This is a genomic window from Photobacterium kishitanii, from assembly GCF_000613045.3.
Taxonomy (GTDB): Bacteria; Pseudomonadota; Gammaproteobacteria; order Enterobacterales; family Vibrionaceae; genus Photobacterium; species Photobacterium kishitanii.
The window spans coordinates 3,040,208-3,097,878 of sequence record NZ_LN794352.1 but is presented as its reverse complement, the minus strand read 5'-3'; the positions used below and the strand labels follow the sequence as shown (position 1 = coordinate 3,097,878).

The 57,671-nt window shown below is 41.3% G+C and carries 54 protein-coding genes; 37 read left to right on the top strand and 17 right to left on the bottom strand.

The features are described 5' to 3' along the window. Positions 1-45 precede the first annotated feature (45 nt). The 12 genes from PPBDW_RS14300 (at position 46) to motX (ending at position 13,167) form a co-directional block, all read left to right on the top strand. Positions 46-1,533 carry an NAD(P)H-hydrate dehydratase gene (locus tag PPBDW_RS14300; protein ID WP_036788845.1) on the top strand — a complete coding sequence of 496 codons (1,488 nt, stop codon included), beginning with the start codon at positions 46-48 and terminating at the stop codon, positions 1,531-1,533. A 7-nt stretch (positions 1,534-1,540) separates the two neighbouring features. Further along, entirely contained in the window at positions 1,541-2,005 is a 465-nt protein-coding gene (tsaE, locus tag PPBDW_RS14295) for a tRNA (adenosine(37)-N6)-threonylcarbamoyltransferase complex ATPase subunit type 1 TsaE (RefSeq protein WP_036788844.1), read from the top strand. 5 nt (positions 2,006-2,010) lie between these two features. Continuing rightward, positions 2,011-3,741, top strand: coding sequence for an N-acetylmuramoyl-L-alanine amidase (locus PPBDW_RS14290; RefSeq protein ID WP_036788842.1), 1,731 nt, complete (start codon positions 2,011-2,013; stop codon positions 3,739-3,741). Positions 3,742-3,743: 2 nt separating this feature from the next. Further along, positions 3,744-5,858, top strand: coding sequence for a DNA mismatch repair endonuclease MutL (gene mutL / locus PPBDW_RS14285; RefSeq protein WP_036788840.1), 2,115 nt, complete (start codon positions 3,744-3,746; stop codon positions 5,856-5,858). A 3-nt stretch (positions 5,859-5,861) separates the two neighbouring features. Next, positions 5,862-6,797 carry a tRNA (adenosine(37)-N6)-dimethylallyltransferase MiaA gene (gene miaA, locus PPBDW_RS14280; RefSeq protein WP_036788838.1) on the top strand — a complete coding sequence of 312 codons (936 nt, stop codon included), beginning with the start codon at positions 5,862-5,864 and terminating at the stop codon, positions 6,795-6,797. 86 nt (positions 6,798-6,883) lie between these two features. Beyond that, on the top strand, positions 6,884-7,150 hold the full coding sequence (hfq, locus tag PPBDW_RS14275; protein ID WP_036788836.1) for an RNA chaperone Hfq: 267 nt from the start codon (positions 6,884-6,886) through the stop codon (positions 7,148-7,150). Between the two features lie 28 nt (positions 7,151-7,178). After that, positions 7,179-8,468: a ribosome rescue GTPase HflX gene (gene hflX, locus PPBDW_RS14270; protein ID WP_036788834.1), complete on the top strand. Its 1,290-nt coding sequence runs from the start codon at positions 7,179-7,181 to the stop codon at positions 8,466-8,468. 53 nt (positions 8,469-8,521) lie between these two features. Then, positions 8,522-9,685 (top strand): FtsH protease activity modulator HflK, encoded by a 1,164-nt coding sequence (hflK, locus tag PPBDW_RS14265; RefSeq protein WP_036788832.1) that lies wholly within the window; start codon positions 8,522-8,524, stop codon positions 9,683-9,685. Between the two features lie 2 nt (positions 9,686-9,687). After that, positions 9,688-10,689, top strand: coding sequence for a protease modulator HflC (gene hflC / locus PPBDW_RS14260; RefSeq protein ID WP_036788830.1), 1,002 nt, complete (start codon positions 9,688-9,690; stop codon positions 10,687-10,689). A 75-nt stretch (positions 10,690-10,764) separates the two neighbouring features. Continuing rightward, the gene (locus tag PPBDW_RS14255; protein ID WP_036788828.1) at positions 10,765-10,959 is read left to right on the top strand and encodes a DUF2065 domain-containing protein; all 195 of its coding nucleotides are present in this window, start codon (positions 10,765-10,767) and stop codon (positions 10,957-10,959) included. A gap of 121 nt (positions 10,960-11,080) precedes the next feature. Then, on the top strand, positions 11,081-12,397 hold the full coding sequence (locus PPBDW_RS14250; RefSeq protein WP_036788826.1) for an adenylosuccinate synthase: 1,317 nt from the start codon (positions 11,081-11,083) through the stop codon (positions 12,395-12,397). Between the two features lie 146 nt (positions 12,398-12,543). Continuing rightward, positions 12,544-13,167: a flagellar protein MotX gene (gene motX, locus PPBDW_RS14245; RefSeq protein WP_036788824.1), complete on the top strand. Its 624-nt coding sequence runs from the start codon at positions 12,544-12,546 to the stop codon at positions 13,165-13,167. A 74-nt stretch (positions 13,168-13,241) separates the two neighbouring features. On the opposite strand, the gene hmpA is transcribed toward motX, so the two are convergent. After that, positions 13,242-14,444 (bottom strand): NO-inducible flavohemoprotein, encoded by a 1,203-nt coding sequence (hmpA, locus tag PPBDW_RS14240; RefSeq protein ID WP_036788821.1) that lies wholly within the window; start codon positions 14,442-14,444, stop codon positions 13,242-13,244. 104 nt (positions 14,445-14,548) lie between these two features. On the opposite strand from hmpA, the gene nsrR reads away from it, so the two are divergent. The 7 genes from nsrR (at position 14,549) to rplI (ending at position 20,155) form a co-directional block, all read left to right on the top strand. Continuing rightward, positions 14,549-14,983, top strand: a complete 435-nt coding sequence (nsrR, locus tag PPBDW_RS14235; RefSeq protein WP_036788819.1) for a nitric oxide-sensing transcriptional repressor NsrR — start codon at positions 14,549-14,551, stop codon at positions 14,981-14,983. A gap of 134 nt (positions 14,984-15,117) precedes the next feature. Next, positions 15,118-17,676, top strand: a complete 2,559-nt coding sequence (rnr, locus tag PPBDW_RS14230; protein WP_036788817.1) for a ribonuclease R — start codon at positions 15,118-15,120, stop codon at positions 17,674-17,676. A gap of 3 nt (positions 17,677-17,679) precedes the next feature. Next, positions 17,680-18,414, top strand: coding sequence for a 23S rRNA (guanosine(2251)-2'-O)-methyltransferase RlmB (rlmB, locus tag PPBDW_RS14225; protein WP_036788815.1), 735 nt, complete (start codon positions 17,680-17,682; stop codon positions 18,412-18,414). A 309-nt stretch (positions 18,415-18,723) separates the two neighbouring features. Further along, on the top strand, positions 18,724-19,110 hold the full coding sequence (gene rpsF / locus PPBDW_RS14220) for a 30S ribosomal protein S6 (protein WP_036788814.1): 387 nt from the start codon (positions 18,724-18,726) through the stop codon (positions 19,108-19,110). An 8-nt stretch (positions 19,111-19,118) separates the two neighbouring features. Beyond that, the gene (priB, locus tag PPBDW_RS14215; protein ID WP_036788812.1) at positions 19,119-19,421 is read left to right on the top strand and encodes a primosomal replication protein N; all 303 of its coding nucleotides are present in this window, start codon (positions 19,119-19,121) and stop codon (positions 19,419-19,421) included. Between the two features lie 15 nt (positions 19,422-19,436). Next, positions 19,437-19,664, top strand: a complete 228-nt coding sequence (gene rpsR / locus PPBDW_RS14210; protein WP_005421136.1) for a 30S ribosomal protein S18 — start codon at positions 19,437-19,439, stop codon at positions 19,662-19,664. A 38-nt stretch (positions 19,665-19,702) separates the two neighbouring features. Further along, positions 19,703-20,155: a 50S ribosomal protein L9 gene (rplI, locus tag PPBDW_RS14205; RefSeq protein WP_036788809.1), complete on the top strand. Its 453-nt coding sequence runs from the start codon at positions 19,703-19,705 to the stop codon at positions 20,153-20,155. A gap of 75 nt (positions 20,156-20,230) precedes the next feature. Here the strand turns inward: rplI and PPBDW_RS14200 are convergent, their stop codons facing one another. Beyond that, positions 20,231-20,989, bottom strand: coding sequence for a DUF481 domain-containing protein (locus PPBDW_RS14200; RefSeq protein WP_036788991.1), 759 nt, complete (start codon positions 20,987-20,989; stop codon positions 20,231-20,233). Positions 20,990-21,219: 230 nt separating this feature from the next. On the opposite strand from PPBDW_RS14200, the gene PPBDW_RS14195 reads away from it, so the two are divergent. Beyond that, complete coding sequence (locus PPBDW_RS14195; protein WP_036788807.1) at positions 21,220-22,617, top strand: replicative DNA helicase; 1,398 nt, start codon at positions 21,220-21,222, stop codon at positions 22,615-22,617. Positions 22,618-22,643: 26 nt separating this feature from the next. Further along, complete coding sequence (gene alr / locus PPBDW_RS14190) at positions 22,644-23,723, top strand: alanine racemase (protein WP_036788805.1); 1,080 nt, start codon at positions 22,644-22,646, stop codon at positions 23,721-23,723. A gap of 63 nt (positions 23,724-23,786) precedes the next feature. On the opposite strand, the gene PPBDW_RS14185 is transcribed toward alr, so the two are convergent. After that, entirely contained in the window at positions 23,787-24,209 is a 423-nt protein-coding gene (locus PPBDW_RS14185; RefSeq protein WP_036788989.1) for a secondary thiamine-phosphate synthase enzyme YjbQ, read from the bottom strand. Positions 24,210-24,467: 258 nt separating this feature from the next. Here PPBDW_RS14185 and pgi point away from each other — a divergent pair, with 258 nt between their 5' ends. After that, the gene (gene pgi / locus PPBDW_RS14180) at positions 24,468-26,120 is read left to right on the top strand and encodes a glucose-6-phosphate isomerase (RefSeq protein WP_036788804.1); all 1,653 of its coding nucleotides are present in this window, start codon (positions 24,468-24,470) and stop codon (positions 26,118-26,120) included. Between the two features lie 90 nt (positions 26,121-26,210). Here the strand turns inward: pgi and PPBDW_RS14175 are convergent, their stop codons facing one another. From PPBDW_RS14175 to hdcC, 7 genes are all read right to left on the bottom strand, one after another. Further along, the gene (locus PPBDW_RS14175; RefSeq protein WP_036788802.1) at positions 26,211-26,417 is read right to left on the bottom strand and encodes a cold-shock protein; all 207 of its coding nucleotides are present in this window, start codon (positions 26,415-26,417) and stop codon (positions 26,211-26,213) included. 219 nt (positions 26,418-26,636) lie between these two features. Continuing rightward, positions 26,637-27,089: a zinc uptake transcriptional repressor Zur gene (gene zur, locus PPBDW_RS14170; RefSeq protein WP_036788800.1), complete on the bottom strand. Its 453-nt coding sequence runs from the start codon at positions 27,087-27,089 to the stop codon at positions 26,637-26,639. Between the two features lie 184 nt (positions 27,090-27,273). Continuing rightward, positions 27,274-27,651, bottom strand: coding sequence for a helix-turn-helix domain-containing protein (locus PPBDW_RS14165; protein ID WP_036788798.1), 378 nt, complete (start codon positions 27,649-27,651; stop codon positions 27,274-27,276). Further along, positions 27,630-27,968 (bottom strand): hypothetical protein, encoded by a 339-nt coding sequence (locus PPBDW_RS14160; RefSeq protein ID WP_036788796.1) that lies wholly within the window; start codon positions 27,966-27,968, stop codon positions 27,630-27,632. The genes PPBDW_RS14165 and PPBDW_RS14160 overlap by 22 nt, the downstream gene beginning before the upstream one ends. Before the next feature lie 189 nt (positions 27,969-28,157). Further along, the gene (gene hisS / locus PPBDW_RS14155; protein WP_036788794.1) at positions 28,158-29,429 is read right to left on the bottom strand and encodes a histidine--tRNA ligase; all 1,272 of its coding nucleotides are present in this window, start codon (positions 29,427-29,429) and stop codon (positions 28,158-28,160) included. 183 nt (positions 29,430-29,612) lie between these two features. Then, complete coding sequence (locus PPBDW_RS14150; protein ID WP_036788792.1) at positions 29,613-30,755, bottom strand: histidine decarboxylase; 1,143 nt, start codon at positions 30,753-30,755, stop codon at positions 29,613-29,615. Positions 30,756-30,814: 59 nt separating this feature from the next. Continuing rightward, positions 30,815-32,182: a histidine-histamine antiporter gene (gene hdcC, locus PPBDW_RS14145; protein ID WP_107186938.1), complete on the bottom strand. Its 1,368-nt coding sequence runs from the start codon at positions 32,180-32,182 to the stop codon at positions 30,815-30,817. Between the two features lie 209 nt (positions 32,183-32,391). Between hdcC and PPBDW_RS14140 the strand changes: the two genes are divergently transcribed. Next, the gene (locus PPBDW_RS14140; protein WP_036788790.1) at positions 32,392-34,272 is read left to right on the top strand and encodes an ATP phosphoribosyltransferase regulatory subunit; all 1,881 of its coding nucleotides are present in this window, start codon (positions 32,392-32,394) and stop codon (positions 34,270-34,272) included. A gap of 400 nt (positions 34,273-34,672) precedes the next feature. Here PPBDW_RS14140 and PPBDW_RS14135 read toward each other — a convergent pair whose 3' ends face one another. Beyond that, positions 34,673-35,446: a hypothetical protein gene (locus tag PPBDW_RS14135; RefSeq protein WP_036788788.1), complete on the bottom strand. Its 774-nt coding sequence runs from the start codon at positions 35,444-35,446 to the stop codon at positions 34,673-34,675. Between the two features lie 512 nt (positions 35,447-35,958). On the opposite strand from PPBDW_RS14135, the gene dusA reads away from it, so the two are divergent. From dusA to PPBDW_RS14100, 7 genes are all read left to right on the top strand, one after another. Further along, complete coding sequence (dusA, locus tag PPBDW_RS14130; RefSeq protein ID WP_045043750.1) at positions 35,959-36,939, top strand: tRNA dihydrouridine(20/20a) synthase DusA; 981 nt, start codon at positions 35,959-35,961, stop codon at positions 36,937-36,939. A 230-nt stretch (positions 36,940-37,169) separates the two neighbouring features. After that, entirely contained in the window at positions 37,170-37,412 is a 243-nt protein-coding gene (gene pspG, locus PPBDW_RS14125; RefSeq protein WP_036788787.1) for an envelope stress response protein PspG, read from the top strand. A gap of 77 nt (positions 37,413-37,489) precedes the next feature. After that, positions 37,490-38,116, top strand: coding sequence for a TIGR04219 family outer membrane beta-barrel protein (locus PPBDW_RS14120; RefSeq protein WP_036788786.1), 627 nt, complete (start codon positions 37,490-37,492; stop codon positions 38,114-38,116). Between the two features lie 155 nt (positions 38,117-38,271). After that, the gene (locus PPBDW_RS14115; RefSeq protein WP_036788784.1) at positions 38,272-38,502 is read left to right on the top strand and encodes an RNA-binding protein; all 231 of its coding nucleotides are present in this window, start codon (positions 38,272-38,274) and stop codon (positions 38,500-38,502) included. Positions 38,503-38,668: 166 nt separating this feature from the next. Then, positions 38,669-40,483, top strand: coding sequence for an assimilatory sulfite reductase (NADPH) flavoprotein subunit (locus tag PPBDW_RS14110; protein ID WP_036788782.1), 1,815 nt, complete (start codon positions 38,669-38,671; stop codon positions 40,481-40,483). Beyond that, positions 40,483-42,174 (top strand): assimilatory sulfite reductase (NADPH) hemoprotein subunit, encoded by a 1,692-nt coding sequence (gene cysI, locus PPBDW_RS14105; RefSeq protein WP_036788780.1) that lies wholly within the window; start codon positions 40,483-40,485, stop codon positions 42,172-42,174. Before PPBDW_RS14110 ends, cysI begins: the two co-directional genes overlap by 1 nt. Continuing rightward, on the top strand, positions 42,167-42,931 hold the full coding sequence (locus PPBDW_RS14100) for a phosphoadenylyl-sulfate reductase (protein ID WP_036788778.1): 765 nt from the start codon (positions 42,167-42,169) through the stop codon (positions 42,929-42,931). The genes cysI and PPBDW_RS14100 overlap by 8 nt, the downstream gene beginning before the upstream one ends. 76 nt (positions 42,932-43,007) lie before the next feature. On the opposite strand, the gene PPBDW_RS14095 is transcribed toward PPBDW_RS14100, so the two are convergent. Next, positions 43,008-43,493, bottom strand: coding sequence for a DUF2780 domain-containing protein (locus PPBDW_RS14095; RefSeq protein WP_036788776.1), 486 nt, complete (start codon positions 43,491-43,493; stop codon positions 43,008-43,010). A 178-nt stretch (positions 43,494-43,671) separates the two neighbouring features. Further along, on the bottom strand, positions 43,672-44,292 hold the full coding sequence (bamJ, locus tag PPBDW_RS14090) for a BamJ family beta-barrel-assembly machinery protein (protein ID WP_036788774.1): 621 nt from the start codon (positions 44,290-44,292) through the stop codon (positions 43,672-43,674). A 124-nt stretch (positions 44,293-44,416) separates the two neighbouring features. On the opposite strand from bamJ, the gene PPBDW_RS14085 reads away from it, so the two are divergent. Next, positions 44,417-45,277: a LysM-like peptidoglycan-binding domain-containing protein gene (locus tag PPBDW_RS14085; protein ID WP_107174234.1), complete on the top strand. Its 861-nt coding sequence runs from the start codon at positions 44,417-44,419 to the stop codon at positions 45,275-45,277. Between the two features lie 87 nt (positions 45,278-45,364). Here PPBDW_RS14085 and PPBDW_RS14080 read toward each other — a convergent pair whose 3' ends face one another. The 4 genes from PPBDW_RS14080 to PPBDW_RS14065 form a co-directional block, all read right to left on the bottom strand. Next, complete coding sequence (locus PPBDW_RS14080; RefSeq protein ID WP_036788772.1) at positions 45,365-46,231, bottom strand: DMT family transporter; 867 nt, start codon at positions 46,229-46,231, stop codon at positions 45,365-45,367. Continuing rightward, positions 46,231-46,692 (bottom strand): GNAT family N-acetyltransferase, encoded by a 462-nt coding sequence (locus PPBDW_RS14075; RefSeq protein ID WP_036788770.1) that lies wholly within the window; start codon positions 46,690-46,692, stop codon positions 46,231-46,233. The genes PPBDW_RS14080 and PPBDW_RS14075 overlap by 1 nt, the downstream gene beginning before the upstream one ends. Before the next feature lie 69 nt (positions 46,693-46,761). Continuing rightward, positions 46,762-47,358 carry a Crp/Fnr family transcriptional regulator gene (locus PPBDW_RS14070; RefSeq protein ID WP_156312894.1) on the bottom strand — a complete coding sequence of 199 codons (597 nt, stop codon included), beginning with the start codon at positions 47,356-47,358 and terminating at the stop codon, positions 46,762-46,764. A gap of 95 nt (positions 47,359-47,453) precedes the next feature. Then, positions 47,454-49,421, bottom strand: a complete 1,968-nt coding sequence (locus PPBDW_RS14065) for a bifunctional 2',3'-cyclic-nucleotide 2'-phosphodiesterase/3'-nucleotidase (RefSeq protein WP_036788767.1) — start codon at positions 49,419-49,421, stop codon at positions 47,454-47,456. A gap of 415 nt (positions 49,422-49,836) precedes the next feature. Between PPBDW_RS14065 and cysG the strand changes: the two genes are divergently transcribed. The 6 genes from cysG to cysQ are packed head-to-tail and all read left to right on the top strand — an operon-like array spanning position 49,837 to position 56,747. Further along, complete coding sequence (gene cysG, locus PPBDW_RS14060; protein ID WP_036788765.1) at positions 49,837-51,252, top strand: siroheme synthase CysG; 1,416 nt, start codon at positions 49,837-49,839, stop codon at positions 51,250-51,252. 13 nt (positions 51,253-51,265) lie between these two features. After that, a complete protein-coding gene (cysD, locus tag PPBDW_RS14055; protein WP_036788764.1) occupies positions 51,266-52,174 on the top strand; it encodes a sulfate adenylyltransferase subunit CysD in 909 nt (302 codons plus the stop codon). A 10-nt stretch (positions 52,175-52,184) separates the two neighbouring features. Further along, a complete protein-coding gene (gene cysN, locus PPBDW_RS14050) occupies positions 52,185-53,606 on the top strand; it encodes a sulfate adenylyltransferase subunit CysN (RefSeq protein ID WP_036788762.1) in 1,422 nt (473 codons plus the stop codon). Positions 53,607-53,611: 5 nt separating this feature from the next. Further along, on the top strand, positions 53,612-55,342 hold the full coding sequence (locus tag PPBDW_RS14045; protein WP_036788760.1) for an SLC13 family permease: 1,731 nt from the start codon (positions 53,612-53,614) through the stop codon (positions 55,340-55,342). Positions 55,343-55,361: 19 nt separating this feature from the next. After that, positions 55,362-55,985 (top strand): adenylyl-sulfate kinase, encoded by a 624-nt coding sequence (cysC, locus tag PPBDW_RS14040; RefSeq protein WP_036788758.1) that lies wholly within the window; start codon positions 55,362-55,364, stop codon positions 55,983-55,985. Between the two features lie 24 nt (positions 55,986-56,009). Further along, positions 56,010-56,747 (top strand): 3'(2'),5'-bisphosphate nucleotidase CysQ, encoded by a 738-nt coding sequence (gene cysQ / locus PPBDW_RS14035; RefSeq protein ID WP_036788756.1) that lies wholly within the window; start codon positions 56,010-56,012, stop codon positions 56,745-56,747. Positions 56,748-57,671: the final 924 nt, after the last annotated feature.

Genomic DNA, 57,671 nt, shown 5'->3' with positions numbered 1-57,671 from the left:
TAATGGGTTATTTTGATAATATTAATAATCGAATGAGAGGCGGAGATGAGTACAACAACAACCATACCGAACTGTTTATATCGCGCACAAGATGTTCGCCAAGGTGAGCAGCAACTTGCAGCTATTTATGATATCGATTTATATCAATTAATGGAGCGTGCCGGCAAAGCTGTATTTGAATTAATGCTCAAATCTTATCCTGACGCTAAACAGATTTTGGTGTGTTGTGGCAGCGGTAATAACGGTGGTGATGGCTATGTAGTCGCTCGTCTTGCGCAGCAATATGGTTTATCTGTCATAGTGTGGGAAAAAGAATGCGGTCATCAAACCAGTGATGCGGCGCGCGCGCGGCAGCTATGGTTAGCAACCACAGGGACCACAACATTATTAGCACCACAAAGTATTGATGAGATCGATGTGATTGTTGATGGTTTAATTGGTACGGGTTTATCTGTCACCGTTAATGATGAGATCAGTCAGCGTATTTTGTGGATCAATGCCAGCCAGTGTCCCGTTATTGCGATTGATGTTCCATCTGGATTATGTGCAGATACCGGAGCAATACTTGGCGTTGCCGTTAATGCGGCAATGACGGTCAGTTTTATTGGTTTTAAGCAGGGGTTGGCTACTGGGCAAGCAGCACAGTATTGCGGTCAGCGGTATTTTACCGATCTTGAGGTTGGGGAGTTGTTTTCGCCGTTGGTAACGGCCAGTGCTTGGCATATTGATGCAACAGAGATCACTACCTTATTGCCGCCTCGTTCTCGTGTTGCTCATAAAGGCGATAACGGTCGAGTGGTGTGTCTGGGGGGGGATCACGGTACATTCGGCGCGATAAGGTTATGTGCAGAAGCTTGTTGCCGTACTGGCGCTGGTTTAACAGCCGTAATAACCCAAGCTGACAGTGCACTGTCAATTGTGACGGCAAGGCCTGAGATAATGGCTCTTGGTTGGCACGATGATACTGAATGTTTACAGCAGAAGTTAGCGTGGGCGACGGTGGCCGTGATTGGCCCAGGATTAGGCCAGAGCGAATGGAGTCAGCGTTTATATTTAGCGGCTAGTCAAAATAATTTGCCATGTGTTGTTGATGCCGATGGATTGAATTTATTAGCGACGATGCCAATGGTAAATTCACTGCGAATATTAACGCCACATCCAGGTGAAGCTGCACGGTTGCTGAACATCTCTATTGCAGAAATTGAAGCCGATCGCTTTGCTGCGGTAAAATTATTACAACAATCTTATGGTGGGGTTGTGATTTTAAAAGGTGCAGGCACCATTATTTATGATGGTGAGCATATTTTTGTTTGTACTGCCGGTAATCCAGGTATGGCAACAGGGGGCATGGGCGATGTATTATCTGGCATCATTGCCGCTTTAATTGCTCAAGGATTATCGTTATCTCAAGCCGCCCGTACTGGGGTTTGGATCCACAGTAAAGCAGCGGATTTATGTGCGCAAAGCGGTGAGCGTGGTATGCTTGCGGCAGATCTTTTTCCGTTTATTCGTCAATTAGTCAATCCAAGATAAAAATATAATGCAAACATTTGAAACTTTTCTTGCTGATGAGCAGGCAACGGTAGATTTTGGCCTTAAATTGGCTAAAGCCTGCACGCAACAAACAACAATATATCTCCATGGTGATTTAGGTGCAGGTAAAACCACATTCAGTCGTGGCTTTATTCGTGCTCTTGGTCATCAAGGAAATGTAAAAAGTCCGACTTATACATTAGTTGAACCCTATGATCTTGCGCCTTGGCAAGTTTATCATTTTGATTTATACCGTCTCGCTGATCCTGAAGAATTAGAATTTATGGGGATCCGTGATTACTTTACTAATGATGCTATTTGTTTGGTTGAATGGCCTGAAAAAGGCATTGGTATGCTACCAGAACCTGATCTGGAGTTAGAATTGCGCTATCACGGCGATCAAAGAATGGTATTAGTGACGTCGAATACGGATTATGGTTCAGCGTTGATCAACCACTTACAGTTAGGTTAATTAGAATGGCGTTACGGACGTATGCAAATCTTTTAATTTTGGGAGTGGGGTTAGTTAGTTCTACCGCTTTTGCAAATGAACTAAAAGGAGTTCGGGTATGGCCTGCTCCTGATGAAACTCGTGTCGTGCTAGATATGCAAAGCCAAGCGGATTATTCGCAGTTTATGCTATCGAACCCATCACGGTTAGTGGTTGACTTAAATAAGACTTCACTCAAAACCAAGTTGCCGATAACTGTTGCTAAGAGTGAAATTTTAACCAAAGTTCGTAGTAGTAATGCACCAGAAAAAGGCACTACACGGTTAGTGTTTGAACTTAAACGAGCAACAACACCTAAAATTTTCTCATTATCACCCACGCCTGATGGAAGTTATGGCTATCGATTAGTGATGGACTTACCTAATGGTTCTGGTGTTGGCGCTGTTGATAAAGAAGAACAAGCAGAAGAAAAAGCCACTGAAAATAACTTAGCCAAATTGCCATCAGGGACTGCTGATATAGTCGTTGCCGTTGATGCTGGTCATGGTGGTGATGATCCTGGTTCTATTGGTCCAACTCATAAATATGAAAAAAATGTCACTTTAGCCGTCGCGCGTAAATTAGCGGCTAAGATCAATGCGACAACAGGTATGCGTGCGGTAATGACTCGTCGTGGTGATTACTATGTACCATTAGGTAAGCGCTCAGAGATTGCTCGTAAAAATAAAGCGATGTTGCTGGTTTCAATTCACGCAGATGGTTTTAGTTCACCGAAGCCTCGCGGCGCATCTGTATGGGTATTAAATACCCGTCGAGCCAATACTGAGATTGGTCGTTGGTTAGAGCAAAGCGAAAAACAATCAGAATTGCTTGGTGGTGGCGATGTACTATCTAGTAATCCTAAAGATAAATATTTAGGTCGTGCGGTACTTGATCTGCAATTTAGTTATTCGCAGAAAGAAGGTTACGATGTAGCTAAACGAGTATTAGCCAACTTGCGTCATATTGCACGTTTACACAAAACGGTACCGCAATATGCTAGCTTAGCAGTATTAAAATCACCTGATATTCCATCATTATTAGTTGAAACGGGCTTTATTACTAACCCGATTGAAGAGCGTCAATTAACCTCTAATGCGCATCAAAATCAACTTGCGAATGCGGTTTATAAAGGTATTTTGCAATATTTCACCGCCCATCCACCAGAAGGCACATTATTTGCTTCGCGGTTGAAAGCCGGTGGTATGAAGCATAAAGTTACGTCAGGCCAAACATTAAGCGGCATTGCGGCTAAATACGGTTCTTCGATGGCGGCGATTAAAGCGGCCAATAAATTGAAATCAAATTCAGTTAATATTGGTCAAGTATTAGTGATCCCGGGTACCGCAGTTACTACGGCAACAGCCGTAAAAACAACTGCGGTTAAGGCAGTAACTAAATCAGTACCTACAACCCGTATTGTGTGGCATACCGTGACTCGCGGTGAGTATCTTGGCAAAATTGCGGCTAATTATGGGGTAACCATGAGCAGCATTCGTCAAACTAGTCATCTAAAGTCTGATAATGTCATGGTCGGTCAGAAATTAAAAATTGCCGTTTCTGCTGTGAAAACAGTGCGCCATAAAGTACGTCGCGGTGAGTTTTTAAGTAAGATTGCGGCAAAATATGGGGTATCAGTAGCAACTATTCGTGATGCGAATAAGCTACGTTCTGATAAACTAGCAGTAGGACAGACGCTAATCATTCCAAGAAGTTAATTATGCCGATTCAGATTTTACCCGCTCGGCTGGCTAACCAGATTGCAGCGGGTGAAGTTGTTGAACGCCCCGCATCGGTAGTCAAAGAGCTTGTTGAAAATAGTATAGATGCCGGTGCCACTCGAATCGATATTGATATCGAAAAAGGTGGCAGCCGGCTGATTCGTATTCGTGATAATGGTAAAGGGATTGCCAAGGATGAACTTGGCTTAGCCCTTAGCCGTCATGCGACCTCAAAAATAGCATCACTTGATGATCTTGAAGCAATTGTTAGCTTAGGATTTCGAGGTGAAGCGCTCGCCAGTATCAGTTCTGTATCACGTTTAACTTTAACCTCCCGCACTGAAGATCAAGCTGAAGCGTGGTCGGCTTATGCTGAAGGTCGGGATATGGAAGTGCAGTTAAAGCCAGCGGCTCACCCTGTTGGTACTACGCTCGAAGTGTTGGATTTGTTTTTTAATACCCCTGCACGACGGAAGTTTTTACGCACTGAAAAAACGGAATTTACTCATATTGACGAACTCATTAAACGGATTGCTTTAAGCCGATTTGATGTTGCGATTACGCTGCGCCATAACGGTAAATTGGTACGTCAATATCGTATTGCCGATAATCCGTTGCAACAAGAGCGGCGTTTAGCTGCCGCTTGTGGTCCTTCATTCTTACAACATGCGTTAGTGGTCGAATTAGCCCATGGTGATTTGAAATTATCTGGCTGGATTTGTAGCCCGCAAGGGGCACGTAGTCAAAATGATATTCAATATTGCTATGTTAACGGCCGCATGATGAAAGATAAATTGATTAATCATGCAATTCGACAAGCTTATGAAGCGAGCTTACGATCGGAACAATACGCTGCTTATGTATTGTATATTGAGGTTGATCCTCATCAAGTTGATGTTAATGTGCATCCTGCTAAGCATGAAGTACGTTTTCACCAAGCACGATTAGTGCATGATTTTATTTATCAAGCATTACAAAGTGCGCTCCAACAAGGGGCGAGTGTTGATGATGTGCAGCAATACCAAGCACCGGTAAGAGCCAGTGCGCATGCACATCCTGAGGTAACTACGGATTCAATAGATCGGGTATCACACACTATTGCTGCGATGCCTGATTATCCTAATAAAGCGCCTTCTGAGAGCTGGCTTGTTACCCGTGACTCTTCTGTACCAACGCCAGCCTTAGATACAGAATCAGAGTCTGTTGCTAACGATAATAAAAATTTATTAGTAAATTCAGTTAGTAAAGATGGTCAACAAAGCTATAGTCAAAAGAGTAGCCCTAAATTATCACCACAATCAGCGGCGAGAGAGCGTCAGCAAGGTTCAGTAACCACTCAGTATGCGAATGCTTCTCCTCGTCATTATGGCGAACCAGGACCAACAGCAGCAGAGTTAAAAGCTTATCAGCAGCTGATTACAACGGATAATTCAGGAACGAAAATTGCTAAAGCACCATTAAATGAACATGCAGCCCAGATAGCAGAGCCTCGACGCGAGTGGCCTTTGGCGCAACAGCCTGTTGCAACTAAGCATCGTAGTGGGAATGATGCTGGATTAGGAAAAGCGTTAGTTGTTGTTGATGAGCAGTTTTTATTATTGAGTCAGCAACACGATATGATGCTATTGCATTTACCGATTGCAGAGCAGTTACGTTATGTTGGTCAGTTACAGCTTGCAAAAACGGAAGGGTTAAAGCCTCAGCCATTATTGATTCCACTGGCGGTACCGATTGAGGCTGAATTGATTCAGTGTGCAGAGCAACATGGGCAGTTATTAAAGCAGTTAGGGATTCAGCTGAAATCGAAAGGACGAAATAGCCTTATTATTCTGTCGGTTTGTATGCCATTAAGGCAGCAAAACTTACAACAGTTAATCCCAAATTTGTTAATCTATCTTCATTCTGTGAGCGATGATCCTGACGCTCAAGGATGGGATAATCTTTTATTCTGGCTCGCTAAGCAATGTCATGTGCCTGTAACAAGTTACACTTTGGCACAAGCGATTCAGTTAATTACCGAATTAGAGCAGCTATGGGGAGAACAATTAATGACGTTTAAGACGCAACTGGTTCGCCCTGTGGATATGCAAGCAGCGATAGAAGCATTTAAATAATTTATGACTAAGTCACAACCACAAGCTATTTTTTTAATGGGCCCGACAGCGTCAGGCAAAACCGATCTAGCCATTCGTTTACGAGAACAGTTACCCGTTGAGTTGATAAGTGTTGATTCCGCCCTTATCTATAAGGGAATGGATATTGGTACCGCGAAACCAGATGCTCATGAATTGGCACTGGCACCACACCGTTTAATTGATATTCGTGATCCAGCGCAAAGTTACTCTGCTGCAGACTTTCGTTCGGATGCACTAAAAGAAATGGCTGATATAGTGGCAGCAGGGCGGATTCCTTTGTTGGTCGGTGGTACTATGTTGTACTACAAGGCATTATTGGAAGGTTTATCACCATTGCCGGCGGCAGATAATGCTGTTCGTGCTGGGATAGAAAGTGATGCTGCTGCGCGAGGTTGGCAAGCACTGCATGATGAATTAGTGCAAATTGATCCTGTTGCTGGTGCAAGGATCCATCCAAATGATCCACAGCGATTATCTCGAGCATTAGAAGTTTTTCGTATCTCAGGTAAAACTTTAACTGAGTTAACAAAGACTCAAGGTGAATCGTTACCTTATAAGGTTCACCAATTTGCAATTACGCCCACGGATAGGGCTGTACTGCATCATCGAATTGAGCTTAGGTTCAAAAAAATGATCGAGGCAGGGTTTGAGCAGGAAGTTAGGGCATTATATGACCGTGGTGATCTTCACCTTGAGCTTCCTTCTATTCGTTGTGTCGGTTATCGACAGATGTGGGAATATTTGGACGGGAAACATGACATAGATGAAGCGGTTTTCCGTGGTATCTGTGCTACCCGTCAATTGGCAAAGCGTCAAATCACTTGGCTTCGTGGCTGGAAAGATTTGACTTGGTTGGATAGTAGTGATGTTGATAGCGCGTTACAAACCGTCACAAACTCAGTTAGATGTGATGTTTAATTAACGTGTATACTCTGAACTGCTTTGCGTATTTTTAGTTTTTGTTCGTTGCTAATACAACTACAAACAAATAAGGAAAAGAAATAATGGCTAAGGGGCAATCTCTGCAAGACCCGTTTTTGAATGCGCTGCGTCGTGAAAGAATCCCGGTCTCTATTTACCTGGTAAACGGTATCAAACTACAAGGTCAGATTGAATCATTTGATCAATTTGTCATTTTACTTAAAAACACCGTAAACCAGATGGTTTATAAGCATGCTATTTCTACTGTTGTACCCGCTCGTCCGGTGAATCATCACCATGCGAGTGATCGTCCAGCAGGAAGTGACCGTCCAGAAAAAACAGAAGAGTAAGATTATTTTCAAATAAGGAGTTGATTACTTGTTTGACCGTTATGAAGCTGGTGAGCAGGCTATTCTTGTTCATATTAACTTCACTCAAGATGAGGAATCGGAAGATCTTAGCGAATTTGAAATGCTAGTATCTTCTGCAGGGGTTAACGCGCTGCACGTGGTAACGGGTAGCCGTAAAACACCACTTCCCAAATATTACGTGGGTGAAGGTAAGGCACAAGAAATAGCTGATGCTGTAAGAACTGTTGATGCAGATATTATTATTTTTAATCACGCATTGTCACCTGCACAAGAACGAAACTTAGAGCAGCTTTGTCAATGTCGAGTGATTGATCGTACCGGGTTAATTCTCGATATATTTGCGCAACGAGCACGTACCCATGAAGGTAAGTTGCAAGTTGAATTAGCACAATTACGTCATATATCAACCCGATTAATTCGAGGTTGGACTCACCTTGAGCGACAAAAAGGTGGTATTGGCCTTCGCGGGCCAGGTGAAACTCAGTTAGAAACCGATCGACGTTTATTGCGAGAACGTATTAAAACAATTTTGCGGCGTTTAGATAAAGTCGCTAAACAACGTGATCAAGGACGTCGAGCGCGTAATCGAGCAGAAATCCCAACAGTGTCATTAGTTGGGTATACCAATGCGGGTAAATCAACATTATTCAATCGTATTACCGATGCTGGGGTATATGCAGCCGATCAGCTGTTTGCGACCTTAGATCCAACATTGCGTAAGATTGAAGTTGCAGATGTCGGTGCAGCGATACTTGCAGATACTGTTGGTTTTATTCGACATTTACCCCACGATTTAGTGGCTGCGTTTAAAGCAACATTAAAAGAAACGCAAGAAGCAGATCTATTGCTTCATGTGGTTGATGCCAGTGATGATCGTTTTCGCGAGAACATTGAGGCGGTAGATACCGTACTTGATGAAATCGATGCCGGCGACGTTCCTGTTTTACTTGTTATGAATAAAATTGATAACTTGGATAATGCACAGCCACGAATTGAGCGTGACGAAGAGGGTTTACCTCAACGAGTTTGGGTATCAGCCATGGAAGGGCAAGGCATTGACTTGTTATTCCAAGCCTTAACAGAACGTCTTGCCGGAACAATGATAAAACACAGTTTGCGTTTACCGCCTGAAATGATTGGACGGTTACGCAGTAAGTTTTATCAGATGGGATGTATTGTGCAAGAAGAATATGAATCAGATGGCTGTTTAATGATTGATATTCGCTTACCGATGGCAGAATGGTCGCGGTTACAAAAAAGAGAAAGTACTTCGTTAGATGACTACATCGTTGCTTAATGGATTGCTGAGTAATAAAAACTGTCGTCATATCACATTGATGGAGTTCTATAATGGCGTGGAATGAGCCTGGTAACAACGGCGGCCGTGATGATAAAGACCCTTGGGGTAATAAAAATCATGGTGGACGTGAACAAGGACCACCTGATCTGGATGAGGTTTTCTCAAAACTAAGTCGTAAGGTTGGTGGTGTGTTTGGTAATAAAAAAGGACCAACAGGCAGCGGTAGCGCTGTAGGTTTGGGTGCTGTTGCAGTTTTAGCTGTGGCTGTATGGGGATTTTCAGGCTTTTACACTATAAGTGAAGCAGAGCAAGGTGTTGTGCTGCGCTTTGGTAAGTTTGATCAAATCGTCAAGCCTGGTTTGAACTGGAAGCCGACTTTTATTGATGAAGTCATCCCTGTTAACGTACAAGCAATTCGTTCGCTACGAGCTTCTGGCTTAATGCTAACCAAAGACGAAAATGTATTGAAAGTTGAGATGGATGTTCAGTATCGTGTTGATAATGCTGAGAAATATCTCTTTAGTGTTACCAATGCCGATGATAGTTTGCGTCAAGCAACAGACTCTGCACTGCGTGCGGTTATCGGTGATTCAACTATGGATCAAGCGTTAACAACAGGCCGTCAGACTATTCGTGCGAATACTCAAACTGCAATTAATAAAATTATCTCAAAATACGACATGGGTATCCGTGTTGTGGACGTTAACTTCCAAAGTGCTCGTCCACCAGAAGCGGTTAAAGATGCCTTTGATGATGCTATTGCAGCACGTGAAGATGAAGAACGTTATGTTCGTGAAGCAGAAGCTTATAGTAATGACATTTTGCCAAAAGCAACGGGTCGTGCAGAGCGTCTGAAGAATGAATCAGAAGGTTATTCTGAGCGTGTTATTAATGGTGCTTTAGGTGATGTTGCACAGTTTGATAAGCTGTTGCCACAATACGAAGCTGCTAAACAAGTAACTCGTGAACGTCTGTATCTTGATACGATGGAACGTGTATACAGCAATACCAGCAAGGTGTTAATTGATACTAAGTCTGGTGGTAATAACGTGATGTATTTACCACTTGAAAAGTTAATGAATCAATCACATAACCAAGCGAAAAAGCCAGTAGATACTGGCCGATTAAGTGGTATTGAATTGGAAAAAGTGGAAACGCCAACGCCAGCTGCTCCAACACCACGTGCTGATACTGGCCGTCAAGGGAGATATTAATTATGCGTAAGTTAATCATCCCAGTAGTTGTGATTTTTATTGCACTATTATTGATGTCTATGTTTGTAGTGAAAGAGGGCGAGCGTGGTATCGTAGTACGTTTTGGTCGTATTCTAAAAGATAACAATACCGAAGTTGCACGTATTTACGAGCCAGGTTTACACTTTAAAGTTCCTGTATTTGACCGTGTGCATGATCTTGATGCGCGTATTCAAACCATGGACGACCAAGCAGATCGTTTCCTAACCGCTGAGAAAAAAGACGTTATCATTGATACTTACGTAAAATGGCGTATCAAAGATTTCGGTAAATATTACTTAGCAACTGGTGGTGGTAATACATCAACAGCGGAATCATTGTTAAAGCGTAAAGTCGTTGATAGCTTACGTGCTGAAATTGGTGCGAAAGAAATCAAGCAAATTGTATCTGGTGAAGACAGCATTTCAACACCAACAACATCGTCTGATATTGCACAAACTAAGGCTGCGAAAGCTGCCCTAGCTGTGATTGAAGGTGTGGTGCCGGTGAAGAAAGTTGAAGGCCAACGTGATCAAATCATGGCTGATGTACTTGAAGAAACGCGTGAAAGTGCGAAAGATTTAGGTATTGAAGTAGTTGATTTCCGTATTAAGAAAATCAACTTACCTGATGAAATCAGTGAGTCTATTTACCGTCGTATGCGTGCTGAACGTGAATCAGTAGCGCGTAGTTACCGTTCTCAAGGCCGTCAACGTGCTGAAGAGCTTCGTGCTCGTTCAGAACTTGAAGTGGCAACAGTTTTGGCTAACGCAAAGCGTAAAGCACAAGTTGTACGCGGTGACGCAGATGCAAAAGCGGCTGAGATTTATGCTAAAGCATACAATCAAGACCCTGAGTTCTACAGCTTCTGGCGTTCTCTGAAGGCGTATGAAACGAGCTTTAATTCGAAAAATGACATTCTTGTTATTGATCCGAATAATGAGTTCTTTAAATACATGAACCATTCAGAGCTATCAGCAAAGTAAGCTCGCTTTAATAACAGCGCAATCGTTATAATAAAGACAAGGCTTCGGCCTTGTCTTTTTTTTTGGATAAAATATATGATGAATACAATCTTATTAGCCATTGGTTTAGTGTTAGTTGTTGAAGGGTTAGGCCCATTATTGGCACCTCAAGGATGGCGTAATATGGTGAGTCAATTAAGTCAGCAGAACGACAATGTTTTACGTCGTATTGGTGGCTGTTTGGTGGTTGCGGGGAGTGTTATTGCTTATATGATGTATTTAAAAATGTAGAAAAACAGCCATAAATAACCGTTAAAAGTAGTTATGTGTTCAATGCGCTGAGCCAAAAATGACTGCAAGCTGACGGTTAAGGTGCTAGAATCCTTTTTTAACTACTGATAGATGAAGAAAGATGGCAAATAATGTAGTCGTTCTTGGCACCCAATGGGGTGACGAAGGTAAAGGTAAGATCGTTGACCTGCTGACCGAAGATGCAAAATATGTAGTTCGCTACCAAGGCGGACACAACGCCGGTCACACCCTAGTTATTGATGGTGAGAAAACAGTTCTTCACCTGATCCCATCTGGTATCCTACGTGACAATGTTAAATGCATCATCGGTAACGGTGTTGTACTTTCTCCTGATGCACTAATGAATGAGATGGGCCCACTAGAAGCGCGTGGCATTCCTGTTCGTGAGCGTTTGTTCCTGTCAGAAGCTTGTCCACTAATTCTTCCTTACCATATTGCTCTTGACCAAGCACGCGAAGCGGCTCGTGGTAAAAAAGCAATTGGTACTACTGGTCGTGGTATCGGTCCTGCTTACGAAGATAAAGTTGCTCGTCGCGGTCTTCGCGTTGGTGATTTATTCGATAAAGCGGCATTTGCTGAAAAGCTTAAAGAAGTGATGGCTTACCATAACTTCCAACTTGAGCATTACTACAATGCTGAGCCTGTAAGTTACGAAGAAGTACTAGAAAAAGTACTGTCTCAAGCTGATCTATTAACTTCAATGGTTATCGATGTAACAACTGAACTTAATGACGCACGTTTACGTGGCGATAAGATCATGTTTGAAGGTGCTCAAGGTACGTTACTTGATATTGACCATGGTACTTACCCATACGTAACTTCATCTAACACTACTGCTGGTGGTGTTGCTGCAGGTTCAGGTTTTGGCCCTCGTCACTTAGGTTACATTCTTGGTATTGCAAAAGCATACTGTACCCGTGTTGGTGCAGGTCCTTTCCCGACTGAGCTATATGATGGCTTAGACAAGCAAGATCCAATTGGTAAGCACCTAGGTACTGTTGGTAATGAGTTTGGCGCAACGACAGGTCGTCTACGTCGTACTGGTTGGTTCGATGCAGTTGCTATGCGTCGTGCGGTACAAATCAACTCAATTTCTGGTTTCTGTCTAACTAAATTAGACGTACTAGATGGTCTAAAAGAGTTGAAAATCTGTACTGGTTACAAAACCAAATCAGGTGAGCTACTAGAAGTTTCACCAATGGCAGCTGATGCATACGAAGATCTAGAGCTAATCTACGAAACAATGCCTGGTTGGAGCGAAACAACATTTGGTGCTAAGACACTAGATGCGCTACCACAAGCAGCACTAGATTACATCGCACGTATCGAAGAGCTAACGGGTGTGCCAATTGATATTATTTCAACTGGTCCAGATCGTAACGAAACGATCATTAAAGTACACCCATACGCTGAGTAATCACTTGCGGTTGCTTTAAGCAAAAAAACCAGCTTTTTAGCTGGTTTTTTTTTAGTTTCAGATTATCGTTATGATGCAATCTGTCTGAGTTAAAGTTTGAGCTCAAGCGGCCGATAGGTAACTATTCGACGTTTGAAGGATTGCTAATGAAATACTTGCTGATGATCTGTGCTGCTTGGTTAGCAACGCCTGTATATGCTATTGCTACAGTCGGGGAGGCAGTGCCAGTTTATACCGAAGATCAGTTAAGTGCATGGTTTGCAACTAATCAGCATTTAACGCAAGTAAAAGCGGATGATTGCCAGTTAGTACAAGATATTCAAGCACGGGCGGAACAAATAGAATCACCTACTTATCAATTTCTTTATGGCGATATGCTTGCGTGGGGAGTCTGTGTTCCTAAAGATGTTGAGCAAGGTATGTATTACATGCGAGCAGCTGCCCAGCAAGGTGTGCCAGTTGCTTTAGAGCAATTGGGGCGTTATTACGCTCAAGGCATTATTCTACAACAAGATAAAGAGCGCGCTATTCCTTACTTACGTGAAGCCGCAGCCCTTGGTAATATTCGGGCTCGAATTCAATTAGCACAATTACTGATAGCTGATAACGGCAGCCCTTTAGATTATGAAGATGCTTATCGGTGGCTATATCAAACAGTGACTACCAACAAAAGCCAACATCAACAAATTCGTCGCTTACGATATCTGTTAGAAAAAAAGATGCCTGCAAACATTATAGCCCGTGCTAAACGGCGCTCATCGTTTTGGTAATAGTCATCAGTTATTGAACTAACAACAGCACCTAATGAGGTGCTGTTGTTGGATCGGGGGTTGATTTTAATTCGTTACAATACCTTATGTGGCCCAAAGCATTCATAATGGATACGATCGCTGGTAACACCTAAGCTAATTAACTGCTTGGCGATAAATTGCATAAAGCCAACAGGACCGCAGCAATAAAAATGCATCGCTGGGTCAGCAATCTGAGTGGAGATGTTATTGAGTTCAATTAACCCTTGGTAGTCATAATCTTCTGCTGGACGATCTGTAGCAGTAGGGGCGTTATACCATGTTAATGCCGTAATATGCTGATGGTGGTTAGCAAGGGTTTTAACATGATCTTTATAAGCATGTTGTTGGCCATTTTCGGTGGCATGTAACCAGTTTACCGCTGCTTGATGTTGAGTTAGTGTTTCCAGCATTGCCAGCATTGGGGTTAAGCCAACGCCTGCCGAAATTAATGTCACTGGTGTTTGTGGTTCAACATCCAAGAAAAAATCACCAGCTGGTGCTACGAGTTTTACTTTATCACCAACATTGACGTTATTGTGGAGGTAGTTTGATACCGTGCCTTGAGCTTCGCGCTTAACAGAGATGCGGTAATTGGTGCTATTGGGCGTAGATGATAAGCTGTATTGGCGAATCTCTTGGTGTTCTAATTCATCGGCATTAATATAAATTCCTAAATATTGCCCTGGTTTGTAGTCTGCGACTTGTCCACCATCTGCTGGCGTAAAGGTAAAGCTGGTGATTAGCTCACTATCACGTTGTTTTCCCGTTACTATAAATTCACGCATACCACGCCAACCGCCGATCTTATCATTACTCTCTTGATATATTTCTTCTTCGCGGTTAATAAAAATAGTCGCTAATACTCCGTAAGCTTCAGCCCAAGCATCTAATACTTCTTGTCCTGGTGCTAATAATTCATCTATGGTGGCTAGCAGATGGCTACCGACAATCTGATATTGATCGGCTGTAATTAAAAAACTGGTATGTTTTTGAGCTATTTTTTCGACAGCTGGCAATAATACCGCTAAATTATCAATATTATTGGCGTAAGCACATACCGCATTAAAGAGTGCTTGTTGCTGGCTTGAGGGGGTGTTTTTATCCGGGCCTTGTTGGTGGCTCATGTTAAAAATATCTTTAAGTTCAGGGTTGTGACTAAACATACGCTGATAAAAGTGTTGTGTTACTGCAGGACCTGCTGCGGCAATTACAGGAGCGGTCGACTTTACGATATCAATGGTTTTTTGACTGAGCATTACTTTCTCTTTATAAGTTGTATTTATAATATATGTTATAAGTTGTATCTGATCTGTATCTTTTAGTCAAGAACAAGATTAAAATAGCAACAGGAGGAGTTAATGTGCAGTTAACCAGTTTTACCGATTATGGCCTACGTGCCTTGATATATCTTGCGAGCTTGCCTGAAGGTGAGTTAACAAGTATCACAAAAGTAACCGACACCTATGCTGTGTCGCGGAACCACATGGTCAAAATTATTAATAAATTGGGCCAATTAGGTTATGTAGAAACCGTGCGCGGGAAAAATGGTGGTATCCGTTTAGGAATGCCTGCGGGAAATATTGTATTGGGGCATGTGGTAAGAGCGATTGAGCCGTTACAAATCGTCAATTGTGCACCTGATTTTTGTAATATCACTCCAGCATGTCAGTTAAAGGGGATCCTTGCTGACGCGCGTAATGCTTTTTTAAATGAGCTAGATAAGTACACATTACTGACTTTGGTAGATAATAATCCACCATTGCGTGTCTTATTGGGGTTGCCTGCAGAACACTAGGACCATCTAAAGATTATGGTCTAGCATCACACTACTCCCTATTATTTAGTGGAATTGGTATTTATTGCCAGTTCCCATCTGTTCACCTAAGAGCTGGGTATACTAAAGGTATGGCTGGCCAACAGGAACTGTTTATGTCTAAAGGTACTACCGATTTACCGGTTGATCCTTTTCGCGAACGCGAAGCATCTAATTACGAAAATCCCATTCCAAGCCGTGAGTTACTGTTAGAAGTGATTCGTGGTTTTAGTACACCCGTTAGTCGTGACCAGCTATTTGCTGCGTTAAAACTTGAAGGTGATGATCAATATGAAGGCTTGCGTCGTCGCTTACGTGCGATGGAACGTGATGGTCAATTAATTTTTACTCGCCGTCAGTGCTATGCATTACCTGAGCGTTTAGATTTAATTAAAGGTTACGTAATCGGCCACCGTGATGGTTTTGGCTTTTTACGTCCAGAAGGTACATTCAGTAAAGACACTGATTTATTGTTACCTGCCCATCAAATGCGAAGTGTGATCCATGGTGATTATATTTTAGCGCAAGCTGATGGCGAAGATAAACGTGGCCGTCGTGAAGGACGTGTTGTACGGGTATTAGCAGAATCAACCACTCAAATAGTTGGTCGTTTCTTCCTTGAAGATGGTATGGGCTATGTGGTACCTGATGATTCTCGTATTGCACAAGATATCATTATTCCTCAAGACGCTCGTCAAGGTGCCCGTATGGGGAATGTGGTTGTGGTTGAGATCAATCAACGCGCCACTCGTCAGCACAATGCCGTTGGTCGTGTGGTTGAAGTACTGGGTGAGAATATGGCGCCGGGTATGGAAATTGAAATCGCACTCCGTACTCATGATATTCCACACGTATGGCCATCAGAAGTCGACAATCAAATTAAGCATCTGACCGAAGAAGTGCCAGAAGAAGCTAAACTTGGTCGTGTTGATTTACGTCAATTGCCGTTGGTAACCATTGATGGTGAAGATGCCCGTGACTTTGATGATGCGGTTCACTGTCAGCGTAATCCTGATGGTGGCTGGCGTTTATGGGTCGCGATTGCCGATGTAAGTTATTATGTACGCTCTAAATCAGCATTAGATAATGAAGCCCTCAAGCGTGGTAACTCGGTGTACTTCCCTGCCCAAGTTATTCCAATGCTGCCAGAAGTGCTTTCAAATGGTCTATGTTCACTTAACCCACAGGTTGATCGCTTGTGTATGGTGTGTGAGATGACGGTTTCTGATGGCGGTAAACTGACTGGCTATAAGCACTATGAAGCAGTGATGAATTCTCATGCGCGCTTAACTTACACTAAAGTAAGTAAAATGCTCGATGGTGATGAAGAGTTGCGTCAACGTTATCAGCCATTAGTGCCGCATCTTGAAGAACTTTACAGCATGTTTAAAGCGCTGAAAGTTGCTCGTGAAGCGCGTGGCGCCATTGAATTTGAAACGGTTGAAACCAAGTTTGTTTTCAATGCGGATCGTAAGATCGAAAATATTGTGCCGTTAGTACGTAATGAAGCGCATAAAATCATCGAAGAATGTATGATTTTAGCCAATATCGCGTCAGCACAATTTGTTGAAAGTGCTAAAGAACCAGCGTTATACCGTGTCCATGACACCCCTGGTGAAGAGCGTCTCCAAGGTTTCCGTGATTTCTTGGGCGAGCTAAGTTTAGAACTTGGCGGCGGTTTAGAGCCAAGCCCGAAAGATTACGCGGCATTAGCGAACTTAATTCAAGAACGTAATGATCGTGAATTAATTCAAACCATGTTACTGCGCTCAATGAAGCAAGCGATTTATCAAGCAGATAATATTGGTCACTTTGGTTTAGCCCTGAGTCAGTACGCTCACTTTACCTCACCGATCCGTCGTTACCCTGATTTAACCTTGCACCGTGCAATTAAATATTTAATTGCTAAGCAAGCAGGTAACACTAAGAACGATACGCCAACCGGCGGTCATCATTATTCATTTGATGAAATTGATGTTATCGGTGAGCAGTGTTCAACCACCGAACGTCGTGCTGATGACGCGACTCGTGATGTATCTGACTGGCTCAAATGTGAGTACATGCAGGATCACCTTGGTGATGAGTTTGAAGGTGTAATCGCTAACGTTACTGGTTTTGGTTTCTTTGTGCGTTTAAATGAACTTAACATTGATGGTTTAGTGCATATTTCAAACCTTGCTAATGACTACTACCAATTTGATCCTGTGGGTCAACGGTTAGTCGGCGAGAGCTCAGGCGTGATTTATCGTTTAGGTGATACCGTTCACGTTAAAGTTGCTGCCATCAATCTTAATGATCGTCAATTAGACTTTGATATCGTTGGCGCTGAGCGTAAACAACGTGGTGCTGGTAAAACGGCGAAAGGGCGTGAGAAAAAACAGCGCATGCGAAAAGCTGAAGGTCTAAAACGTCAGGGAATGCCTGCGTTTAAAGTTGAAGACGGTGAAGCTAAACCTGAATCGCGTAATAAAAGTAAACGTGAGCGTTCATCTGTACGCAAAAAGCTAAAAGAAGGTGCTATTCCTTCAGCTGATGAAAAGAAAAAGCCGAGAGTAAAGAAACCTCGCAAATTGTCAGATGAAAAGCCGCAGACAGATCCTAAAAAGAAGCCCAAAGTTCGCAAGAAGAAAAAGCAACGTGCGGGTAAATCAGAACGTGCAGCAAAGAAGAGTTAATCCATGAGTAATGATATGATTTTTGGCATTCATGCCGTTAAAGCTGTACTTGCATCTGACCCGGTGCGCTTTATTGAAGTATTCGTACTTAAAGGACGTGAAGACGATCGTTTATTGCCGTTAATTACTGAGCTGCAAGGTTTGGGGATTACCATTCAAGAAGCTGGCCGTAAAGCATTAGATGACAAAGTGGATGGTGCTTCTCATCAAGGGATTATTGCGCGTGTGCGTCCTGGCAAGCAATATAACGAAAACAACCTTGATGATTTATTAGCGACTCAAGAAAATCCATTACTGTTAATTCTTGATGGCGTCACCGATCCGCATAATCTTGGTGCGTGTTTACGTAACGCTGATGCTGCAGGTGCCGTAGCTGTGATTGTGCCAAAAGATCGTTCAGCACAACTCAATGCTACCGCAAGTAAAGTCGCCTGCGGTGCCGCTGAAATTATGCCATTAGTACGCGTGACTAACTTGGCGCGTACCATGCGTGCATTACAAGATAAAGGCGTATGGATTGTGGGTACTGCTGGTGAAGCAACGCATGATATTTACCATAGTAAACTAACAGGGCCATTGGCGATTGTTATGGGTGCTGAAGGTGAAGGTATGCGTCGTTTAACCCGTGAAACCTGTGATGATTTGATCAAGATCCCAATGGCGGGTTCAGTATCAAGTTTGAACGTATCTGTAGCGACGGGTATCTGTTTATTTGAAGCGGTACGTCAACGCACATAATGCGTGATTAAGCGTAGATAACTGCATAATTATTTAAACCCACTCAGTGATTTCTGAGTGGGTTTTCTATTATTAGACGGTATAAAAAACCACCAAAGACAAGACTAATTATCGACGAATGAGCAAGATAGGTTGAGGTTAAGATGCATTTGATTGAAAAGCGGCTGGTGGTGATAAAATAAGCTTGCCTAGATTGATCATTCTCTGTACTATCCGTCATCCAAATTCTCGGTTCTTTTTTTTAGTTCCTTGCTTCCCCAGGATAACCGAGCCGACAAGGGAAGCTGAATAATCCGTAAGGAGCAACCTATGCGTCATTACGAAATCGTATTCATGGTGCACCCTGATCAAAGCGAGCAAGTTGCTGGCATGATCGAGCGTTACACTGCTGCTATCAAAGATTCTGGTGGTCAAATTCACCGTCTAGAAGATTGGGGCCGCCGTCAAATGGCTTACCCAATTAACAAACTGCACAAAGCACATTACGTTCTTATGAACGTAGAAGCTGAGCAGGCTGTTGTTGACGAGCTTGAGTCAAACTTCCGCTTCAACGACGCAGTGATCCGTAACATGATCATGCGTACTAAAAACGCTGTTACTGAGCCATCTCCTATGATGAAGGCTAAAGAAGAGCGTTTCACTAAGCGTGAAGATCGTGCTGAAGCACAATCTGAAGGCGAAGCAGCTGCTGAGTAATTTGTTTAATGACTAATCGTCTGGTGTTGACTGGTACTATTGCCAAGCATCCCAAACGAAGCCAATCCCCGGCAGGCATACCTCATTGTCACTTTGTGCTTGAGCATCGTTCTGTGCAGCGGGAAGCTGACTTACCACGCCAAATATATTGTTATATTAACGTGGTAATCAGTGGTAAAGGTCAACAAGTACTCACTCAAGATTTAGTTGTCGGAAGCAATATTAAGGTGGAGGGATTTATCTCTTACCAAACCGGCCGTAACGGTATCGGGAAATTAGTTTTGCATGCCGATCACATTGACTTAATTTAGATCAGGAGATAGCCCATGGCTCGTTTCTTCCGTCGTCGTAAATTCTGCCGTTTTACAGCAGAAGGCGTACAAGAGATTGACTACAAAGACGTAGCAACTCTAAAAAACTACATCACTGAAGCTGGTAAAATCGTACCTAGCCGTATCACTGGTACTCGCGCTAAATACCAGCGTCAGCTAGCTCGCGCTATCAAGCGTTCTCGTTACCTAGCACTTCTACCGTACACAGATAAGCATCTGTAAGCGGCAGTCGTTTTTAGAACTTTATAGAGGACAAGATAATGCAAGTTATTCTACTTGATAAAATCGCTAACCTAGGTGGCCTTGGCGACCAGGTTAACGTTAAAGCGGGCTACGCTCGTAACTTCCTTATCCCACAAGCTAAGGCAGTTATGGCGACTAAAGCGAACGTTGAAATGTTCGATGCACGTCGTGCAGAGCTAGAAGCTAAAGTTGCTGAGCAACACGCTGCTGCTCAAGCACGTGCTGAAGCACTAAACGTACTTGAAGGTGTAGTTATTGCATCTAAAGCTGGTGACGAAGGTAAACTATTCGGCTCAATCGGTACTCGTGACATCGCTGATGCAGTTTCTGCAGCTGGCGTAGCACTAGTTAAGAGTGAAGTACGTCTACCTGAAGGTGCACTACGTACGACTGGCGAATTTGAAGTTAGCGTTCAGCTAAGCTCAGACGTATTCGCAACTGTTAAACTAAACGTTGTTGCTGCTCAGTAATCGCTTTTAGCTTTAATAGTAAAAAACCAGCCTTCGGGCTGGTTTTTTTATGCCTGTTATTTAGGAATTTGTCGACTAAAGCGTATAAATTAGCGATATCGTGGTGGTGGTATCGGAATTTTTCATGCCCTCAGGTACCCAAGAATAATAAGTTTGGGTATAGCCGAGGTTTAAAGCAATATTATCAGTGATGGCATTGGTAGCATTGAATGAGCTTTCAAGTGTAGTGTTACTTTTTCCTGATACAACATTGAATTTAGCGCTTAGTGTCAGGGTTTTAAGCGGCTTCCATTGCATGTCGACCGTACTTTGCAGTACCACTTCATTGACGACTTCTTGTTTAACAATACTGTCGCTTTTTATTTCATCGAGATTAGGATCTTGGTGACGAAAGCCAGGACCAATATCGACTAGAGTTTGAAAAGTTTCATAGCTAAATAAGCGGTAACCGATACCCGTTGAAACCAGTGAATCTGCATAATAAGGCCCATAGCGGTCATCAACATAGCTACCATTACCATAAAAGTAATAACCGTCACGGATCATACGCTTTGACTTTAAGCTCATCGACATCTTACGCTTGTCTTCTTGGCCGTCTTTTTTAGCCATAATAAACTTGGCATCGCCGTTAGTTTGATAGCGCCCTTTGGTATATGTAACTGCAATATTGCCATTCAGGGTTTGAGAGTCTGAATTTCCTGATAAGGATTGGTAGCCTAAACCAATACTGCTTGTTAAAGGTGATGGTTCATTCGGTGTTGCAGTTGTCGGTTCTTCACTAGCGTTGGCTGCTGTAGTGGCAAGCAAAAGTAATGTGAGTATATATCTTGCCAAAAGTCCTCCGCTGGCAGGGTCGTGTAAAGAGAGAAACATGAGCGCCGCATTCTAGCCTAAATTTGTCAACTTTTGGTTAGGAATTGTCGTCTTACTGTTGGTAAACCAAAAAAGGAGGATAATTGTTATTCTTGCTAGTGAGCAATCGTAATGGTTTATAGCTACTCAGAAGCAGGGGATAGGTTATACTGTCGAGCTCCGTTCTTGGTTTTGGTAAATGCACAATTGCTATGACAGATAATCGTAAATCGAAACAATTAAAAGATAATCAAATGGACGCCATTAAGATGCCACCGCATTCGCTTGAGGCTGAGCAATCAGTACTTGGTGGTTTAATGTTGGATAATGAGCGTTGGGATACTGTTGCTGAGAAAGTGGTTGCTAAAGACTTTTACAGCCGCCCTCATCGGATTATTTTTGAGGCAACCGCAGCCTTATTGGAAGGTGGACAGCCACTTGATTTGATCACTTTGTCTGAGCATCTTGAGCGGTCTGATAAACTGGATGATGTCGGTGGTTTTGCTTACCTTGCTGAATTGGCTAAAAATACGCCGTCAGCGGCCAATATTTTAGCATACGCTGATATTGTGCGTGAACGAGCCTTGATCCGAGACATGATTGGGGTCGCCAATGAAATTGCGGATGCTGGTTATGATCCTCAAGGTCGCACCAGTGAAGATTTGCTGGATATGGCGGAAAGCAAAGTTTTTGCCATTGCTGAGCAGCGCACCAATGATAAAGAAGGTCCGCAAAACGTAGACACTATTTTAGAGCGTACTCTTGAGCGTATCGAGTTGCTTTATCAATCACCGCAAGACGGCGTTACCGGTGTCTCAACCGGTTTTACTGATCTCAATAAAAAAACTGCGGGCCTACAAGGGTCGGATTTGATTATTGTTGCCGCACGTCCATCGATGGGTAAAACCACCTTTGCGATGAACTTATGTGAAAATGCCGCAATGGATCAAGAAAAACCAGTGTTGATTTTTTCGTTAGAGATGCCCGCCGAACAAATTATGATGCGTATGTTGGCATCATTATCGCGTGTTGATCAAACTAAGATCCGTACCGGGCAGTTGGATGATGAAGATTGGGCGCGGATATCATCAACAATGGGTATTCTGATGCAAAAGAAGAATATGTTCATTGATGATAGTTCAGGCTTAACCCCAACAGAAGTTCGTTCACGAGCGCGTCGTATTGCACGTGATAATGGTGGTCTTAGCATGATCATGATTGACTACTTACAGTTGATGCGTGTGCCGGGTTTACAAGAAAACCGTACTCTAGAGATTGCCGAAATCTCACGCTCGCTAAAAGCATTAGCGAAAGAATTAAATGTACCTGTTGTTGCTCTTTCTCAGCTTAACCGTTCGTTGGAGCAACGAGCAGATAAACGTCCTGTTAACTCTGATTTGCGTGAATCTGGCGCCATCGAGCAGGATGCGGACTTAATCATGTTTATATACCGTGATGAGGTTTATCACGAAGACAGTGCCCTTAAAGGGATTGCTGAAATCATCTTAGGTAAACAACGTAATGGTCCAATTGGTACTGTACGTTTAACCTTCCAAGGCCAGTTCTCTCGCTTTGATAACTATGCTGGTCCTGCTTTTGATGAAGAGTAAGCCTTAAAAATTATTTAGGATATTGGATGAAAGCTGCAACTGCACATATTGATACCCAAGCTTTGGCACATAACTTGAGTCAAATCCGCCTGCAGGCACCAAATAGTAAAATTTTGGCGGTTGTTAAAGCCAATGCATACGGACATGGGTTGTTAGACGTGGCAAAAAGTCTAGCCAATGTTGATGCTTATGGTGTGGCACGAATAGAAGAAGCGTTAACGCTGCGTGCTGGTGGCATTGTGAAGCCAATTTTATTATTAGAAGGCTTTTATGCGCCAACTGATCTGCCTGTATTAGTGACTAATAATATTCATACCGTGGTGCATTCAATTGAACAACTTGAAGCACTTGAGCAAGCAGAGCTAGATGCGCCTGTACGAGTATGGGTTAAAATAGATACAGGTATGCATCGCCTTGGATTGCGTCCAGAACAAGTTCCACAATTTATGCAACGGTTGCATGACTGCGATAATGTCGCTAAGCCACTGCGTTTTATTAGTCATTTTGGTAATGCTGATGATTTAAGCAGTGATATTACCTTAAAGCAAATTTCCTGTTTCTCAGCACTCACGAAGCCATATCAAGGTGAGCGTTCACTTGCTGCTTCTGCGGGTATTTTAGCGTGGCCTGATAGTCATTTTGAGTGGATTCGCCCAGGTATTATCATGTATGGCGTGTCGCCATTTAATGAATTAGATCGCATGGCATCAAGCTATAACTTACAGCCAGTGATGACCTTAACCTCAAGCCTAATTGCGGTGCGTGAAGTCAAAAAAGGTGAGCAAGTAGGTTACGGTGGTATTTGGACCAGTGAACGTGATACCAAAGTCGGTGTTATTGCTATCGGTTATGGTGATGGCTATCCACGCTGTGCGCCAAACGGCACTCCAGTGGTTGTTAATGGCCGTATTGTACCAACGGCAGGTCGCGTTTCGATGGATATGCTAACGGTCGATCTTGGACCTGATGCGACTGATAAAGTTGGTGATGAAGCTATTTTATGGGGTAAAGGCTTACCTGTCGAAGTGGTGGCGCAATATACCGGTGTGATCGCCTATGAATTAATGACCAAGCTGACTCCTAGAGTGGCTATGACCTATTCATAGTTGAATTAATGACGAATAATTGTAATCGCCGCGATTTAACTCGCGGCTTTTTTTATCTGTTATTTATTCTTCACCTTGAACTGTGATCACTATTCGGCGTGTACCACCGTGATTTCGATGCTCGCCTAAATAAATACCCTGCCATATTCCTAAAGCGAGTTGGCCATCAGTAATTGGAATGCTAATACTATTACCGAGCAATGACGCTTTGATATGCGCTGGCATATCATCATCACCTTCGTAGGTATGTTGATAAAAAGCAGCTCGTTCAGGAACGGTATGATTAAAATGTGCTTCCATATCATTACGAACGGTTGGATCTGCATTTTCATTAATGGTTAAACTTGCTGATGTATGTTGAATAAAGCAATGTACGATACCAACCTTTAATGATTGAATTATTTCTATATTTTGCTCTATTTCAGTGGTTATTAGATGAAAACCACGGGCTCTCGGAGTAAGATGAATCGTTTTTTGATACCACATAGCCATTTACCTATCGGTGAAACCTTTTAGTTTAATTAGTGATTACCATTATCATCTTAATGATAAATACAGGTATGATGCAGTTATATTTTCGTGATTTGACGCAATGACGATAATGTTATTTTAACGTCATAATTGGTTGTAACAGATAGCATTATTATTAGACACCTAGCATGCTAGGTTAAATGGCATAGATCGAGGATCTTTCGAAGGCGATATGATTCGAGGGATGAACATAACAACATCGGGAACATTATTATGTTAAAGAACATTAATCCAACGCAAACGCAAGCATGGCAAGCATTGACGGCCCATTTTGAGCAAGCTCAAGATTTCGAATTAAGTGATTTATTTGCTAATGATAGCGAGCGTTTTGCCAAGTTTTCTGCTCAGTTTGGTTCTGATATTTTATTGGACTACTCAAAGAACCTGATCACAGAAGAAACTTTGACTAAGTTGTTTGCATTAGCCAAAGAAACCGAGCTAGATGCTGCTATTGCGGATATGTTCAACGGTGAAAAAATTAACCGTACTGAAGATCGTGCTGTATTACACGTTGCGTTACGTAACCGCAGTAACACGCCAATCATCGTTGATGGCGAAGATGTTATGCCTGCGGTTAATGCCGTATTAGCTAAAATGGAGAGTTTCACTAACCGTATCGTAAGTGGTGAGTGGAAAGGTTATACCGGTAAAGAAATTACTGATGTCGTTAACATCGGTATTGGTGGTTCAGATCTTGGCCCTTACATGGTTTCTGAAGCACTATCAGCTTACAAAACGCGTTTAAACATGCACTTTGTTTCTAACGTTGATGCGACTCATATTGTTGAGACGCTGAAGGATTTGAACCCTGAAACAACATTATTCTTAATCGCATCAAAAACATTTACCACTCAAGAGACAATGACCAACGCTCTGTCTGCTCGCGATTGGTTCTTAGCGATGGCAGAAGATAAAGCTCACGTAGCTAAGCACTTTGCGGCTCTTTCTACCAATGCTGAATCAGTGGCTGAATTTGGTATTGATACTGATAACATGTTTGAGTTCTGGGATTGGGTTGGTGGTCGTTATTCACTATGGTCTGCGATTGGTCTTTCTATTAGCTTAGCGGTTGGTTTTGATAACTTTATTAAGTTACTTGAAGGTGGCCATGCGATGGATAATCATTTTGTTCAAGCACCACTTGAGCAAAAGTTACCTGTAATTTTGGCGCTAATCGGTATTTGGTACAATAACTTCCATGGTGCTGAAACTGAGGCAATCCTTCCTTACGATCAATACATGCACCGTTTCCCAGCTTACTTCCAGCAAGGTAACATGGAATCTAATGGTAAGTATGTTGATCGTGGCGGTAAGCCTGTGGATTATCAAACAGGTCCAATTATTTGGGGTGAGCCAGGAACGAATGGTCAGCATGCGTTTTACCAACTTATTCACCAAGGTACTAAGTTGATCCCATGCGATTTCATTGCGCCTGCAATTAGCCATAATCCATTAGGTGATCATCATCCTAAACTGATGGCTAACTTCTTTGCTCAAACAGAAGCATTAGCATTTGGTAAGAGCCGTGAGACAGTAGAAGCTGAGTTTGTTGCCGCAGGTAAATCACAACAAGAAATTGATGAGTTAGCTGAATTTAAAGTGTTTGAAGGTAACCGCCCAACTAACTCTATTTTGCTTAAAGAAATTACGCCATATACATTAGGTGCATTAATTGCGTTGTATGAGCACAAAATCTTTACTCAAGGTGTTATTTGGAACATCTTTAGCTTTGACCAGTGGGGCGTAGAACTTGGTAAGCAACTCGCTAACCAAATTTTGCCAGAGCTAAACAACGCTGAAAGTGTGGTTAGTCACGATAGTTCAACTAACGGTCTGATCAATGCATTTAAACAATGGCGCGTATAGTGCCTATTATTGGTTAGCGTAGTTAACTGATAAAATAAAACGCCGCAATCATCACGATTGCGGCGTTTTTTATTTTTGGTGTCCGCTCAATTATAGCGCGATAACATCGCTAGCTTGAGGGCCTTTCTGACCATCAGTTACGATAAACTCAACGCTTTGGCCTTCACGTAATGTTTTACGTCCTTGCGCCTGAATGGCACTGAAGTGAACAAATACATCTTTACCATCAGCAGCAGAAATAAAGCCAAAACCTTTATCATCGTTGAACCACTTTACGGTTCCAGTCAGTTTACTCATGTACGTCTTTCCCTTATAGACTAATAATAGTAGTCACAGCCAATAGGTAACTAGATGCTTATGACTGATTAAGTCTAGATCGAATTCATGACAATGAGTAGTTTTTTATTGTGCTTTTATGTTCGAGCTAACGTTAATTAATCGCGTGGCTAATTATGTTAATTCAGATTAGAAAGATGAGGTGGTGCTATCACTTGTAGTAATAGCACTAGAGCTGATTTATTCGTTAGTCGTTTGTTGGCATTTATGGCAAACACCATGGCTTTCAACCACGTGATGCTTGATCATAAAACCATACTGTTCTGATTTTATACGTAAAAATTTTGCGAGTTCATCATCATGGGTTTCTTCAACAAAACCACACTTATCACAAATTAATAGTTGTGAACAATGATCAGCATGGCCAAGTACACAACAAGCAATATAGCTATTAGTTGATTCGACTTTGTGAACAAACCCTTGTGCTAACAGAAAATCCAAGGCGCGATAAACCGTCGGTGGTTTAGCTTGGGGTTCTGATGCTTTGAGTAAATCAAGTAACTCATAAGCACTGATAGAACTATGATGATTAATGATCAGTGCCAGTACTTTTAATCGCTGGGGAGTCAGTCTTACCCCGCGTTGCTCACAGAGCTGTTGTGCTTTGGCTAGCAGTTGAGTTTGAACCGTCATAGAGCCTCAAAAAAACGTCATTAAGTTGTTATTTTATCACAGCTATCTAAAAACATACTCACACTTAGCAAGGAACCGTGGTGAGGAAGGGGATTCCGTGTTAATGATCACGTTATAAAAAGCCATAACCTAAGTTATGGCTTGTCTTTATATTCATGAATCTTAGTGGTATTCATATTTGCAGCTAGTTAGGATGATTTATATGAGCACTTAAAAAACTTAGGCTGTCATCCTCAATTAAGAATAGTTTATCTTTCATATCTTTAGGTAAGTTAATATTTGCCACTAACTTATTTAAATAGATATCTCGACGATAAATGTTATCAATTAACTCTTGCTTAGGAATCGCTCTATTTGGATTCTCAAACAGGTAGCAGAGTAATTGGTAATTTAACGATCGACCTTTGAGTTTTAACAGCGGTTTATTGCCTAAATAAACCGTCCGTTGACGTTTATTCAAATACAGGTGCGCATGAAGCTTTTTTCTTGCATAAAGATAATAAGTGACAAGAATGAGGTAAATTATAACCTCAGCAGCAACTATAATTGCGGTGTTTTGCAACGTTTAATTTCCTTACATTTAGCCATGCTACTGATATCGTTGCTGATGATAGGATCTTGGCAGTATTTTTCAGCAAGATGAAATTGACCATTCCATTTGATTTTCTCACCTAGTGCATTGCTCTTTTTGCACTTTGAGTATACAGCGTCAACTTCTTTAATAAGAATATCTTTCACTTGTGTTGTTAATACGAGTTGCTGTTGTTTAAGGGTATTTAATTCACTGTTATCAACAGGCTTTAAAATTAAAACTAATACTGTTATCCAGCCTAATAACCCAAGTACAAATAAAAACTTAGGAAGTTTTTCATTTAACATATTATGCTCATTATTGCATTAAAAGCGGAATAATAATCGAATGGTTATGGTTAGCTAGTAATGTAACGATGCTTTTTGGCATTAATGGCAAAAATTAATGAGAGATTAAAGTTTTTGGGTTAAATATTACATGTTTTAGTGCGAGCAGTGTGCGGCTACATCAATGTAGCTGCACATTGATTGTTAGTACTACTTTAGTTGGTGAAGATATTCGCCGATGGTAATCATCACATTATTAATATCAACGGTTAGTGATTGATTAGTTTTTGGATACCATAACCCAACTTGATCATTATCATTGAGGGTCATAATGAGTTTAGCCCCTGTTTTTAAGGCACGATTATGTTGGCGTTTTATTTTGCTATGACTTAGATCGGTAAGTACTTGAAGTTTTGGTAATTGACGGCGAATGTTGTGGGCAACCACTAATGCTTTTTCATTTTGTTGTGGTGATTCAGTGGTGATAGTAATGTCAGGATCATTATTTATGCCTTTATCAAGCCCTAGCGTTTCGACTAATAACAATAGTCGTTCAATCCCGATAGCAAACCCTGAACCAGGTAAGGCATTTTTACTAAACAGTTCGATTAACCCATCATAACGGCCACCACCACAAACGGTAGCTTGTGAACCAAGCTTATCAGTTATCCACTCAAACACTGTTTTTGAATAGTAATCAAGACCACGCACTAAACGTGGATTGATGGTGTAACTTATACCTGCTTGGTCAAGTAGATATTGCAGCTTATTAAAATGAGCTAGAGAATCTTCACCAATAAAATCAATTAGCTGAGGTGCTTCATTGATCATGTCCTGCATGTCGGGGTTTTTACTGTCTAGAATACGTAATGGATTACTGCTGAGGCGGGTAAGACTATCTTGATCTAATAATGACCGATGTTGCTCAAAATAGGTGATTAGGTGTTGGCGATGAACTTGGCGTTCTGAAGTTGTACCCAGTGAATTAATTTCAAGGGCAATGTGTTGGTCGACGCCTAATGCTTTGAAAATATCGTAAGACATACAAATTAATTCAGCATCAATGTCTGCCCCTGCCATACCAAATGTTTCAACACCAAATTGAGTAAATTGGCGTAAACGTCCTTTTTGAGGTCTTTCATAGCGGAACATTGGGCCTTGGTACCACAATCGTTGAGTGCTGTTATAACACATATTGTGTTCAATGACGGCACGCGCACAGCTACTGGTTCCTTCTGGGCGTAAGGTGATATGTTCGCCACTTTTATCAACAAAATTGTACATTTCTTTTGAAACTATATCGGTTGATTCACCGACAGCGCGCTCAAATAAGGCTAGAGGTTCAATAATAGGTAGCCGAATTTGTTGATAACCATAGCTATGGGTCACTTGTTTTATAATCGATTCTAGCCATAACCAAATCGGTGTTTGTTCTGGTAAAATATCAGATACTCCACGGATTGATTGAATGTTATTTTTCATAGGAAACCCTACTTATATTGTATTATCGGCTATTTATTTCCTCTATCGTGAGAAATACATTTATAATAACTACTGTATTTAATGGTATTAGATAATAGCCGTTAGGTGTGATATTGCTGGTAAATAGTGGAATAGGCACCAGCAATATCGATTCACAAAGGCGGTAGTGAACTACCGCTTTTTTTATGCTGCAATCATTTCGCCATTAGCATCTTTAATTACATCATCAATTAACGCATCGACTTTTGATGCATCAAGATGGTGTGCTGTGGTGATAAGGTGTGCTTGACCACCAGATGTTGCGAGGCAGTGTTTTTTCCAAACCGCTTCAGATGGGCAAGGGAATACTACTGTGATTGAGTTTTTATTACACCATGCGTTAATACCAGCAGTTTGTAGGCGTTGTACCGCATGTTGTGCTAAATCAAGACTACGATTAATACGACGTTTAAAGTCTGCATGTGAGTGTGATTTCACCGCACACCACATCATTAATGGTGTGTGGCCATTACGTGAACCAGTGATGGTTTTATCGTGAGCAGAGATGTAATCAATCTCAACTGAAATTGCATCAACATTGCGTTTTTTTGCTACCACGATACCACATGGGATTGGTGAGCCAATCATTTTGTGGCCAGAGACACCAATAGAGTCAATACCATCAGCAAAGTTAAACCCTTGTGGCTCATCAACAAAAGGTAGGATCATACCGCTTAATGCGGCATCAGCGTGAATATAGTAATCTTCACGCTTAATACCTAACTCACCAATCATCGCTTGAATCTTACTTATATCATCAATCGCCCCACGTACTGTCGTGCCGATATTGGCAAAGATAATCGGATGCTTTTCGTCATCTTGTTTAATCTTACTAATTAGATCATCGTAATCAATTTCACCATTTGGTAATGAATCAACAAGCTGTGATTTAATACGTAGTAGTTTGACGATTTTAGCTACTGAGTAGTGAGTATCTTTTGAGTAATACAAGGTGCCATCAGGGAAAAGCTCACGACCAAGGTAGCAACCAAACATATTACTTTCAGTACCACCATTAGTGACATAACCCCAGCTATCTTCAAATGGAATTTTGAAAAGATCGGCAAAGTATTCCATCACTTCTTTTTCAAAATCAAACGAGTTAAGGAGGTAGTTACAGTACTCGGCCCAATCACCACAGTTGTTGATTGAGAAGCGCATAAAGCGTTCTAGAATGGTGTAATCAAAATCTGCTGACTCAGGGTAGCCAATATTAAAGTATTGGTTTTTTACACAGTAAGCCCAAAATTCGTCAAGTTTATTTTGATTTTCAATTGATAATGTCATGATATATATCCTAATAAATTTGTTTAATTGATACTTTTAAATAATTGTCAGTTAACTAATTAATCTTTTAAATAAAGAACTTTCTCGCCGTTTTTATGGCGTTTTGCGGCAATAAAGCTATATAGCGGAATAGTGAGCATCACCATTACTACACCCCAGTACATGGAGTCTGCACCTGAGCCAAGCATGGCGAATAAGCTATAAGCCATACCAATAACGACCAGAATGCTGTAAATCACGAAGTTACCACCTTTGTTTTGTTTCTTGGCAATCATGATGATTGGCAGCGCAATAACGGCGTAGATGTAAGGCAGTAGTGAAGCAAATACTGACATTAGAATGACAACTTGGAATTGATCGGCAAGATCGGGTGATGCTGTCATTAGTAGTACACCACTCATAAGAACACCGGTGAATACTAAACTTTTCATTGGTACGTCATTACGGTTTACAGCAGCAAAGAACTGAGGGAATAAACCTTGCTCTGCACCTGCACGTGGCGCTTCTGATTGCAGAATCAACCAACCTGAGATTGAACCGAAACAAGCAATGATACTTAGGATTGATGCGATGGTACCGGCAGTGTCACCAAACATGTAGCGCGCAGCATCAGCAAATGGTGCCGCTGATTTAACTAACTCTTCATGTGGTACTAGACCCATAATGACACTACAGCTACCGACGTAACATACTGATGCAATCAGCAAACCATATACAGTTGCTTTTGGTACTGTTTTTTCAGGATTTTCAACTTGACCACTAGAAACTACTGCAGACTCAACACCAAGGAAGCCCCATAGTGCAATTGATGCTGCTGATAAAATTGCGTGCGAATTGCTTTCGCCAGTACCGTTATAAACCTGAGTAAACATCTTTGGATCAAACCAGAACCAACCAACGATACCCACGCCTAACACAACAACTAGCATACAAATTGCAGTAAATGATTGAGCGCGACCTGCTGCTTGAGCGCCAAGGCTTGCTAAAGCAATAAAGCCCCACAAAATAACAATGGCAACCACAGAGCCTATACTTGGATCTGTAAGTTGTGGGAAAAAGTAACTTAGGTAGCCAATACCCGCGACGAGTAGTGCAACGTTACCTATCCAGGCACTGATCCAGTAACAAATGGTACTTTGAAAGCCAACAAAAGGACCAAAAGCATCAGCTGCATAGGCAACGATGCCGCCGTTTCTTGGTGTTAAAAGACTGGTTTTGGCAAACACAAGCGCAAGTGCGATAACACCTACAATGGTGATAAGCCAACCCCATAGTGAAATGTAACCAACCCCTGCAAGGTTGGTGGGTAGCATAAATACCCCGGACCCCATCATGTTTGATGCGGTAACTAAGGTTAATGCGACTACGCCCATTTTTTTGGCGGAGCTTGCACTCATGGTGCTTGAATCGGAATGTCCGGCAGCCATCTCTATTTCCTCGTTTGATTTGATGAGGGAATAGTAAAGTTTTACCTCACTAAAAGTGTGACCTGTATCACTATTTTTTTTGCAAAAGTTTTAATTGCAGCCAGTTTTGGTTGATTTTTGTTCAGAATCGATTAATTTGACCCTGTCCCCTTTTATTGTGGGTATCATGTTTTTTCATAAAGAATTGTTATAGATTTGGGAAATGAATCATGCCAAGAAAAGAGCGGTTATTTATTCTAGGGTTGCCTCAAATCGTACAATTGCAGGGGCATAATAAGAGTGAACTTTTTATTGACGATGATGACCATGACTATTTTCTGCAGTGTATAGATAATGCAATCACGCGTTATGGTGGTGATTTGCATAGCTATTGTCTATTTGCTGCCAATGCTCTTTTATTAATAACTCCTAATGAAAAAGAAAATATTGGTGCAATTATTCAGCACGTAGGTAGACGCTATGTACCTTATTTTAATAAGAAATATCAGCGTAGTGGCAGCTTATGGGAAGGGCGTTATAAAAGTTGTTTGGTTGAGCCGGAAAATTATTTACTGCCTTGTATGCATTACATTGAATCAGGTGGCATGTTATTGACGGTGGCTGCAGCGGATTACCCTTGGAGTAGTTATCGCCATAATGCTGGATTAACGACATTATCGCGTATTACTCCTCATGCGGAATATAATCTACTCGGTAAAACAGCCTTGCAACGGGGGGATGCTTATCGGCGTTTTAGTCAGAAACCTATAAGTCATTATATTTTGCAGCGTATCAGTGATTGTATTCGACAAAATACTCTTTTGGGGATGGCTAAGTTTTGTCAACAACTCGAAAATCAACTCCAAGGTAATGTTCGCCCAAGGAAACGTGGTCGTCCGCGTAAGAATTATAATATTTCAGAACAACAGCTGAACTTTATTGAAACTAAGATCCGCTTGTTATGCCAACAATACAGTTATATCGAAATTAAATTACCTTTGATTCAAGATGTTTCACTTTCACCTGAATTATTAAATTTTTCGATGCAGCCTCAGCGGTTAGCGTCTTATAATCATCAAACGATTTTAAGCAGTGATGGTTCTTTAAGTTGTTTACAATTTGTAAACCAGCATTCTGAATTACTTCAGGGCAGTAAAGTTTGGTATCAGGGGCCTATTTTTCGGCATACTTCTGAACAACATGACATGCTTGAACAATATGTTCAGGTTGGTGTTGAAGCTTTTGGCTGGGAAGATGATGCAATTGTCGCTGAGCAGTTACAGCTTCAATATGAGTTATTTAAGGTGTTAGATCTCAATAAAGAAGTTGAGTTACGAATTAATTATATTGGTAGTCTAGATGAATTTGCTGCGTTTCGTTATGCGTTGACAACTTATTTTCAACCCTACGCTATTTTATTCGATCAGCAACGACAAGCATGGCTACAGACAACGCCAGAGTATCTATTAGTCGATTATCCTCTCGAACTTGAACCCGTTATCAAATTAGCGCCTAAATTAGGTGATTATTTAACGGTAGCAGCAAAAGGTAGGTTTCAGCAGTTACAGCAACTGTTAGATAATATGGGATTACCTTATGTTGTTACTCCGCATTTATATCCAGCCTCGCATTACTCCGATATTTTATTTGAATGGCATGGAGAACATATTGCTCCAGACAGTTTGTTATGTCGCGGTGGGCGGTACGATGAATTTATGACTCAAGTTATGCAGCAGCCCAGTCATGCCTGTGGCTTTGCTTTTATGTTAGATAATGTGATCAAGTTATTAGTGGCGACGGGTCATCGTCCCGATGAATATAACGATTATAAAATTATTGTTATTCCTGAGCATCATATTGATGGTGCGTTAGGTTTTAATGTCTGTCGACAGTTAAGACAATCTTTTCCTGGTATTGCAGTCGTGCTAGATTGCACCGAGCAATTAGCAATTAAACGCCAGACTAATGCGAATAAAAAAAGAAATAATATTATTGTTATTATTCATAGTGATGAACTGAATAATATTGATCTGTTATGTAAAGAACAGCGTGAAATAGGATTATCATTAGACGCTGTTCGTGCCCGTATATCGCGTTTGATTCAAGCGTAATTAAAGCCGTGTGTTGGTCATGATTAACAATAAATACTCTCTGACCTTAGCATTATAAAAACTAATGCCTAAGTGGTATTTTTTTTCATTTCTCAAGTGATTTAAAATACCTATAATGACGCCCAACGAAACATGACCGACGCCTTAAATATTTACTAATTGGGCAATGGTTATACATAAAAAGCTTAATTCTTAAGGTAAAAAAATGTCTGGTATCATTAATAAAATCGTTGCACTTTACACGCCTGTATTCTCTACAATGTACAAAAGCGGTAACATGACAAAGTAAGTCTAGCGATAAGGTTAATCATTAACCTATAGCTTACAAGAATTCTGAGAAAGGCCTTGAATATGCAAATGTTCAAGGCCTTTTTTGTTATCAAGTATTTATAGCAGCAGATTAATGATTGATTGGTGCACTAATATGTAGCGTTTGATTTAGAGTATTGGTGTCAGGACCCAATTCAAAATTCCAGTTGCCGGCATTAGTTTGGTAATGACCACCTTCGACAACAAATTCTACTTGGTTAGCCGTTTTGCGCCAAATTCTGACAATACCTTGCACATTGCTGGTATTCATAATGCTATGAGCAATGGCATCTGAACAGCCCGGTAAAAATGCGCCCTGCGCTAGCGTTACAGTAAATACTTTACCTGAACCATTTAAAAAGTCGGTGGCATTAACACTATCAACATTCAGTGCGGCAATGGTGTTTGCATCTTCATGAGGTTGATCTGGTGGGGTTATATCATGAAATACTGGCAAGGTAATTGATAAGCTTTGTGGTGCTGATAGCACGGCTTGATCTAGGGTTAAGGTGACAAAGTTAATTGCGCGCAGATCATGTTCACCTGAAATACGATAGCTAATGGTATTATTAGCAACACGGTAAGGACGCACAACATTGGGACTTGAAAGGTGAGTGGCGTTTTTGATCGTATTTACATTGGTTGTATTAAGGTTCGCCCCGTTGACGCTAATATTTAGTTGGAATCCATATAACAGATCAGAGTATCGAATACTTTCCATATTAGCCGCTAATGTCGGCATATTAGTATTGGTGCGTTGAGCTGAATCTGGGTTGTAGACGAATTCATGGGCAGTCACACCATAGGCTGTTGTTAGTGCTGCACCACATAGCAAAGCTGCGATAGCGTAAGATATTTTTTTCATGATTAACCACTCTATAAGATAATTACAAGTGCAATTATATGCATATGTATAATAGGTGCTTATAATTAAGATAACCGTGATCATTGTTATAAACGTGCGAGTGATATTTTGCTTTTATTGTGTATTTTTTGTTAGGTATGGTGGTGTTCATTATTTTTATCTACTGTTAGTTTGCTCGTAACTATAAATAAGTCGATGTCGTCTAAAAGTGATTAGGTAAGTTGCATGATCACCAGATTCTAAATGCTAAGATTAAAGTAAATAATATTTTTGCGTTCGAGATTCTCTGTTTGAGTTTCGAGCGTTTTTTGCGTTTTAGGCTAACCATGGTGGCGATAGCTATTTTAAGGTAGAATCCGCGCCTCAAACGATATTTTAGGGGGTAATTCATACCTTCTAAACTGTTTATCATCCGTCCCTTATTGCTAAAAAGCCGAAATTGGATGAAGTATATTGCAATACCCTTAAGTGGTATTTGCCGTAACCACTTAATATGTAAGGAATGTTGTAATATGTACCCATCAACTCGTTTTTCTGTTGCACCGATGCTGGATTGGACTGATCGTCATTGTCGTTACTTCCATCGTTTAATGAGTAAAAACGCGTTGTTGTACACCGAAATGGTGACGACAGGTGCGATTATTCATGGCAAAGGTGATTTCCTTGCTTATAACGAAGAAGAACATCCATTGGCACTACAACTCGGTGGTTCAAATCCGGCTGATCTTGCTCGCTGTGCTAAGTTGGCCGCTGAACGTGGTTACGATGAGATTAACTTAAATGTTGGTTGTCCGTCAGATCGAGTACAAAACGGTATGTTTGGTGCGTGTCTGATGGGTGAAGCCGAGCTAGTAGCGCAATGTGTGGCAGCAATGCGCGAAGTGGCAGATATCCCCGTTACCGTTAAAACGCGTATTGGTATTGATGAACAAGATTCTTATGAGTTTTTGAGCCATTTTATTACGACAGTTTCAGAGAAAGGCGGCTGTGATAATTTTATTATTCACGCACGTAAAGCATGGTTAAAAGGCTTGAGCCCAAAAGAAAACCGTGAAATTCCGCCGTTGGATTACCCACGCGTATATCAACTAAAGCAAGATTTCCCTCAGTTAACGATGGCAATCAATGGCGGCATAAAAACCTTTGAAGAAATGGAACAACATCTGCAACATTTAGATGGCGTAATGGTGGGACGCGAAGCATACCAAAGCCCGTATTTAATGGCTGAAGTCGATCAGCGTTTATTTGGTAGTGATCGTCCAGTCATGAAACGTCGTGAAGTGGTTGAAGCGATGTATCCTTATATTGAGCGTCAATTAGCCAATGGATCATACTTAGGTCATATTACTCGTCATATGTTAGGTTTATTCCAAAGTATGCCTGGTGCACGTCAATGGCGTCGCTATATTAGTGAGAATGCACATAAGCCAGGTGCTGGTATTGAAGTGGTGCAACAAGCGTTAGCCAAAATTCCAGCTGAATTGGATGTGTAACAGTATTATAATTTAATCTATTGATGTGGTGAATTTGACTGAGTGTTAGGTTAAATTAACGAATAAATGGTAAACGCCAATGCTTAATGTGTTGGCGTTTTTTTATGTCCATGAAAAATAGAGTAAAATAATTAACTTAGAGTTGGCGTGAATTGTGCAGTATTGTGGGTAATAATAAATCTAATGCTGTGGCGTCATATGGATGACGCAGTTAAATAAAAGGAAGATCTATGTTTGAGTTTCTGTTTTTAGTCGCTTTTACATTGGTGTTGGTATTTACCGGCGTCAGTCTGATTGGATTATTGATCGCAGTTGCAGCGGGGTTTGCAGTAATGGCGGTTGTTGGAATGTTGGGGTTAGTCTTTAAATTATTACCATGGATCATCGTTATTGCATTAGGTATTTGGTTTTTTCGTGAGCGAAATGCTGATAAGCAGCATCAAGAGCGAATGTCACGCCATCGTCGCTATTAACTGCAGTGTTTTTATACAGCATCTGATATAATTTTGTGCGATCAATTACATAAAATGATAAAGAGCGGAGACTCGGCATGAAAAAAGTGGTGCTTTCAGTTGCAGCAGCAATGACGCTAGCGGCAGCGCTTCCAGCCCAAGCAGATACCTTATTAGGTGTAAAAGTGGGTGCGGATGCATGGTTTACAAACGCAAAAGTAGATAGTCACAAAAGTGATGATGTTTCTCAATCTTACTACGCATCATTTGAACATTTTATTCCTCTCGTACCAAACGTAATGGTACGTTATAGCAATGTTGATACGGGTGATGTTGAGTTTGGGCAAAGTGATTTCACAGCTTACTATGAAATTCTTGATAACGATTTAGTGGCACTTGATTTAGGTGTAACTATGACTAAATTTGGCGCTGTTAGTATTCGTCATGGTGACAATTTTAATGATTGGCAACCAACGATTTATGGTAGTGCTGAACTGGGTATTCCAGCAACCCCGCTAGCAGTATTTGCTCAAGCGAATGCGGGTAAGTATGACGGCACACGTTTGTTTGATGGCCAAGCTGGTGTGAAATACACCTTAGGCTTAGTTGCAGCGGATCTTAATCTACGTGCGGGTTACCGTATGATGGATTACGATTTCAAAAAATCAACATCAGGTGATGTGAAACTTGATGGTTGGTTTGCCGGTGTGGAAGTTGATTTTTAATTAACAGCTAACCCATATTCTGTGATCCAGTTATAAAACCACGATTATTTCGTGGTTTTTTTATTGGCGTTAATTCAGTTTATGTACCACTTTTAAAGGTAAGCAAACTGATTATGTTAATGATGCATAATATCAGTATTAGGGGGGAGTAAATGATGACATTGACTGAATTGAAACACCTATACGCTCACCAAGATCTTGTTGAAGCATTGGTCGAGCCATCGATTAATAGTGGTTATATTGTTGAATTTCGTCATCGGCGCGGTGGCTTAGTGCCTTTAACTGACATCTGCGGTAGTGAGCAGTGCTACGGTGATGTTGATAGCGCAACTCAGCAAGCATTTGAGGTTGGTTTTCAACAGGTTAGGATTGCTGACGAATATTAAATCCTCCTTATTTCCCCTTATTCAAAAACCAAAGAGCGTTCCAGCTGTTTGGTTTTTTTATGCGATTAACCTTACAAATGGTTATAAAACATTCTTATCTATTCTTTATTGTTATTACCGTAAATGGCTAATCTAACATAACGCAATGAATAGGGATCGTCGTGCTATGTCAATTAATCAACTATCAGCTTTAGCTAGCCCACTTAATGATCAACAAATAGATCAACTCAAGTTAGCTGCGGCAGAATCATCACCACAACAACTGGCTTGGATCAGTGGCTATTTTTGGGGGTTGAGCCAATCTCAATCGCCAACAACGGCATCAGCTCCTGCGTCAAATGTTCTCGCTGCTGCAAAACCTGCGGGTAAATTAACCATTATTTATGCTTCGCAAACTGGCAATGCTAAAGGGGTTGCTGAAGCGTTACAACAGCAAGCTCAAGCTCAAGATATTGCCGTTAAGCTGGTTTCTGCGGGGGATTTTAAAGGTAAAAACCTCACTAAAGAAACCCATGTTGTCATTGTTGCTTCAACACATGGAGAAGGTGAAGCCCCCGATGATGCAATTGAATTACATGAATTTTTACAATCAAAGAAAGCGCCTAAATTACCAGAGCTGCATTATGCCGTTATTGGTTTAGGTGATTCAAGTTATGAGTTTTTCTGCCAAACGGCCAAAGATTTTGATCACTATCTGGCTAAACTGGGTGCTCAACCAATGCTGGAACGGTTAGATTGTGATGTTGATTATGATGCAGCTGCGGCAGAGTGGCAGTTACAAGTATTAGAAAAAACCCAGCAAACATTATCAATTGGTGAAGCTGAAGTCGTGCAGCTACCCGTGGGACAACATCAGTCAGCTACTGCTGTTTATAATAAACAACATCCATTTAGTGCTAGCTTATCTGTTAGTCAAAAAATCACTGGTCGTGGTTCCGATAAAGATGTCCGTCATATTGAAATCGACTTAGAGGACTCAGGGTTAAGTTATCAACCCGGTGATGCTCTAGGTGTGTGGTATGACAATGACCCAGCGTTAGTTGATGCCATTATTGTTAAGCTCGGACTGGCTGCTGAGAGTGAGGTTGACGTTGATACTGAAACATTAACCTTGCGTGATGCCTTGATCAGTAAATATGAAATTACCGCTGCTAATCCGCAATTTGTAATTCAATATGCAGAGATTTCTCAGAGTAAGAAATTGTTAAAGCTGGTGGCGGATAAAGCTAAATTACGCAGTTATGCGGCTAAGACTCAAATTATTGATGTGTTAGCAGAAAAGAAAGCCACGCTAACTGCTTGCCAATTCGTTGGCCTATTACGTCGTTCTACACCGCGACTTTATTCTATTGCTTCAAGCCAACAAGAAGTAGGTGACGAAGTACATCTTACCGTGGGTGTGGTCGAATACCAGCATGGTGATATTCAACGTCAAGGTGGCGCTTCAAGCTTTTTAGCCCAGCGCTTAGAACAAGGTGGTGCAGTGAAAGTGTTTGTTGAAGCCAACAATAACTTTAAATTGCCTGCCGATGATAATACGCCAGTAATAATGATTGGTCCTGGGACAGGTATCGCACCTTTTCGAGCTTTTATCCAAGAGCGAGATAATCGCGAAGCAGCAGGTAAAAACTGGTTATTCTTTGGTGATAGAACTTTTACTGAAGATTTTCTTTATCAAGTTGAGTGGCAAAAGTATTTAAAGGCAGGGGTTGTGACGCAAATGGATGTGGCCTTTAGTCGTGATCAAGCTCAAAAAGTCTATGTTCAACAGCGTATTTTAGAACAAGCTTCGCAAGTATGGCAGTGGCTACAACAAGGTGCGCATGTTTATGTTTGTGGGGATGCAACCCACATGGCAAAGGATGTTCATCAAGCACTATTAACTGTCGTTGAGCAGCAAGGAAATCAAACACCACAACAAGCCGAGCAGTATCTCAATGAACTGCGTAAAACTAAGCGCTATCAAAGGGATGTGTACTAATGACCGAGCAAAAATTATCAGATAACGAACGTTTAAAGCGCCAAAGTAATTTTCTTCGCGGCACCATAGAACAAGATCTCAGTGATAGGATCACTGGTGGTTTTACGGCTGATAACTTTCAGTTAATTCGTTTTCATGGCATGTATCAACAAGATGATCGTGATATTCGTGCTGAACGCGCTAAACAAAAATTAGAACCCCTACAAAATGTGATGCTACGTGCACGTATGCCAGGTGGTGTGATCACGCCCAAACAATGGTTGGCGATTGATAAATTTGCTGATGAGCATACTTCATATGGCAGTATTCGTTTAACTACACGGCAAACGTTCCAATTTCATGGGGTACTAAAACCTAACATTAAATTAATGCACCAAACACTCAATAAGATTGGTATCGATTCAATTGCTACCGCGGGTGATGTTAACCGTAATGTGTTATGTACGACTAATCCAGTTGAATCAGAATTACATCAGCAAGCTTATGAGTGGGCAAAAAAAATTAGTGAGCATCTGTTACCTAAAACCCGCGCTTATGCTGAAATTTGGCTTGATGGCGAAAAGTTAGAAACAACCGATGAAGAGCCAATTTTAGGCAGTAACTATTTACCGCGTAAGTTTAAAACCACAGTGGTTATTCCGCCGCAAAATGATGTTGATGTCCATGCTAATGATCTCAATTTTATTGCGATAGCTGATAATGGCAAATTGGTTGGGTTTAATGTTTTGGTTGGTGGTGGCCTTGCGATGACGCATGGTGATCATACTACTTATCCACGTCGAGCTGATGATTTTGGGTTTGTAGCATTAGATAAAACCCTCGATGTTGCAGCTGCGGTGGTAACAACGCAACGTGATTGGGGTAACCGTTCAAATCGTAAAAATGCTAAGACTAAATATACCCTTGATCGGGTTGGGGTTGAGGTATTTAAAGCGGAAGTTGAGCAACGCGCAGGTATTAAATTTGCAGACAGCCGTCCGTATGAGTTTACCGATCGTGGTGATCGTATTGGTTGGGTAGAAGGCATTGATGGTAAACATCATTTGGCGTTGTTCATTGAAAATGGCCGTTTGCTTGATTATCCCAATAAACCGCTAAAAACAGGGATGGCAGAAATTGCTAAGGTTCATGGTGGTGATTTTAGAATGACCGCCAACCAAAACTTGATTGTTGCTGGGGTGTTAGCAAAAGACAAAGCCAAGATCGAGAAGATCGCGCGTGATCATGGTTTGATGGATGATAGTGTTAGTGAACAACGTAAAAATTCAATGGCATGTGTTTCTTTACCAACTTGTCCATTAGCAATGGCAGAGGCAGAGCGTTTCTTACCTGAATTCGTTACTGATGTTGAAGCGGTGTTGGCTAAGCATGGGTTAGCTCAGGATGAGAATATTATTCTGCGGGTAACAGGGTGTCCTAATGGTTGTGGACGGGCAATGCTGGCAGAAATAGGTTTAGTTGGTAAAGCTCCTGGGCGATATAACCTGCATTTAGGCGGTAATCGTAATGGTACTCGAGTACCGAAAATGTATCGTGAGAATATTACCGTTGCCCAGATTATGGCTGAAATTGATAGTTTAGTTGGACGTTGGGCTACAGAGCGTCAACGTAATGAAGACTTTGGTGATTTCACTATTCGTAGTGGCATCATTGATGAAGTAAAAATATCGATGAGGGATTTCTATGCCTAAATTTCAACTGGCTGAGTTACTTGAACTGCCAAAAGTGAGTCAAATTATTCAGCTGGCTGAAATTAATGCCATGCTGGAAACCATGACTGCACAACAACGAGTGCGGTGGGCACTGGATAACCTTGAAGGGGAGTTTGCGTTAGCATCAAGTTTTGGCATTCAATCCGCAGTAATGTTGCATTTAGTGACTGCAGCGAAGGCTGATATTGCCGTCGTGCTCACTGATACGGGGTATTTATTTACCGAGACTTATCAGTTTATTGATCGCTTAACTGAGCAACTTAATTTAAATCTACATATTTATCGTGCTCAACATAGTGCTGCGTGGCAAGAAGCTCGTTATGGCCAATTATGGTTGCAAGGGGTTGAAGGCATTAAGCAATATAATCAGTTAAATAAAGTTGAACCGATGCAACGAGCATTGAATGAGCTTAATGTTGGCACTTGGTTTTCAGGATTGCGCCGCGAGCAGGCTGATTCGCGAGCAACATTACCAGTATTAGCTATTCAAAATGGACGGTTTAAGTTTTTACCCGTGATTGATTGGACCAATGAAGATATTGATGCTTATTTGCAGCTGCATGGCTTACCTTATCACCCATTAAAACAACAAGATTATTTGTCAGTTGGTGATATTCATACCACCGTTAAATGGCAACCTGGGATGACCGAACAAGAAACGCGTTTTTTTGGTCTTAAACGTGAGTGTGGCTTACATGAAGATAATGATACTGAATCACATGGTTCTGGAATTTAAGCTAATTATAAGTTTGGATCTTCAATAAAAAACAAGGCAACGTGTAGACGCTGCCTTGTTAGTTTTGAGGCTGATATTATTTTGCAGCAGGTGCCCACACTTTATCTAATGCGCCTAAAAGGGCGTTACTAGCACCTTGTTGGCCTAAGAATTGGGTGATAACTGGAATGAATTTATTAATCATACTTGGATCCATACCTAATACTGAGAATACTTTATCAATATTAGCTTGGTTACTGAGTAATTGACCTAAACCCAATGGTAGTGAGTCTGTTAGCTTTTCAGCACCAGGGATCAGTTTTGCAAGTTCATTGCCTTGTGGGCCTGAAAGTTGGCTGGCCGCTAAACCTAATAGTGCACCCGCACCACCGGCAGCTTGTTCTGGCTTAACACCAAGCTCAGAAATAAGTGTTTTTGTCAGTGGGTTTTGTGCCACTTGACTTACTACTTGATCGGCACTTTCGCCACCAAAAATATCAGACAGGCTAAAAGCGTAGCTCATGGTGCTTGATGATAACAATGCAACCGCTGCGAGAGTCGTGACGATACGACGTTTTTTCATTAGGAGACTCCTTAGTAAAGATAAATACCGAAGTCTTTAAAATCAGAAATTGACTCGGGTATGTCAATCCTAGTGAAGATTTGTCTGGTTGCAATGCTTTTTTATTGGTTGGGTAATTTTGCAACTATAAAAAACGGCGCTATTAGCGCCGTTTATCTATTGGTTCAAACTTGATATCTTATAGAATATCTAATAGTTCTACTTCAAATACTAGTGCTGCGTACGGAGGGATTGCAGCACCTGCGCCGCGCTCACCGTAAGCAAGGTCTTGTGGAATAGATAGTTTCCACTTAGAACCTACAGGCATCATCTGAAGAGCTTCAACCCAACCAGCGATAACGCCAGTTACAGGGAATTCTGCAGGTTGACCACGAGATACAGAGCTGTCAAAAACAGTGCCATCTGTTAGCATACCGTGGTAATGAACACGTACTTGCTTGTCAGAAGTAGGGATTTCACCGTTACCTTCAACTAGAACTTCGTATTGAAGACCAGAATCAGTTACTGTAACTTCTGCACGCTTTGCATTTTCAGCTAAGAATGCTTCGCCATCAGCAGCAGCTAGTTTAGCTTGCTCTTGACGTGCAGCGTCTGCTGCTGTGTGAAGTTCACGCAGTGCATTGTTGATTTCGTCAACTTCGATTTCTGGCATCTCGCCAGCAAGAGAAGCTGCAATACCTTTAGCAATTGCTGCTACGTTTAGGCCTTCAAGACCACTTTGTGCTAGTTGTTGGCCCATTTGTAGACCAATACCGTAGCTTGCTTTAGTCTCAACTGTATCTAGTTTAACGTCAGACATTATTGTCATCTCTTAATGTAGAATGAATTAAAGTAAGCAGGATAACAGTTTCGCCCCCATCGGGTAAATGTTTGTAACTAATATTCGCTAATTGCGTGACATATGAAGCTTTGGAGTGCTGTATATGGGAAAGGTAAATCGCCGTTCAAATAAAAAAAACGGCCGCCGTCAACCGCCAGTAAAATTAAACATTGGCGCGATGAAGGCAAAGTGCTGTGAGCGTATATCTGGCGTTGGTCAGGTATGGCAGCGTTTTCCACGCTTTCATCGCTGGGCATTAATCATTTTAATTCCGATATTTATTGGAGTGTTAATGTTGCCATCAGCGAAGGAATTAGAAGGAGGAGCGGATAGCGTGCCGATGCGACGTAATATCTCACTTAACTTAGATAATAGTGATGTTGCTAGCCAATTAACCTCTGGTCCTAATATTCAGGCAGAAAATAATCCTGATGGTAGTAGTAAGCAAGGTGTGGTTAAACGTACCGATGTGGTATTAGATAGCGCTGATATTAAAGAAGACGCAGGAATGAAAGCTGCTGGTGGTATGGAAGATCGTGGTCCGGCACCTGAGCGAAAACCAATGACATCAAAAATCTACCCGATTAATGGTGGTAAGGTCTATACCATTGATACTACGACTCATAAACCGGTAGTGGTATCACAAGCTGCTCAGCCTCAAGTGCAACCTGCATCCGTGGTAGCGACACAACCGGCAGGTATTGCAGGCAAGTGGTACAGTTTGAAAGTACCGGCAGGAGAAACCTTAGCCAATATTTTCCGTGATAAGGATTTACCGTTAGGTGATCTTTATGCAATGGCGAATATTGAAGGGGCAGGTAGGCCAATTAGTCGTATTCAAGCCGGACAAACGTTGCGTTATCGTCAGAATAGCCAAGGTAAAATTGATGGCTTACAAATTCAAGGTAATGGTATTTCTGTTTCTTATGCAAGAAATGCAAATGGACGTTTTTACCGTCAATAAGCTGATTGTGATTGCATGCTAAATAAACGAGCCGCCAGTGATTTATTCTTAGTCGTAATAAGATGAATCTCGGCGGCTTGTTAGTTTTTAATCATGAATCAATCTATCTTTGGTGCGACGACTCTTTGGCCAGGGAGCCATTGGTATAATAATCAGCAGGATCCCTAACCCAGTGAGGAGATCGGGTGTTTCGTTAAACCAGAGGTAACCAAAGATAGCGACGAAGATCAGTCCTGAATATTCTGCAAGACCAATTTTATAGGTCTCACTTTTCCGATAAGCTGCAACACAACACCCCTGATAACCTAAAGTAAATAATGCACTGGCTGCGATCAATAACCATTGTTGAGGCACTAATGGTTGCCAAAATTGATAAGCGAATAGGCTTGATACTGGTAATGATAAAATCCCCGTCCAAAATAATGTACTGATAATTGGTTGCTGCGGGGGAAGTTTACGAACTAAAACATTATAGAGCGCTAATGTCGACGCTGTGCCTAAAGCTGCAAATGCAGCCCAATGAAATTGATCGGGCCGTAACACGATCACAATGCCGATAAACCCAATCGCTGTCGCCAACACTTTCTGTTTATTTGGGCGTTCGCCTAAAATAACCATTGAGAGTGGTAGCATTAATAATGGCGCGGCATAAAACAGTGCATTTGCGGTCGCTAGTGGTAAATAGGTTAGAGCGATCAGTAACATGCCACTCCCCGCTAACACCAGATGGGCACGAATAGCATTGATTTTCCAATGACCAATATCACGCTGGGCAGTGGGTAATCGCAACCATAGCGGTGTAATAAGGAGCACACTTAATAATTGGCGAATAAACATATATTGAAATGCCGATACGCTACCGTTTAATAGTTTTACTGCTACATCAGATAACGATGACGATAAATTACCGCAAATTAAAATAGCAATACCTATTGAAACGGCAGACCAGCGCATTACATGGGCTCTTGTAATCGTTGCATGTCGACGTGAGGAATACCGTCTTCAAGATACATCTCAGAGGTTTGAGTAAAACCATGTGAACGATAGAATTCAATCAAATACTGTTGAGCACCGATTTCAATCAGTTGCTGTGGCCAAATTTCTTCAGCTTGGGCTAATCCTTGACGCAGTAATTGATGGCCTAAACCCGATTTACGTTGGCTTGGGGTAACCACAACTCGGCCAATACTGACATTATCATAAGTCACTCCTGGGGCTAATAAACGTAGGTATGCGACTAATTCATTGTTAACGTAACCGAGTAAGTGAAAAACATTCTCTGCGCGATCATGATCATCAAGATCAGGATAAACACAATTTTGTTCAACCCCAAATACATCAGAACGTAGCTTTAAGAGATCATAAAGCTGATGGGTAGTGAGTTGCTCAAAGGTTAAACATTGCCAAGTCGTCATGGTTAAATTCCTTATTAGATCTGCTGCCAGCAGTGTATCGATATTTGTGCCTAGCGAGGTTAACAATGGTTAATTTTTATCAATAATATCGCCACTTGTGAGGCGTTTTTTTATACGGCTGAGGCTAATTGAAGTAATACCTAAGTAAGACGCTAATTGATAATCGGTAATACGGCCGACTAGCTCTGGAAAATGATCACTAAACAGTTGCAGTCGTTGTTCTGGAGTATGCATTAACATAAAGCGTTCTTTGTGTTCTTTATGCAGTAATTGGCGTTCTAATAATGTTTGATACAATGGATGTTGCTGCTGACGCCATTGTTGAAATAGCGTGATTGGTAACATGATTAATTGGTTGGCGGATAATGTTTCTAATAAAAATGCTGAAGGCTCGTTATTAATTAAACTTTCAAAGCCAATAATCACATCTTGATCCCAGTAGAATTCTTTACTGAACTGTTTACCTTGCTCTGTGAGATAACAAGCATGACAGAGGCCGTCTAATAAAAAGTAGCAATGCGTTTGGGTTTGCCCTTGGTGTAATAAAATATGGCGAGTTGGAAGATCCAGTGGTTCTGCAACGGCAATGACATCGTTAATGGTTGCAGAGTCTGCCCCGAGTTGGGTCAAGAAAGCCGTTAATTCAACATGGTTATTAGGTGACATAGGTGATTTAACTTATAAAAAGATGGTAGCTGCAGTGTATCAAAAAAAATACCGCAACCAAGGTTGCGGTATATTGATATTACGCTGGAGTATTATTATTTGTTGGCTTGAAGATCCAATTGGTAAATAGCAAACCCGCCAGGAGTTGTACTTACTTGTTGCATTGGGTATTGGCCTTTATCTTTAATAAACTGTGCTGCTTTATCACTGTTAGCGGTTTCAAACGTGATCTGTAGTTGTTTGTCACTCTTAAGTGGCGTGAAGTGCCAGTTATTATCAGCACTTGGTACGACTTGACCTTTTTGTTTACTAACACGACTGATGTAATCTGATAACACGGTACGGTTTTCATCCGGTGATGCAAAGGCAACAAAAGCTTCACCTGTCCCCGCAAATTTGCCACTGTATGCACGGTAGTTATTGGTTGCGATTAAGAACGTTTGTTTAAGATCAATTGGCTTACCATTAAAGCTTAAATCTTTAATACGGTTAGCGGTTGGGTTAATCAGCTTACATTCACCGTCGTATTTGGCTGGTTGTGAAATATCAATATTGTATTTTACACCATCAATAACATCGAAGTTATAAGTACGGAAACCATCCCAGTTAATCAGCCCTTGCGGCTTATCACTGTTCACATCAATTTGGTTAAATTGCGCCGCTGAACATTCAAGCCACTCTTGTACTTCTTTTCCAGTAACTTTCATTGCCACGAGAGTATTAGGATATAAGTATAAGTCAGCAGCGTTACGGAAGGTCAGCTGTCCAGCTTCTACTTCAGTGTAGTTACCCGCATCATTACCACGACCGCCAGCTTTAAATGGCGCCGCTGCTGATAATACTGGTAGGCCATCAAGATCTGGATCCCCTTGAATAAAGCGTTCTACGTAATCCTTTTGTGCCAAGTTAACAATTTGTACTGTTGGATCATCTTGAACCAAGGCTAAATAGCTGTACATTACATCACTGGCTTTACCAATGGGCTGGTTCACAAAATCACGGGTAGCGTTATGATCAATTTTTACCGCTGCCACTAATTTAGGATCAGCGTTTACTAATGATTTTTGGTTAGCCTTATCAAAGATTGGTCGAGCTTCAGTTTGGGCCGAAGTTACTTTCCAACTATTGCCTTCTTTGTCTAAGACTAAATCCATGATACCGACGTGATCACCCCAGCGCCCAGGCATCACTGCTGGAATACCATTGATGGTGCCTTTTTCAATATCAGCACCTGGTAGATTCGCAAAATCTTTACTTGGGAATACGGCGTGCGAATGACCAAATGCGATCGCATCGATACCTTCAACTTGAGTTAGGAAATACACCGAGTTTTCTGCGCCAACTTTATATGGGTCAGCTGATACACCTGAGTGTGGAATCGCGATAATAATATCGGCGCCTTCCGCTTTCATTTGAGGAATGAATTTCTCAGCGGTTTGTTTAATATCTTTAGCTTCTACTTTTCCTTCAAGATTATTTTTATCCCACACCATAATTTGTGGTGGTACGAAGCCAATGTAACCAATCTTCAGTTTTTGGTTATTGCCGTCGTTATCTTTAAAGGTGTAATCCTTGATAAGGTAAGGCGTAAATAAGTTTTTGCCTGTTTTTAGATCATAAACATTGGCATTGATGTAAGGGAAGTTAGCACCTTCAATACTTGCATTAAGGAAATCAAGACCATAGTTAAATTCGTGGTTACCAATATTGCCCACGGCATAGCCCAATTGATTCATGACTTTATAAACAGGGTGTACTTCGCCTTTTTTAAGGCCTTTTGCTGCCATGTAGTCACCCATAGGGCTACCTTGCAGCAAATCACCATTATCAACCAACACACTGTTAATGACTTCAGCGCGTGCCTTTTCAACCAACGTAGCGGTACGTACTAACCCCGTTTTATCGGTTGGCTTATCCTTGTAATAATCGTAATCCATCACATTAGTATGAATATCTGTTGTTTCAAGAATACGTAATTTAATTGTTTCTGCATTTGCAGGACCAGCAAGTAGCAGTAATCCGCCCAATACCGCGATTGATAAAGGCTTAACAGATAATTTCATGTGTATCTCCAAAGGATAGGCAAGGAAAGCGTGCATAAAATAGCAAACCTTGTGCAGTTACTATTATAACCAATCACGTAATTGTGCTTTAACTCTCATTTTTTATATGCATAACCATTATTAAGCCGTTAAATAACAGCAATAACAGCTCTAAACGCAAATATTGTTGATTAAATTAAGAAAGAAAAAGCATAACTTAGGTTCGAAGTGTTATTTGAAAATCCTCTATTCTCCTCGTTGTTAGCTGTTTATGTCTGGTTTGTATTTATTCACGGTTGATCATTCTATTTGACGACAAAAACATGACTGTTGAATTAATAACCAAACTTTTTGGTATAAAAAATGAAACTTTAGAATTTCAAGTAATATCGCTAGCTCTCTATAGTGGTAACAGAGCAACAACGGAGAGTGCACAATGGATTATTTGCCAATATTTGCTGATTTAAAGCGTCGACCATGTTTGGTTGTCGGTGGCGGTAGTAGCGCATGGCGCAAAACAAGGATGTTATTAAAAGCAGGAGCTGATGTTGGTGTGATTGCATCTAAGCTCAATGACGATTTTATCGCTGCTATTGCCACGAACCAAGTTCGTCATGTTGGCGAAGAGTTTGCACCTAGCGATCTCGATGGTATTTTTTTAGCGATTGCAGCCACGCCGCATAAAGCACTTAATGCATTGGTATATCAAGCTGCGAATCAACGCCAAGTGTTAGTGAATGTGGTTGATGATACTCAACGTTGCAGCTTTATTGTGCCGTCAATTGTTGATCGCTCACCAATCATTGTTGCTATTTCATCTTCAGGTAAAGCGCCTGTTTTAGCGCGTTTACTCCGTCAAAAGCTCGAAGCTATGCTGCCACAGCACTTAGGTAAAATGACAACTATTGCTGGTGATTTTCGCCATTATCTTGCTACAAAAATCGCCACTTTTTCCAGCCGTCGTGCTTTTTGGGAACAAGCATTTAATGGTCGTTTTGCTGATCTCGTTGCGGTGGGTCGCGACAGTGAAGCGCAGCAAGCATTACATCAACAGTTACAACAACACACCGCTCCCTCTGGTCAAGTCGCTTTAATTGGTGCTGGCCCCGGTGATGCAGGGTTATTAACGTTACGTGGTTTGCAATTAATGCAGCAGGCGGATGTGGTGTTATATGACTACCTTGTTTCTGATGAAGTGATGGCGTTAGTGCGTCGTGATGCAGAATTAGTCTGTGTTGGCAAAAAAGCGGGTTTTCATAGCGTTCCTCAAGAACAAACCAACCGTTTAATTGTTGAATATGCACAGCAAGGTAAGCGAGTGGTACGACTTAAAGGCGGTGATCCATTTGTGTTTGGTCGCGGCGCCGAAGAATTAGAAGTGCTGGTGGATGCTGGGATCGATTTTCAAGTTGTTCCCGGTATTACCGCTGCCGCTGGTGCAACAGCCTATGCAGGCATTCCATTAACTCACCGTGATTATGCTCAAACAGCAATGTTTATTACTGGCCACTTAAAACCTGATGGTAAGCAGCTCGATTGGTCAACATTAGCCCGTGGTAATCAAACACTAGTGATTTATATGGGGTTAATGAAATCAAGTCATATTCAACAGCAGTTGTTACAGCATGGTCGCGCCCCCGAAACACCAATTGCCATTATTGAACGCGGTACACAAGCCACCCAAAAAGTATTAACCGGACAATTAGATGAACTTGCCGATTTAGCACAGCATGCTGCTTCGCCATCATTAATTGTTGTCGGTGAAGTCGTCAAGTTGTCACATAAATTAGCTTGGTTCACAACAAAGGAACAGTTATTACCGCAACCTGAAGCGGTAGTGAAGCTGGCATAGCATGGAGAGAGTGATGGACCCGAAACGTTTAACCCACCTCAAGCAGCTCGAAGCAGAAAGTATTCATATTTTGCGTGAAGTTGCCGCTGAGTTTGATAACCCAGTAATGATGTACTCCATTGGAAAAGATTCATCAGTGATGTTGCATTTAGCCCGTAAGGCTTTCTATCCCGGAAAAATTCCGTTTCCGTTATTGCACGTTGATACCAATTGGAAATTTCGTGAAATGATTGAGTTCCGTGATCGTACCGCTAAGAAATACGGTTTTGATTTATTAGTTCATAAAAACCCAGAAGGGTTGGCAATGGGGGTGGGACCGTTTACTCATGGCTCGTCCAAGCACACTGATATCATGAAAACCCAAGGGCTTAAGCAAGCATTGGATAAATACGGTTTTGATGCTGCATTTGGTGGCGCCCGTCGTGATGAAGAAAAGTCGCGTGCTAAAGAACGGGTATATTCATTCCGTGATAAAAATCACAGTTGGGATCCTAAGAATCAACGTCCTGAATTATGGAAAACTTATAACGGCCAGATAAATAAAGGCGAGAGTATTCGAGTATTCCCATTATCAAATTGGACTGAACTCGATATTTGGCAATATATCTTCTTAGAGCAAATTGAAATTGTACCGTTGTACTTATCTCAAGTACGGCCGGTTGTTGAACGTGACGGAATGCTAATTATGGTTGATGACGAGCGGTTAGAGTTGCAACCAGGAGAAACCATTCAACAAAAAAGTGTCCGTTTTAGAACGTTAGGTTGTTATCCATTAACGGGAGCGGTGGAGTCAACAGCTGATACTTTACCGGGAATTATTGAAGAAATGCTGGTGGCAACCTCAAGTGAGCGCCAAGGACGAGCTATCGATCATGATCAATCTGGCTCTATGGAATTGAAAAAACGCCAGGGTTATTTCTAAGGAGAGAATAATGAACAGTGTCATAGAACAACAGGTAGCAGAGCTTGGTATCGAAGCTTACCTCGATCAACACCATAATAAATCTCTGCTGCGATTTTTAACCTGCGGCTCAGTTGATGATGGTAAAAGTACCTTAATTGGTCGCTTGTTACATGATTCTCATCAGATTTATGAAGATCAACTTGCGGCAATCCACACCGATAGTCAAAAAGTCGGTACCACGGGGGATAAACCTGATCTCGCATTATTGGTTGATGGGTTGCAGGCAGAACGTGAGCAAGGGATCACCATTGATGTTGCTTACCGTTATTTTTCGACTAAAGCGCGTAAGTTTATTATTGCTGATACACCAGGACATGAGCAATACACTCGTAATATGGCGACGGGTGCATCGACCTGTGATGTGGCTGTTATTTTGATTGATGCTCGTAAAGGCGTGTTAGACCAAACCCGTCGTCATTCTTATATCGCCAGTTTACTTGGTATTCGTCAGTTTATTGTGGCGATTAATAAAATGGATTTGGTTGACTTTGATCAAGCACGTTTTGACGATATTAGTCAGCAATATCTCCAATTTTCAAAAAAACTAAACCCTAATATCAATATTCAATTGCTACCACTGTCAGCATTAGAAGGCGATAACGTTGTTAGTCAAAGTGCCAAGATGGCGTGGTATCAAGGCGAGCCGTTATTAACTTTATTAGAACACGTTGATTTATCAACCGGCGATGATTCATCAGTTCTACGCTTTCCAATCCAATACGTTAATCGTCCAAATCTTGATTTTCGTGGTTTTGCTGGCACGTTAGCATCTGGTGAGTTACGTGTAGGGCAACGAGTGACGGCATTGCCTTCAGGCAAAACGTCCACAATAGAGCGAATTGTCACTTTTGATGGTGATTTAGCATCAGCGCATAAAGGCCAAGCTATTACCGTTACCTTAGCGGATGAAATTGATATTAGCCGCGGCGATACACTGATAGCTGCTGAAGACGAAGTACCCTTAAGTAATAATGTTTTGGCCGATATTGTCTGGATGGGCGAGACCGCATTAGCAGCTGGACGTCAGTATGATATTAAAGTTGCAGGTAAAAAAACGCTAGGCAGTGTGAGTGCAATACGTCATCAAGTTGATATTAATAGTCTTGATACCTTTGCCACTGAGACGTTACCGCTTAATGGGATTGGTTTATGTGAAGTTAATCTCCACGATGCGATAGCTGTAGATAGTTATCAAACTTGTAAAGATACTGGCGGGTTTATCATTATAGATCGTTTAACGAATGTAACTGTGGGGGCTGGTTTAGTGCGTGAAGCATTAGTTGCTAAGCAAAGTGGTCGTTATTCAGCGTTTGAGTTGGAATTCAATGCACTTGTTCGTAAGCATTTCCCTCACTGGGATGCCAAAGATATTGGTCAATTGCTGGAGTGATGTAAATGAGCTGGGAACAAGCTACTGTGCTGGCAATGCTAGTAGTGATTATTCTCTGCTTGCTTACTACAAAGATTAAACCTGCGTATTTATTTGCTGGTAGTGCGTTTATTGGTTTTCAAGCCAACTTAATTGAATTACCTGCAATTGGCGCAAATTTTACCAACTCATCATTATTAACGTTAGTGCTATTGATTTTGGTTTCAATTGCACTAGAGAAAACGCGTTTGATTAGCTGGGTCGGGCGTCAGATTTCACAAGGGGGCCATAGCTCAGTAGTGGCTAAGCTTGGAATATCGACAGCGTTATTATCATCATTTACTAATAATACCGCGGTAGTCGTGTCATTAATCGGGGCGATAAAACGTAATCAGCGTCATGCTCCATCTAAATTATTACTACCTTTATCTTATGCCGCTATTTTAGGGGGTACATTAACCCTAATTGGTACATCGACTAACCTCATTATTAATAGTTTTGTTGAAGATGTTGGCTTACCAAGTCTTGGATTTTTTGCGCCAACCCTAATTGGCTTAGCGGTATTAGTTATCGGTTTAATTATTTTAATCCCGCTGAGTTATTTTCTACCGAATAACGATGATGACAATGAAGAACAGCTGCCCTACTTTTTAGAAGCGCGAGTGAAAACGCATTCATCTCTTATCGGCAAGACAGTGGCAGAAAATGGGCTGAGAGCATTACGCCGGTTATTTTTAGCTGAGCTGATCCGTGATGGTAAGACGATAGCACCTGTTTGTCCTAATACCCAATTACAAGCAGGTGATCGGTTATTGTTCTGTGGTGATATTGGAAGTGTCACCACCTTGCAAGAAATTGAAGGGCTACATTTATTTGGTCAGCACCATCTTAATGGTCAATCAATGATGGAGGTAGTGGTTAGTCATTCTGCAGCCATTTGCGGTAGTACATTAAAAAGCACTAAATTTCGTGAAAACTTTGATGCCGTTGTCGTTGCAATTCGTCGCGGCCATGAACGATTAGCAGGGGGTTTAGGTAATATTGAATTACGAGCAGGCGATACGTTAGTCATTGTGCCCGGGAAATTGTTTAATCAAAAACAAACCATGCTAGAACGTGAGTTTGTATTAGTTAATGGTCTTGATTCAAGTGCCCGTTTAGATAGCTACCGCAGTACAACGGTACTGGTTGGCTTTTTAAGTGTGATTGTATTGGCTTTAGCTGAGTGGCTGCCATTGATTAAAGGATTAGCCATTTACCTCGTGGTGCTGGTGGGATTGGGGATTATTTCTTTCAATGAACTTCGTCGTCGATTTCCGGTTGATATTGTAGTGATTGTTGGCTCAGCATTAACACTGGCACAATTGATGATCACCAGTGGTTTATCACACCATATGGGACAAGCACTCATTGTCGCTTTTAATGGTTGGGGTGTATATGGCGGCTTAATTGCAGTTTATCTACTAACATTAATTCTGACTGAATTGATCACCAATAATGCAGCTGCGGCATTAGCTTTTCCAATTAGTTATAGTTTGGCGCTTGGCTACGGTGTTGATCCTATGCCATTTATTATGGCGGTATTATTTGGTGCTAGTGCGAGTTTTATTTCCCCATATGGTTATCAAACTAACTTACTTGTTTACAGCGTCGGCAATTATAAGATTAGCGACTACCTTAAACTGGGATTACCACTTTCGATTGTGTATTCCACGGTAGTATTGATCTTGATCCCATTAGTCTTTCCTTTTAGCTAAATTAACAATGGAATATGTTATGAATACGACAACGAAGTCTCATGATGATAACAATAATATTGTCTGGCATAGTTATAGTGTGACCAAGGAACAGCGAAGTCAGCAAAAGCAGCAGCAACCTTGTGTCTTATGGTTTACTGGATTGAGTGGTGCGGGTAAGTCGACTGTTGCTGGAGCCTTAGAACATAAATTATTGTCATTGGGTTATCACACTTATTTATTAGATGGTGATAATGTTCGTCATGGATTATGTAAGGATCTCGGTTTTTCAGCTCAAGATCGACGCGAAAATATTCGTCGTATCGGTGAGGTTGCTACATTAATGGCAGATTCAGGACTGATAGTGCTAAGTGCATTTATTTCCCCTTATCGTGAAGAAAGACAATTAGTTCGTGATTTACTTCCCCAAGGTGAATTTATTGAAGTGTTTGTTGATACGCCTTTGGCTGAATGTGAAAAGCGTGACCCTAAAGGGCTCTATAAAAAAGCACGTGCTGGTGAAATAAAGCAATTTACCGGTATTGATGCTGAGTACCAAGCACCATTACAACCTGAAATTCACCTTGCAGCTGATAGCCATAATATTAATGAGTTGGTTGAGCAATGTATTGATGCTTTACGTAGTCAAAGCATTATTACTTGATAACCGGTAACAGGAGTACCGCAAGTGACAGTATTAATTGATGCTATATACAACATCGCATTAGATGCTGGTAAATCGATAATGGCTCATTATCACAGTAATCTTACTATTGATAATAAAGCAGATAATAGTCCCGTAACCGTTGCTGATCTTGCAGCAAATGAAATTATCATTAGCCAATTACAACAGTTGACACCTGATATCCCGATCTTATCTGAAGAATCACCACATACTGATTGGCAGCAGCGTCAGCATTGGCAATCTTTTTGGCTGGTGGATCCACTTGATGGCACCAAGGAATTTATCAATAAGAATGGTGAGTTCACCGTTAACATTGCGCTTATTGAAAATGGAAAACCTGTTTTAGCTGTTATCTATGCGCCCGCACTAAATAAAGCTTGGTTGGGTAATGGTAAAACCGCTTGGCTTGTTACTAAAGCCGGCAAAGATACTATTCGTCTTCTGCCTTCTACTATACCAACCGTGGTTGGCAGTCGTTCGCACCCATCAGTTGAATTCGATGTTTACCTTCAACAACTAGGTGAGCATAAATTGGTTGAAGTTGGATCATCATTGAAGTTTTGTCTAGTTGCTGAAGGACGCGCGCAATATTATCCCCGTTTTGGACCAACTATGATGTGGGATACCGCCGCTGGTCAATGTATTGCTGAGAGTGCAGGGGCGACAGTGAATGATCTCGATGGTTTCCCTCTTCGTTATGATCGCGAATCTTTGTTGAACCCTTATTTTGTGGTCTCATAATCATTTTAAATTAACCAAAAGCTATTGATTGATTAAATAGTCAGCATTATTTTTAAATGACGACTACTAATCAAGAGTCTTGTTGTATGAATATTGAGTCTTTTATGGCTTTTGGTTGGAATTACTAGCATTCGTGTTAAAAATCCAAATAAACAATTGTCATTCTTTTTGTTCTCCCTATAATGCAGCCCAACGACACGGAATACCTACGGTTGGTAAGTTATTTACAACCTGTGTGTAACTTGTCGATAAGCGGTTTATAAAAAATTATAACTATAATGACTATTATAGTCTTATATTAAGTTATAAAAATCGCGGTCTTGATTTGGATGCTATTCGAGTTGTGAGAAATAGGAACTATCTCTTACACAAGGCCAGTCAATAAAGGGTTTTCTGAAGTTTATTTAAAAAACTTGTTGACTTTAAACTGGCGCGGAGTAATATACGCAGCCTCAGCCAATACGATGTATTGTGCTAATGTTCTTTAACAATTTGACCATGCAATCTGTGTGGGCACTCACTGAATAGTTAAGTCGAAAGATTTATCAATAAACTGAGTGACCAAAACAAAATGACGCAAGTTATTTTGGCACAGTTATTTAATTATCATTTTTTAAATGATAAAAAGCTTTAATTTACTACGGTATTTAAAGTCAGTATTTATTGAGCCGGTCGAAAGACCAACAAAACTTTAATTGAAGAGTTTGATCATGGCTCAGATTGAACGCTGGCGGCAGGCCTAACACATGCAAGTCGAGCGGTAACAGAAAAGAAGCTTGCTTCTTTTGCTGACGAGCGGCGGACGGGTGAGTAATGCCTGGGAATATACCCTGATGTGGGGGATAACTATTGGAAACGATAGCTAATACCGCATAATCTCTTCGGAGCAAAGAGGGGGACCTTCGGGCCTCTCGCGTCAGGATT

Coding starts and splice junctions, on each gene's coding strand:
- PPBDW_RS14300 (WP_036788845.1), top strand. CDS start 46: ATGAGTACAACAACAACCATACCGAACTGTTTATATCGCGCACAAGAT.
- tsaE (WP_036788844.1), top strand. CDS start 1,541: ATGCAAACATTTGAAACTTTTCTTGCTGATGAGCAGGCAACGGTAGAT.
- PPBDW_RS14290 (WP_036788842.1), top strand. CDS start 2,011: ATGGCGTTACGGACGTATGCAAATCTTTTAATTTTGGGAGTGGGGTTA.
- mutL (WP_036788840.1), top strand. CDS start 3,744: ATGCCGATTCAGATTTTACCCGCTCGGCTGGCTAACCAGATTGCAGCG.
- miaA (WP_036788838.1), top strand. CDS start 5,862: ATGACTAAGTCACAACCACAAGCTATTTTTTTAATGGGCCCGACAGCG.
- hfq (WP_036788836.1), top strand. CDS start 6,884: ATGGCTAAGGGGCAATCTCTGCAAGACCCGTTTTTGAATGCGCTGCGT.
- hflK (WP_036788832.1), top strand. CDS start 8,522: ATGGCGTGGAATGAGCCTGGTAACAACGGCGGCCGTGATGATAAAGAC.
- hflC (WP_036788830.1), top strand. CDS start 9,688: ATGCGTAAGTTAATCATCCCAGTAGTTGTGATTTTTATTGCACTATTA.
- PPBDW_RS14255 (WP_036788828.1), top strand. CDS start 10,765: ATGATGAATACAATCTTATTAGCCATTGGTTTAGTGTTAGTTGTTGAA.
- PPBDW_RS14250 (WP_036788826.1), top strand. CDS start 11,081: ATGGCAAATAATGTAGTCGTTCTTGGCACCCAATGGGGTGACGAAGGT.
- motX (WP_036788824.1), top strand. CDS start 12,544: ATGAAATACTTGCTGATGATCTGTGCTGCTTGGTTAGCAACGCCTGTA.
- hmpA (WP_036788821.1), bottom strand. CDS start 14,444: ATGCTCAGTCAAAAAACCATTGATATCGTAAAGTCGACCGCTCCTGTA.
- rnr (WP_036788817.1), top strand. CDS start 15,118: ATGTCTAAAGGTACTACCGATTTACCGGTTGATCCTTTTCGCGAACGC.
- rlmB (WP_036788815.1), top strand. CDS start 17,680: ATGAGTAATGATATGATTTTTGGCATTCATGCCGTTAAAGCTGTACTT.
- rpsF (WP_036788814.1), top strand. CDS start 18,724: ATGCGTCATTACGAAATCGTATTCATGGTGCACCCTGATCAAAGCGAG.
- priB (WP_036788812.1), top strand. CDS start 19,119: ATGACTAATCGTCTGGTGTTGACTGGTACTATTGCCAAGCATCCCAAA.
- rpsR (WP_005421136.1), top strand. CDS start 19,437: ATGGCTCGTTTCTTCCGTCGTCGTAAATTCTGCCGTTTTACAGCAGAA.
- rplI (WP_036788809.1), top strand. CDS start 19,703: ATGCAAGTTATTCTACTTGATAAAATCGCTAACCTAGGTGGCCTTGGC.
- PPBDW_RS14195 (WP_036788807.1), top strand. CDS start 21,220: ATGACAGATAATCGTAAATCGAAACAATTAAAAGATAATCAAATGGAC.
- alr (WP_036788805.1), top strand. CDS start 22,644: ATGAAAGCTGCAACTGCACATATTGATACCCAAGCTTTGGCACATAAC.
- PPBDW_RS14185 (WP_036788989.1), bottom strand. CDS start 24,209: ATGTGGTATCAAAAAACGATTCATCTTACTCCGAGAGCCCGTGGTTTT.
- pgi (WP_036788804.1), top strand. CDS start 24,468: ATGTTAAAGAACATTAATCCAACGCAAACGCAAGCATGGCAAGCATTG.
- PPBDW_RS14175 (WP_036788802.1), bottom strand. CDS start 26,417: ATGAGTAAACTGACTGGAACCGTAAAGTGGTTCAACGATGATAAAGGT.
- zur (WP_036788800.1), bottom strand. CDS start 27,089: ATGACGGTTCAAACTCAACTGCTAGCCAAAGCACAACAGCTCTGTGAG.
- PPBDW_RS14160 (WP_036788796.1), bottom strand. CDS start 27,968: ATGTTAAATGAAAAACTTCCTAAGTTTTTATTTGTACTTGGGTTATTA.
- hisS (WP_036788794.1), bottom strand. CDS start 29,429: ATGAAAAATAACATTCAATCAATCCGTGGAGTATCTGATATTTTACCA.
- PPBDW_RS14150 (WP_036788792.1), bottom strand. CDS start 30,755: ATGACATTATCAATTGAAAATCAAAATAAACTTGACGAATTTTGGGCT.
- hdcC (WP_107186938.1), bottom strand. CDS start 32,182: ATGGCTGCCGGACATTCCGATTCAAGCACCATGAGTGCAAGCTCCGCC.
- PPBDW_RS14140 (WP_036788790.1), top strand. CDS start 32,392: ATGCCAAGAAAAGAGCGGTTATTTATTCTAGGGTTGCCTCAAATCGTA.
- PPBDW_RS14135 (WP_036788788.1), bottom strand. CDS start 35,446: ATGAAAAAAATATCTTACGCTATCGCAGCTTTGCTATGTGGTGCAGCA.
- dusA (WP_045043750.1), top strand. CDS start 35,959: ATGTACCCATCAACTCGTTTTTCTGTTGCACCGATGCTGGATTGGACT.
- pspG (WP_036788787.1), top strand. CDS start 37,170: ATGTTTGAGTTTCTGTTTTTAGTCGCTTTTACATTGGTGTTGGTATTT.
- PPBDW_RS14120 (WP_036788786.1), top strand. CDS start 37,490: ATGAAAAAAGTGGTGCTTTCAGTTGCAGCAGCAATGACGCTAGCGGCA.
- PPBDW_RS14115 (WP_036788784.1), top strand. CDS start 38,272: ATGACATTGACTGAATTGAAACACCTATACGCTCACCAAGATCTTGTT.
- PPBDW_RS14110 (WP_036788782.1), top strand. CDS start 38,669: ATGTCAATTAATCAACTATCAGCTTTAGCTAGCCCACTTAATGATCAA.
- cysI (WP_036788780.1), top strand. CDS start 40,483: ATGACCGAGCAAAAATTATCAGATAACGAACGTTTAAAGCGCCAAAGT.
- PPBDW_RS14100 (WP_036788778.1), top strand. CDS start 42,167: ATGCCTAAATTTCAACTGGCTGAGTTACTTGAACTGCCAAAAGTGAGT.
- PPBDW_RS14095 (WP_036788776.1), bottom strand. CDS start 43,493: ATGAAAAAACGTCGTATCGTCACGACTCTCGCAGCGGTTGCATTGTTA.
- bamJ (WP_036788774.1), bottom strand. CDS start 44,292: ATGTCTGACGTTAAACTAGATACAGTTGAGACTAAAGCAAGCTACGGT.
- PPBDW_RS14085 (WP_107174234.1), top strand. CDS start 44,417: ATGGGAAAGGTAAATCGCCGTTCAAATAAAAAAAACGGCCGCCGTCAA.
- PPBDW_RS14080 (WP_036788772.1), bottom strand. CDS start 46,231: ATGCGCTGGTCTGCCGTTTCAATAGGTATTGCTATTTTAATTTGCGGT.
- PPBDW_RS14075 (WP_036788770.1), bottom strand. CDS start 46,692: ATGACGACTTGGCAATGTTTAACCTTTGAGCAACTCACTACCCATCAG.
- PPBDW_RS14070 (WP_156312894.1), bottom strand. CDS start 47,358: ATGTCACCTAATAACCATGTTGAATTAACGGCTTTCTTGACCCAACTC.
- PPBDW_RS14065 (WP_036788767.1), bottom strand. CDS start 49,421: ATGAAATTATCTGTTAAGCCTTTATCAATCGCGGTATTGGGCGGATTA.
- cysG (WP_036788765.1), top strand. CDS start 49,837: ATGGATTATTTGCCAATATTTGCTGATTTAAAGCGTCGACCATGTTTG.
- cysD (WP_036788764.1), top strand. CDS start 51,266: ATGGACCCGAAACGTTTAACCCACCTCAAGCAGCTCGAAGCAGAAAGT.
- cysN (WP_036788762.1), top strand. CDS start 52,185: ATGAACAGTGTCATAGAACAACAGGTAGCAGAGCTTGGTATCGAAGCT.
- PPBDW_RS14045 (WP_036788760.1), top strand. CDS start 53,612: ATGAGCTGGGAACAAGCTACTGTGCTGGCAATGCTAGTAGTGATTATT.
- cysC (WP_036788758.1), top strand. CDS start 55,362: ATGAATACGACAACGAAGTCTCATGATGATAACAATAATATTGTCTGG.